This is a genomic window from Pseudomonas sp. NMI760_13, assembly GCF_021283245.1.
Lineage (GTDB): Bacteria > Pseudomonadota > Gammaproteobacteria > Pseudomonadales > Pseudomonadaceae > Aquipseudomonas > Aquipseudomonas peradeniyensis.
Map to the genome: position 1 here is coordinate 57,324 of NZ_JAJSRC010000021.1, position 53,423 is coordinate 110,746.

General features: G+C 65.9%; 50 protein-coding genes and 1 riboswitch (1 of these 51 only partly in view). Of the genes, 24 read left to right on the plus strand and 26 right to left on the minus strand.

Features of this window, described 5'->3' with window-relative positions:
• From LU671_RS20010 to LU671_RS20020, 3 genes are all read right to left on the minus strand, one after another.
• A protein-coding gene (locus tag LU671_RS20010; RefSeq protein ID WP_232856638.1) for a beta-eliminating lyase-related protein crosses the window boundary here: on the minus strand, positions 1 to 1,129 show its 5' portion. It extends 125 nt beyond the left edge of the window; only the first 1,129 of its 1,254 coding nucleotides appear in the window; its start codon is at positions 1,127 to 1,129; its stop codon lies beyond the left edge, outside the window.
• A complete protein-coding gene (locus LU671_RS20015) occupies positions 1,126 to 2,022 on the minus strand; it encodes a ThiF family adenylyltransferase (protein ID WP_232856639.1) in 897 nt (298 codons plus the stop codon). Before LU671_RS20015 ends, LU671_RS20010 begins: the two co-directional genes overlap by 4 nt.
• 879 nt (positions 2,023 to 2,901) lie before the next feature.
• The gene (locus tag LU671_RS20020; RefSeq protein ID WP_269806775.1) at positions 2,902 to 5,832 is read right to left on the minus strand and encodes a TonB-dependent receptor; all 2,931 of its coding nucleotides are present in this window, start codon (positions 5,830 to 5,832) and stop codon (positions 2,902 to 2,904) included.
• A 170-nt stretch (positions 5,833 to 6,002) separates the two neighbouring features.
• Here LU671_RS20020 and LU671_RS20025 point away from each other — a divergent pair, with 170 nt between their 5' ends.
• The 6 genes from LU671_RS20025 to LU671_RS20050 all read left to right on the plus strand — a co-directional run bounded on the left by LU671_RS20025 (position 6,003) and on the right by LU671_RS20050 (position 13,069).
• Complete coding sequence (locus LU671_RS20025) at positions 6,003 to 6,542, plus strand: sigma-70 family RNA polymerase sigma factor (RefSeq protein WP_232856641.1); 540 nt, start codon at positions 6,003 to 6,005, stop codon at positions 6,540 to 6,542.
• The gene (locus LU671_RS20030) at positions 6,535 to 7,467 is read left to right on the plus strand and encodes a FecR family protein (RefSeq protein WP_232856642.1); all 933 of its coding nucleotides are present in this window, start codon (positions 6,535 to 6,537) and stop codon (positions 7,465 to 7,467) included. Before LU671_RS20025 ends, LU671_RS20030 begins: the two co-directional genes overlap by 8 nt.
• Before the next feature lie 289 nt (positions 7,468 to 7,756).
• Entirely contained in the window at positions 7,757 to 8,449 is a 693-nt protein-coding gene (locus LU671_RS20035; protein WP_232856643.1) for a response regulator transcription factor, read from the plus strand.
• Positions 8,449 to 9,786, plus strand: coding sequence for a HAMP domain-containing sensor histidine kinase (locus LU671_RS20040; protein WP_232856644.1), 1,338 nt, complete (start codon positions 8,449 to 8,451; stop codon positions 9,784 to 9,786). Before LU671_RS20035 ends, LU671_RS20040 begins: the two co-directional genes overlap by 1 nt.
• A gap of 83 nt (positions 9,787 to 9,869) precedes the next feature.
• Positions 9,870 to 12,098, plus strand: a complete 2,229-nt coding sequence (locus LU671_RS20045; protein ID WP_232856645.1) for a TonB-dependent siderophore receptor — start codon at positions 9,870 to 9,872, stop codon at positions 12,096 to 12,098.
• Between the two features lie 68 nt (positions 12,099 to 12,166).
• Positions 12,167 to 13,069 (plus strand): alpha/beta hydrolase, encoded by a 903-nt coding sequence (locus LU671_RS20050; RefSeq protein ID WP_232856646.1) that lies wholly within the window; start codon positions 12,167 to 12,169, stop codon positions 13,067 to 13,069.
• A gap of 311 nt (positions 13,070 to 13,380) precedes the next feature.
• Here the strand turns inward: LU671_RS20050 and LU671_RS20055 are convergent, their stop codons facing one another.
• The 3 genes from LU671_RS20055 to LU671_RS20065 are packed head-to-tail and all read right to left on the minus strand — an operon-like array spanning position 13,381 to position 16,593.
• On the minus strand, positions 13,381 to 14,178 hold the full coding sequence (locus tag LU671_RS20055) for a nucleotidyltransferase domain-containing protein (RefSeq protein WP_232856647.1): 798 nt from the start codon (positions 14,176 to 14,178) through the stop codon (positions 13,381 to 13,383).
• A gap of 39 nt (positions 14,179 to 14,217) precedes the next feature.
• Positions 14,218 to 15,423: an RtcB family protein gene (locus LU671_RS20060; RefSeq protein WP_232856648.1), complete on the minus strand. Its 1,206-nt coding sequence runs from the start codon at positions 15,421 to 15,423 to the stop codon at positions 14,218 to 14,220.
• Between the two features lie 39 nt (positions 15,424 to 15,462).
• Positions 15,463 to 16,593 carry a slipin family protein gene (locus LU671_RS20065; protein ID WP_232856649.1) on the minus strand — a complete coding sequence of 377 codons (1,131 nt, stop codon included), beginning with the start codon at positions 16,591 to 16,593 and terminating at the stop codon, positions 15,463 to 15,465.
• A 599-nt stretch (positions 16,594 to 17,192) separates the two neighbouring features.
• Between LU671_RS20065 and rtcR the strand changes: the two genes are divergently transcribed.
• Together rtcR and ribB are read left to right on the plus strand one after the other, a co-directional pair.
• Positions 17,193 to 18,776, plus strand: a complete 1,584-nt coding sequence (rtcR, locus tag LU671_RS20070) for an RNA repair transcriptional activator RtcR (protein WP_232856650.1) — start codon at positions 17,193 to 17,195, stop codon at positions 18,774 to 18,776.
• A gap of 36 nt (positions 18,777 to 18,812) precedes the next feature.
• Positions 18,813 to 18,954, plus strand: a riboswitch (FMN riboswitch).
• 80 nt (positions 18,955 to 19,034) lie between these two features.
• Positions 19,035 to 19,685: a 3,4-dihydroxy-2-butanone-4-phosphate synthase gene (ribB, locus tag LU671_RS20075; protein WP_203650081.1), complete on the plus strand. Its 651-nt coding sequence runs from the start codon at positions 19,035 to 19,037 to the stop codon at positions 19,683 to 19,685.
• A gap of 146 nt (positions 19,686 to 19,831) precedes the next feature.
• On the opposite strand, the gene LU671_RS20080 is transcribed toward ribB, so the two are convergent.
• The 3 genes from LU671_RS20080 to LU671_RS20090 are packed head-to-tail and all read right to left on the minus strand — an operon-like array spanning position 19,832 to position 23,565.
• The gene (locus tag LU671_RS20080) at positions 19,832 to 21,025 is read right to left on the minus strand and encodes an SGNH/GDSL hydrolase family protein (protein WP_232856651.1); all 1,194 of its coding nucleotides are present in this window, start codon (positions 21,023 to 21,025) and stop codon (positions 19,832 to 19,834) included.
• A 1-nt stretch (position 21,026) separates the two neighbouring features.
• Positions 21,027 to 22,163 (minus strand): SGNH/GDSL hydrolase family protein, encoded by a 1,137-nt coding sequence (locus tag LU671_RS20085; protein ID WP_232856652.1) that lies wholly within the window; start codon positions 22,161 to 22,163, stop codon positions 21,027 to 21,029.
• Positions 22,150 to 23,565, minus strand: a complete 1,416-nt coding sequence (locus LU671_RS20090; protein WP_232856653.1) for an MBOAT family O-acyltransferase — start codon at positions 23,563 to 23,565, stop codon at positions 22,150 to 22,152. The genes LU671_RS20085 and LU671_RS20090 overlap by 14 nt, the downstream gene beginning before the upstream one ends.
• Positions 23,566 to 23,785: 220 nt before the next feature.
• Here LU671_RS20090 and LU671_RS20095 point away from each other — a divergent pair, with 220 nt between their 5' ends.
• The 4 genes from LU671_RS20095 to LU671_RS20110 all read left to right on the plus strand — a co-directional run bounded on the left by LU671_RS20095 (position 23,786) and on the right by LU671_RS20110 (position 29,056).
• Positions 23,786 to 24,028: an exodeoxyribonuclease VII small subunit gene (locus LU671_RS20095; protein ID WP_028690287.1), complete on the plus strand. Its 243-nt coding sequence runs from the start codon at positions 23,786 to 23,788 to the stop codon at positions 24,026 to 24,028.
• Positions 24,025 to 24,912, plus strand: coding sequence for a (2E,6E)-farnesyl diphosphate synthase (gene ispA, locus LU671_RS20100; RefSeq protein WP_232856654.1), 888 nt, complete (start codon positions 24,025 to 24,027; stop codon positions 24,910 to 24,912). Before LU671_RS20095 ends, ispA begins: the two co-directional genes overlap by 4 nt.
• A gap of 226 nt (positions 24,913 to 25,138) precedes the next feature.
• Entirely contained in the window at positions 25,139 to 27,034 is a 1,896-nt protein-coding gene (dxs, locus tag LU671_RS20105; RefSeq protein WP_232856655.1) for a 1-deoxy-D-xylulose-5-phosphate synthase, read from the plus strand.
• A 147-nt stretch (positions 27,035 to 27,181) separates the two neighbouring features.
• Positions 27,182 to 29,056 (plus strand): TonB-dependent receptor plug domain-containing protein, encoded by a 1,875-nt coding sequence (locus tag LU671_RS20110; protein ID WP_232856656.1) that lies wholly within the window; start codon positions 27,182 to 27,184, stop codon positions 29,054 to 29,056.
• Here LU671_RS20110 and LU671_RS20115 read toward each other — a convergent pair.
• From LU671_RS20115 to nrdR, 12 genes are all read right to left on the minus strand, one after another.
• Positions 29,034 to 29,846 (minus strand): cobalamin-binding protein, encoded by an 813-nt coding sequence (locus tag LU671_RS20115; RefSeq protein ID WP_232856657.1) that lies wholly within the window; start codon positions 29,844 to 29,846, stop codon positions 29,034 to 29,036. The two genes, LU671_RS20110 and LU671_RS20115, sit on opposite strands and share 23 nt — an antisense overlap.
• Positions 29,846 to 30,265 carry an MFS transporter gene (locus LU671_RS20120; protein WP_203650070.1) on the minus strand — a complete coding sequence of 140 codons (420 nt, stop codon included), beginning with the start codon at positions 30,263 to 30,265 and terminating at the stop codon, positions 29,846 to 29,848. Before LU671_RS20120 ends, LU671_RS20115 begins: the two co-directional genes overlap by 1 nt.
• Positions 30,262 to 30,879: a GTP cyclohydrolase II gene (gene ribA / locus LU671_RS20125; protein ID WP_011531972.1), complete on the minus strand. Its 618-nt coding sequence runs from the start codon at positions 30,877 to 30,879 to the stop codon at positions 30,262 to 30,264. The genes LU671_RS20120 and ribA overlap by 4 nt, the downstream gene beginning before the upstream one ends.
• A gap of 259 nt (positions 30,880 to 31,138) precedes the next feature.
• Complete coding sequence (locus LU671_RS20130) at positions 31,139 to 31,876, minus strand: substrate-binding periplasmic protein (RefSeq protein ID WP_203650068.1); 738 nt, start codon at positions 31,874 to 31,876, stop codon at positions 31,139 to 31,141.
• 16 nt (positions 31,877 to 31,892) lie between these two features.
• The gene (locus tag LU671_RS20135) at positions 31,893 to 32,396 is read right to left on the minus strand and encodes a phosphatidylglycerophosphatase A family protein (protein ID WP_023632630.1); all 504 of its coding nucleotides are present in this window, start codon (positions 32,394 to 32,396) and stop codon (positions 31,893 to 31,895) included.
• On the minus strand, positions 32,393 to 33,349 hold the full coding sequence (gene thiL, locus LU671_RS20140; RefSeq protein WP_203650066.1) for a thiamine-phosphate kinase: 957 nt from the start codon (positions 33,347 to 33,349) through the stop codon (positions 32,393 to 32,395). Before thiL ends, LU671_RS20135 begins: the two co-directional genes overlap by 4 nt.
• 18 nt (positions 33,350 to 33,367) lie before the next feature.
• Positions 33,368 to 33,868, minus strand: coding sequence for a transcription antitermination factor NusB (nusB, locus tag LU671_RS20145; protein ID WP_203650064.1), 501 nt, complete (start codon positions 33,866 to 33,868; stop codon positions 33,368 to 33,370).
• Positions 33,865 to 34,341 (minus strand): 6,7-dimethyl-8-ribityllumazine synthase, encoded by a 477-nt coding sequence (ribH, locus tag LU671_RS20150; RefSeq protein ID WP_003255395.1) that lies wholly within the window; start codon positions 34,339 to 34,341, stop codon positions 33,865 to 33,867. The genes nusB and ribH overlap by 4 nt, the downstream gene beginning before the upstream one ends.
• Positions 34,342 to 34,432: 91 nt before the next feature.
• Positions 34,433 to 35,524 carry a bifunctional 3,4-dihydroxy-2-butanone-4-phosphate synthase/GTP cyclohydrolase II gene (ribBA, locus tag LU671_RS20155; protein ID WP_050703586.1) on the minus strand — a complete coding sequence of 364 codons (1,092 nt, stop codon included), beginning with the start codon at positions 35,522 to 35,524 and terminating at the stop codon, positions 34,433 to 34,435.
• Between the two features lie 18 nt (positions 35,525 to 35,542).
• Positions 35,543 to 36,208 carry a riboflavin synthase gene (locus LU671_RS20160; protein ID WP_050703585.1) on the minus strand — a complete coding sequence of 222 codons (666 nt, stop codon included), beginning with the start codon at positions 36,206 to 36,208 and terminating at the stop codon, positions 35,543 to 35,545.
• A gap of 41 nt (positions 36,209 to 36,249) precedes the next feature.
• Positions 36,250 to 37,377, minus strand: coding sequence for a bifunctional diaminohydroxyphosphoribosylaminopyrimidine deaminase/5-amino-6-(5-phosphoribosylamino)uracil reductase RibD (gene ribD, locus LU671_RS20165; protein WP_232856658.1), 1,128 nt, complete (start codon positions 37,375 to 37,377; stop codon positions 36,250 to 36,252).
• A gap of 2 nt (positions 37,378 to 37,379) precedes the next feature.
• On the minus strand, positions 37,380 to 37,844 hold the full coding sequence (gene nrdR, locus LU671_RS20170; RefSeq protein WP_009685710.1) for a transcriptional regulator NrdR: 465 nt from the start codon (positions 37,842 to 37,844) through the stop codon (positions 37,380 to 37,382).
• Between the two features lie 105 nt (positions 37,845 to 37,949).
• Between nrdR and LU671_RS20175 the strand changes: the two genes are divergently transcribed.
• The 3 genes from LU671_RS20175 to trxA are packed head-to-tail and all read left to right on the plus strand — an operon-like array spanning position 37,950 to position 39,981.
• Complete coding sequence (locus LU671_RS20175) at positions 37,950 to 38,402, plus strand: hypothetical protein (protein ID WP_232856659.1); 453 nt, start codon at positions 37,950 to 37,952, stop codon at positions 38,400 to 38,402.
• Complete coding sequence (locus tag LU671_RS20180; RefSeq protein ID WP_232856660.1) at positions 38,403 to 39,062, plus strand: class I SAM-dependent methyltransferase; 660 nt, start codon at positions 38,403 to 38,405, stop codon at positions 39,060 to 39,062.
• A gap of 31 nt (positions 39,063 to 39,093) precedes the next feature.
• Positions 39,094 to 39,981, plus strand: coding sequence for a thioredoxin (gene trxA, locus LU671_RS20185; protein WP_232856661.1), 888 nt, complete (start codon positions 39,094 to 39,096; stop codon positions 39,979 to 39,981).
• A 164-nt stretch (positions 39,982 to 40,145) separates the two neighbouring features.
• On the opposite strand, the gene LU671_RS20190 is transcribed toward trxA, so the two are convergent.
• On the minus strand, positions 40,146 to 40,490 hold the full coding sequence (locus LU671_RS20190) for a hypothetical protein (RefSeq protein ID WP_232856662.1): 345 nt from the start codon (positions 40,488 to 40,490) through the stop codon (positions 40,146 to 40,148).
• Positions 40,491 to 40,623: 133 nt separating this feature from the next.
• Here LU671_RS20190 and LU671_RS20195 point away from each other — a divergent pair, with 133 nt between their 5' ends.
• From LU671_RS20195 to LU671_RS20215, 5 genes are all read left to right on the plus strand, one after another.
• Positions 40,624 to 41,190, plus strand: coding sequence for a DUF2796 domain-containing protein (locus tag LU671_RS20195; RefSeq protein ID WP_232856663.1), 567 nt, complete (start codon positions 40,624 to 40,626; stop codon positions 41,188 to 41,190).
• Positions 41,191 to 41,901 carry an ABC transporter ATP-binding protein gene (locus tag LU671_RS20200; RefSeq protein WP_232856664.1) on the plus strand — a complete coding sequence of 237 codons (711 nt, stop codon included), beginning with the start codon at positions 41,191 to 41,193 and terminating at the stop codon, positions 41,899 to 41,901.
• Positions 41,901 to 43,166 carry an ABC transporter permease gene (locus LU671_RS20205; protein ID WP_062361877.1) on the plus strand — a complete coding sequence of 422 codons (1,266 nt, stop codon included), beginning with the start codon at positions 41,901 to 41,903 and terminating at the stop codon, positions 43,164 to 43,166. Before LU671_RS20200 ends, LU671_RS20205 begins: the two co-directional genes overlap by 1 nt.
• 138 nt (positions 43,167 to 43,304) lie before the next feature.
• Complete coding sequence (locus tag LU671_RS20210) at positions 43,305 to 43,796, plus strand: DUF3299 domain-containing protein (RefSeq protein ID WP_232856670.1); 492 nt, start codon at positions 43,305 to 43,307, stop codon at positions 43,794 to 43,796.
• Between the two features lie 109 nt (positions 43,797 to 43,905).
• Complete coding sequence (locus LU671_RS20215; RefSeq protein WP_028690266.1) at positions 43,906 to 44,589, plus strand: OmpW/AlkL family protein; 684 nt, start codon at positions 43,906 to 43,908, stop codon at positions 44,587 to 44,589.
• Here LU671_RS20215 and LU671_RS20220 read toward each other — a convergent pair.
• Positions 44,577 to 45,797, minus strand: a complete 1,221-nt coding sequence (locus LU671_RS20220; RefSeq protein ID WP_232856665.1) for an MFS transporter — start codon at positions 45,795 to 45,797, stop codon at positions 44,577 to 44,579. The two genes, LU671_RS20215 and LU671_RS20220, sit on opposite strands and share 13 nt — an antisense overlap.
• A 104-nt stretch (positions 45,798 to 45,901) precedes the next feature.
• On the opposite strand from LU671_RS20220, the gene LU671_RS20225 reads away from it, so the two are divergent.
• Entirely contained in the window at positions 45,902 to 46,342 is a 441-nt protein-coding gene (locus tag LU671_RS20225) for a winged helix-turn-helix transcriptional regulator (RefSeq protein WP_232856666.1), read from the plus strand.
• 156 nt (positions 46,343 to 46,498) lie between these two features.
• Here the strand turns inward: LU671_RS20225 and LU671_RS20230 are convergent, their stop codons facing one another.
• Both LU671_RS20230 and LU671_RS20235 read right to left on the minus strand, forming a co-directional pair.
• Entirely contained in the window at positions 46,499 to 47,431 is a 933-nt protein-coding gene (locus LU671_RS20230; RefSeq protein WP_232856667.1) for an NAD-dependent epimerase/dehydratase family protein, read from the minus strand.
• A complete protein-coding gene (locus tag LU671_RS20235; RefSeq protein ID WP_028690262.1) occupies positions 47,424 to 48,308 on the minus strand; it encodes a sugar nucleotide-binding protein in 885 nt (294 codons plus the stop codon). Before LU671_RS20235 ends, LU671_RS20230 begins: the two co-directional genes overlap by 8 nt.
• Positions 48,309 to 48,489: 181 nt before the next feature.
• Between LU671_RS20235 and LU671_RS20240 the strand changes: the two genes are divergently transcribed.
• The gene (locus tag LU671_RS20240; protein WP_232856668.1) at positions 48,490 to 49,329 is read left to right on the plus strand and encodes an alpha/beta hydrolase; all 840 of its coding nucleotides are present in this window, start codon (positions 48,490 to 48,492) and stop codon (positions 49,327 to 49,329) included.
• Positions 49,330 to 49,510: 181 nt separating this feature from the next.
• Here LU671_RS20240 and LU671_RS20245 read toward each other — a convergent pair whose 3' ends face one another.
• Positions 49,511 to 50,323, minus strand: a complete 813-nt coding sequence (locus LU671_RS20245; RefSeq protein ID WP_203652580.1) for a helix-turn-helix domain-containing protein — start codon at positions 50,321 to 50,323, stop codon at positions 49,511 to 49,513.
• 181 nt (positions 50,324 to 50,504) lie between these two features.
• On the opposite strand from LU671_RS20245, the gene LU671_RS20250 reads away from it, so the two are divergent.
• Positions 50,505 to 51,947 (plus strand): alanine/glycine:cation symporter family protein, encoded by a 1,443-nt coding sequence (locus tag LU671_RS20250; RefSeq protein WP_050703570.1) that lies wholly within the window; start codon positions 50,505 to 50,507, stop codon positions 51,945 to 51,947.
• Positions 51,948 to 52,022: 75 nt separating this feature from the next.
• A complete protein-coding gene (locus LU671_RS20255) occupies positions 52,023 to 53,012 on the plus strand; it encodes an asparaginase (protein ID WP_232856669.1) in 990 nt (329 codons plus the stop codon).
• Positions 53,013 to 53,423 lie beyond the last annotated feature (411 nt).

Consider the following 53,423-nt stretch of genomic DNA (forward strand, 5'->3'; position numbering starts at 1 on the left):
TCGCAGCCGTGTCCAGGACACGCTCGTCCTTGCCTGGAACGCCAAGAGCGAAACGCACCAGGGCATCGCCAGGGCCGGCCGAGCCCCCTGGATTGAGCGCGCCACGCACACCGTAGCCCACATACAGATGATTGAGGAAGGCGCGAGCATGCATGGCCGTGAACTGCGCGCCAGCCATGAGGAACACGCCATGGACACCCACCTGTGACTCGTCGCCCAACTGCAACAGGCCGTGGAAACGGCGTACCTGGTCAATGCGCGAACGAACTTGCTTCACCAACCCATGCGGCTCGCGCATTGCCGCCAGCAAACGACGCTTGCCCAGCAGGTCAAGGCCCGTGCCGAAGATCAGCGCCTGGTCGCGACAACGCTCGAACAGGGTGCGGTCACGTAGCGCGAGGAAACCACCGATGGTCGTCGGCATCTCCTTCGTCGCGCTCAGCAACACACCGTCTGCCAGTGCGCACAGGGCCTGAACGATGCTCAGTTCGTCATGGTCACGCCAGTCGCAGGCGTACTCGCGGATCAGACAGGCATTGCTGAGGATCCGCGTCGCGTCGAGTAGCAGCGGGATGCCGTAACGATCAGCCACTGCCTTCACTGCACGCAGGTTGTCCAGCGAAACGGGCACGCCGCCAATGGCATTGGTGCAGGCTTCGACCAGCAGGAAAGGTATGCGCTGGCGGCCCACACGCTTGATCGCCTGCTCCAGGGCCACGCAGTCCAGGTCAGCGCGAAATTGGCCACCGGCATCTGCCGTCGACACCGTGCAGTATGTGGCGCCCCTGAGCTGCAGGTGCGCCTGCAGCGTGGGAAATGGCGCGCTGCCAAGCACGCAGTCGCCCGCCGTGACCAGGGCGTTGACCAGCAACGCCTCCGCCAGCCGCCCCTGGGCCAACGCCAGCACCTGGGGCAGGCCGAACAAGGCCTGGAACGCCGCAGCCAGTCGCTCGTCCAGCTCACCGTCGCCGTCCTGGCGCAATAGAGGAACGCTCGGGTAGTCGCGGTGCATCAGGCTGTCGGTCTGGTAGTCGTCCAGGACCAGCCGCGACGGTATCAGGTCGAGGTTGAACCCATGTTGAGCCAGGACCCGCGCGCGGGCCTCGACGGTGTCGGCCAGCAACGTCATGCCAAGGCTCCCTCGGACACGTCGATGATCCTGTGGTTCATGCGATTGAGGTCGAAGAACATCACCTTTGGCAGCACGATCGGTTCACGGAAACCCGGCACCAGGTCATGCAGCAGGTGGTTCACACACTCAGTGGCCAACAGCGATGTCGCGATCAGAGGCCCCACAGCTACCGTTGGCACCTTGCCAACCTCGAGGCTGCGGACGATCGCCTGCATGTGCTGGGGCACGAAGATTTCGTCGAAGATCCGCGGCAGGGAGCCCTGCTCCTTGGCCACCTTGAGCGTCTGCGTCCAGTACTCCATTCCCAACCCTTGCGGTGAGGAGCACAAGGCAAAGCAGCCGAAGCCCATGATCGGCCCGACAACGCTGAACACCCCACGCTCGTGTGCCTTGCGGTGGATGGACTCACGCAGCGAGTGGGGCACGTTGGCATCCAGGCAGTCGACCAGGATGTCAGCGCCCGACAGAAACTCGTCCTGGTTGTGGTCGGTGATACCTTCGACAAAGATCTCGACCTTGGCCCGGGGATTGAGGTCGAGAATCAGCTCGCGATACACCAGGGCCTTGTTTCGGCCCAGCGAAGCACCCGTCGCGGCCCATTGGCGGTTCATGTCGGGCGGATCGAAAGCGCCCGGGTCAGCCAGCTTGAATGACTGTACGCCCATCCGGCACAGGGTGAGTGCCATGGCGCCACCCACGCCGCCACAACCGGCGATCACCACCCGGCTGGACGCAAGCTTGTCGATGCCCGCCTCGGTCAACAGAGGTAGCGAGCGGTTCAGCATATCGTCGTTGCTCATCCTGAAACTCCTTTTCTCACGTGTGTGGATCCTTGCCTTGGCAATGCTGCCAGAGGCCGCCATGCCTCCTGCGAGGCGCAGGAAGGACACGTTGCCAATACTTCCTTCGGCAAAATGTCACAAACAATTTCAAGCCGGCCCTATCGCACCGGCCAACTAATTAAACCGACGAGTAAATAAACAACGGCAAATCGCAGGCACAACGAGACACCACGCAGTAGTTGCGCAACACCGCCAATTAATAAAACCCTCAGTACACTATTGGCACTTTTAAACCGCAAAGTTTAATTTGTCAGTCGCTGGCGCGAACAAACTAAACTCGTAAGTTTAATTGCCAGGCAACCGAGCGCAGCAAGCCAAAGCAACCTTGAAAGCAGAACCAACAAGCCCGGCTCAAAAACAAGCATAAAAACACTTAAAATCAATGACTTGAAAATGCCAACTCAGGCTGGATAGACGCTGCAGCGCACAATAACACCCGAGAATTGCAGCCGCGTGCACAGTACTCGCCAAGCGTTTTGGCGTGGCCAATCCGGACGAACGCCAACAGAAGAAATAGTTATTAACTTAGAATATTCGCGGATACTAAACGGAGCGCCAAGACAATACAAGCCACTCTTTAGCCATTATCGATAGCCCTGCGCAACGAGGCGACTATCGCACGCAGCAGATGCGCGAGATAAAGCACAATCTATTATCCGGCACGCCTGTATTCAGCAGGCCCGCCGAAACATATGGCAGCGCTGCTCGATATCAGGGGGGGCAACGCTCGCACCCTGGCCATTGCCCGAGCAGCAGTCGGGACCTGCTCGGCATTGCAATTGGCTAGCGGCGATGCGGGGTATCAGGGGTTAGCGTTGCAGCGCACTTGAGATCGAACGCCGCGCGGGCGGCGCTCGGCTGCAAGGGTTGCGGCGGGCTCCAGCCACCCCGACTATCGGGCCAAGGCGCTGGACAAGGCAGGCGCTCTCAGAAGCGCGCCACCATCCCCACCCGCCAGGTACGTCCCGGCGCCGGCATGAAGCTCTGCGCCAGCGGGTCCAGGTAGTAGCGGTCGGTCAGGTTCTGCACCGACACATTCAGCTCGGTGTGCTCCAGCAGCTTGTACTTGAGGAACAGGTCGAACAACGCCACCGAGCGGTAGTCGATCTGCGGCGTGGTCGCGCCGGTCTGCCAGGGTTTGTCCATCTGCGCGGTGGGTCCCGAGCTGTAGGTCATGCGCCCGCCCACGGTCAGTGCCTCGTCGAAGAAGCGCATCCCGCCGAGCAGGTTGGCCGAGAAGCGTGGCGGGTTCTGGGTGTTGGTGTACGAGCCCATGTAGCTGCCCGACGTGCAGTCCGGGGTGTCCTGGGTGCGCTGGTAGCGATTGGCGCTGGCGCGCAGCTTGGCGGCGAAGGCCGCGTCGCAGGTCTCGGTCATCAGGTAGTAGGTGGCCGAAAGGTCGGCGAACACGCGCCCGGCATCGTAGTGCGACTGCAGTTCCAGCCCACGGGTGTGGAAGCTGTCGGTGTTGCTGAAGGTCATCTGCCCCCACAGGCCCGGGCTCGGGTCGTAGTAGCGGGTGATGTAGTTCTTGATGTCGTTGTCGAACCAGGCCAGCTTGGCCGACGCCTCGTCGCCGGCGGTCAGCAGGTCGCTGCGCAAGGCACTCACGCCCACTTCCCAACTGCGCGAGCGCTCGGGCTTGAGGTGCTTGCCCGGGGTGACCTGCTGGGTGCCCTGGCTGGTCTCGAACAGCGACGGCAGGCGCAGTCCCTCGGTATAGGAGGCATAGACGAAGGTATCCGGCAGGAACTCGAAATTGATACCGAAGGCCGGCGCGAAGCCACCGCCGCGGCTCTTGCCCTGCGGGGTGTAGTCGTAGCCGGTGACCACGTTGCTGACACTTTCGGGATGGACCACTACGTTGGTCGCGCCGGACTCGTTGAACGGCACGCCATTGAACGGCTCGTTGCTGTTCTCGAAGACGATGCCGTTGTTCAGGCGTGGGTCGGTGGCGTCGGTGTACTGGCCGTTCTGGTCGGGGAACCACGTCATGCTGCCCCAGTGCCCCGGGCTGCTGGCGGTGATCCAGCGCATTTCCCGCTCTTCGCGGCGCGCCTCGGCCAGCACGGTGTTGTCCTTGGTCTGGTAGTGGGCATAGCGGCCGCCGCCCCACAGCGTCAGTGTTTCAGTGGGTTTGTATTCCAGGTTGCCGTTGAAGCTGAACTCCTGACGCGAGGCATCGCGCAACATGCGGTTGGCGTTGATGTCGTGCTGGGTGGAGACCACGTTGCTTTGCGGCTGGAGGTCCTCGAGCTGGAAGGCGCCGCCCAGGTCGAGTTTGAAATCACCATGGGCTGTGGTGAAGCGCGACACGTTGTTCAGGTCGCCGCCGATGCGGCGGTTGTCCTGGCGGGACCAGGCGCGGTCGGTACGGTACAGCTGCGACTTGGGCGCCATCCAGGCCGCGCTGAGGGTGCTGGTCTTCGAGTCGGTCATCCACAGCCTGCTGGTGAGGTCCACCCACGGATTGCCCTCGGGCAGGTAGTGGTAGCGGGCAGTGTAGGTGTCGATCTGGATTTCGCTGGTGGGGTACTGGTAGATGCCGGCGGTGCCGTAGCGGAAGATGTCCGAGGGCATGATCTCGCCCATGTGCCCGTCGAAGCGGCGGTAGCTCAGGTCCAGGGTATGGTCGTCGGCCAGCCGCCAGGTGGTCTTGAGCAGGTAGGAGTCGGTCTCGAACGACGAGTTGAGCACCTCCTCGCCGGCGTTGTAGGTGTTGGCGACGCTCGGCTGTTCGTCACCGTCGCGGTCGTAGAGCCGGTAGCGGTCCTGGCCCTTCTTGCCGGAAAAGTAGTTGCCCTGGTTACGGTGCGCATAGGCCGCCACCAGGTCGAAGCGTTCGTGGGAGTAGCCGAAGGCGGCGCTGCCGGACTCGGCCTTGGAGCCGAACAGGCTACCGCGTTCGTCACGCGGCACCGCGCTCAGGTCCTCGTCCCTGGAGTTACGGTTGCGGTGCTCGGGCTCCACGCCGTTGTTCCACAGGTTGCCGGTCAGGCGCACGCCGACATCCTTGCCATCGACCAGGATGTCATCGACACCGATGGTCTTCATCTCCACCGAGCCACCGATCGCTCCCGAGCGAGTGCTGGGGCCTTTGTTCACGGTGACACTGCTGATCAGGTCGGGGTCGATGTAGCTGCGCTGCTGGGTGCCGCCGTAGCCCCGGTAGACATCCACCGCCTGCTCCGAGCCATCGACCCTGACCGCCACCCGGCTCTGCCCCTGGATGCCGCGGATGTTGACGTCCAGCGCTCCGCCGTTGCGGCTGTCGCCGACCTGCACGCCGGCCACGCCCTTGAGCATGTCGCCCACCGAGACGGTGCTGAAGCGGTCGAGGTCCTCACGCGACAGGTGCACCGTCGAGCGTGGCGCGCGATAGGTGTCGCGCTGTGGGTCCAGCAACTCGCTGGCCGCGACCATGGTCGGCGTCAGTTCCGTCGCCATCGCCGATGCCTGGGCCTGCGGGATGAGGATATAGGCCCCCCGGGAGTTCGACAGCAGTTGCAGGCCGCTGTTGGCCAGCAGGCGCCGGGCCCCCTCCTGCACGGTGTAGCGGCCCTTGAGTGCCGGCGCGGCGCGGCCGCGGGTCAGCTCGGGATCATAGGACAGCAGCAGCCCCGACTGGCTGGCGAACACGCTTAACGCGGTGCCCAGCGGGCCCTTGGCGATGTCGTAGTCGCGCAGCGTGGCATCGTCGGGCCGGGTAGAAGCCATGGCCGGGGCATCGGCGGCCTGAGCCAGGCTCGAAGCCGTGCCCATCAGGCAGCCGAGCATCGCACAACGCACGGCGAAGCTGATCGGGGACAAGCGTTGCGAAGGACGCGAAACAGGGGAAAGCCGACGGATTGCGGGCATGCTTTTCTCGCTCGTGAGGTCAGTGCCCGGCACTCGATGCGGGCTTGCACCCCTTCTGTCGCATGACGGCGAAAAAGGTATATGCGTGCGATTCGCATTTTCACTTGATCTTGTGATTTAGCCAAATCTAGTGATAATTGTTTGCATTTACACCCTGACACCTCCCCGCCATGACCCTTTTCAATACTCCGCCCCAGCCCGCCGAGCGCTGCGCCGTGACCACGCTGTACATCGAGCACCACGCCTGGTTGCGCGGCTGGCTGGCGTATCGACTGCGCTCCTGGGGGCGTGGCGTGGCCGACGACCTGGCCCAGGACATCTTCGTGCGCGTGCTCGCCAGCCGCGACAGTAACCAGCCCGATACCCTGCGCCAGCCACGCGCCTACCTGACCCGTATCGCCAACTGCGTGCTGGTCAGCTGGCGCCGCCGTCATTCGCTGGAGCAGGCCTGGCTCGAAGCGCTGGCGCTGGTGCCCGAAGCGCTGCAGCCGTCGCCCGAGCAGCAGAGCGTCATCCTCGAGACCCTGCACGAGATCGACGCAGTGCTCGACGGCCTGCGCCCACGGGTCAGGCAGGCATTCCTGATGGCCACCCTGGACGGCATGAAGCAGAAAGACATCGCGCAGGCGCTGAACATCGCCCTGCCGACGGTGAAGAAGTACATCCACGAGGGCTACATGGCCTGTCTGAGCCAGATGCCCGATGACTAACCAGCCCGCCATTGCCCAGGCCGTGCTCGCCGAGGCCGCCGCCTGGTTGCTGCTGATGCAGGAAGGCCCGCTGACCCCGGCGCAGCAGCTCGAACTGGAGTGTTGGCGGCGCCGCGACCCGGACCACGAACGCGCCTGGAAGCGTGCCCAGCGCCTGCTGACCCGCCTCGGCACCCTGCCGCCGACCCTCGCCCGGCAAACCCTCGCTCGCCCGCAGGACAGCAGCCGGCGCACCGTACTGCGTGGCCTGCTGGGGCTGATCGGCGCGGCCCCGCTGGGCTGGTGGGCATGGCGTCAGGCCCGGGAGGGTGTCGACTACCAGACCGCAGTGGGCGAACGGCGCGAGTTGCTGCTGAGCGATGGCACCCAGGTCACGCTCAACAGTCACAGCGAGCTGCGTGTGCTGTATTCGGCCGAGGAGCGCCTGCTGTACCTGCGCCGTGGCGAGGTGTACATCGTCACCGCGACGGACCCGTCGCGGCCGTTGCGGGTGCGCTCCGATCACGGCCTGATGCAGGCGCTGGGCACCCGCTTCAGCGTGCGCCAGCTCCTTCACGAGACCCAGCTCGCGGTTTATGAAGGCGCCGTGCGCGTCACCCCCGAAGCTGGCCGTGGCAGCGTCATCCACGCAGGCTCGCAGGTACGCTTCGACCGCGACCGGCTCGGCCTGGTGGAAACCGCCCGCGACACCCAGCTGGCCTGGCGCAGGGGTTTGCTGGTGGTCGACGACATGCCGCTATTGCAGTGGGCCCAGGAGCTGATGCGCTACGCCGACCAGCGCCTGGTCTGCGACCCGGCCGTGGCCGAGCTGCGGGTCTCCGGCAGCTTCCCGGTCGATGACCTGCCACTGGCCCTGGCCATGCTGAGCGAGAGCCATGGCCTGCGAGTGCGGAGCGAAGCTGGTGGGATGTTCATAAGTCGCTGATCCCCCAGCTGTCATGCAGGGAACCTACGACTATGCGGCCAACGCGTACCCTGTGGGAGCGGCTTTAGCCGCGAAGCAAGCAACTCGATGGATGGCACCGGCTTCGCCGGTGTTCGCGGCTGAAGCCGCTCCCACAGGTCCCTTCCAGGTCGATAATTCATGTGAAGCCCGCGCCCACGGGAGCTATGTGACGAACCACTCGACGCAATGCCAGCATCCGGCCATTGCCCCGGCACCATCGCCAATGGGATGATTCGTATTTGCAATGAATTCTCATCAAGGTCACCCCGTGCCCCCCAAACTCCTCCTCGCCGAAGACGACCCCCGATTGCGCCAGGACCTGGAACAGCACTTCCTGCGTCGCGGCTTCAGCGTCCAGGCCTGCGAGAACGGCACCCAGGCATTGAACGCGATGCACCAGGCGCCCTTCGACCTGCTGCTGCTGGACATCATGCTCCCCGGCATCGATGGCCTCAGCCTGCTCGACGAACTGCGCCGGCACCAGGCGGTACCGGTGATGCTGATGTCGGCCCTGGGCGCCGAGCAGGACCGCATCAGCGGCTTCACCCGCGGCGCCGACGACTACCTGCCCAAGCCCTTCAGCCTGGCCGAGCTGGATGCCCGGGTCGATGCCCTGCTGCGCCGGGTGGCGCTGGACCGACGCCCGCCCACGCCACGCAACGCCTGCACGCTGACCTTCGATACCGCCAACCATGATGTCGCCCAGCATGGCCAGAGTGCCGGGCTGACCGGTTCCGAATACCGATTGCTGCTGACCCTGCAGGCCCATCCCGGCGAGGCACTGAGCAAGGCCTTCCTGTACCAGAGCGTCCTGCACCGGGCCTACACCCGCCTCGACCGTGGCCTGGACGTGCATGTGTGCAACCTGCGCCGCAAGCTCGGCGCCATCGGCGCCGGACACCTGGAGATCCAGGCCGTGCGCGGCCAGGGCTATATCCTGGTCGATGCGGGCAGCAGCTGATGCGCCGTCATCCGCTGCTGTGGAAGCTGGCGCTGCTGCAGGTGTGCTTCTGCCTGCTGCTGACCTGGCTGATCTGGACCTGGGGCCTGTCGGTCGAACGCAGCACCTACTTCCTCGCCCCCGCCGACCGGGTGTTCCTCGCCGGCTTCGCCGAACAGGCCGAGCAGGCCTGGCACGCGGAGGGAGCCGATGGCGTGGAACGCCTGCGCCGTCGGCTCGAAACCGAGGAGGACACCTGGGTCGCCATCATCGGCCCCCATCTGCAGAGTCTCGGCACTACCCCGCTGAACGCCGATGAAGCCAGCCGCCTTACCTTCATGCGCAAGCTCGACTGGCCGATGAGCCGGCGCCTGCAGGACGAGCTGCCATACGTGAGCATCGCCTTCCCCGAACACCCCGAGGACGGCCGCCTGGTCATCCAGCTCCCCGAACACCTGCTGCCCACCGGCCTGACACCCTGGACCCACGTGATCACCCACGGCGTGGCCCCCGCCCTGCTCGCCCTGCTGCTGGGCCTGGCGCTTTACCGCCACCTGGTCGTGCCGCTCAACCGCCTGCGTGACCGTGCCGACGCCCTGCGCGCCGACGATCTGGACAGCCCCGGCCTGCCCCTGCAGGAACGTCGCGACGAGCTGGGCGAGCTGGCCCAGGCCTTCGAGCACATGGCCGTGCGCCTGCGCAAAAGCCTCGACCAGCAACGCCTGCTGCTGCGTACCCTGTCCCACGAACTGCGCACCCCGCTGGCGCGCCTGCGCATCGCCCACGACAGCGAACTACCGGCGGAACTGCTACGCCAGCGCCTGGACCGCGAAGTGGACGACATGCAGAAACTGCTGGAGAACACCCTCGACCTGGCCTGGCTGGACACCGAGCGGCCGCAACTGGCGACCGAACCGGTACTGGTGCTCTCGGTCTGGGAGGCGCTGGTCCAGGACAGCTGCTTCGAAAGCGGCTGGCCGGTCGAACGGCTGCCCTGCTTGCTCGGGCTCGACTGCCAGGTCCAGGCGCACCTGGACAGCCTGGCCCAGGCCCTGGAAAACCTGCTGCGCAATGCCATCCGCCACTCGCCCGCCACCGGCCGGGTCAGCCTGGACGGTTGGCGCGAGGGTGCCTTCTGGCACTTGTGCCTGCGCGACCAAGGACCTGGGGTAGCGGAGGACGAACTCGAGCAGATCTTCCAGCCCTACCACCGCCTGCCCGGCAGCGGCGCCGGCTTCGGCCTGGGCCTGGCCATTGCCCGGCGCGCCATTGAGTTGCAGGGCGGACGCCTGTGGGCAAGCAATGGCCATCCCGGGCTATGCCTGCACCTGCTGCTGCCGGCCAGCGAAAGTGTTTAGAAAGTTAATGCGCTTTACTCTCAAATAGGAGTTATTACTATTTGTGATCTCTTGAATTCAGCCCGCCGTGCCGGAGATCACACATGTCGCCCCGCCCGCTTCCTTTCGCCCCCTTCCTGCTGCTGTCCAGCTGCCTGCTGAGCAGCGCCGTGCAGGCCGCCAACCAGCCAGAACCGATCGTGCTGGAAAGCCAGAACGTGGTGGCCACCGCCCTGGAGGAGACCAAGCAGGCGCCGGGGGTGTCGGTCATCACCGCCGAGGACATCCAGAAACGACCACCGGCCAATGACCTGTCGCAGATCATCCGCACCATGCCGGGGGTCAACCTGACCGGCAACTCCACCAGCGGCCAGCGCGGCAACAACCGGCAGATCGACATCCGCGGCATGGGCCCGGAAAACACCCTGATCCTGGTCGACGGCAAGCCGGTCAGCAGCCGCAGCTCGGTGCGCTACGGCTGGCGCGGCGAACGTGACTCGCGCGGCGACACCAACTGGGTGCCGGCCGACCAGGTCGAGCGCATCGAGGTGATCCGCGGCCCGGCGGCGGCGCGCTACGGTTCCGGGGCCATGGGCGGGGTGATCAACATCATCACCAAGCAACCGGCGGGAGAGACCCACGGCAACATGACCGTGTACCAGAACTTCCCGCAGCACGGTGACGAAGGCGCCACCAAGCGCGTGAGCTTCGGCCTCAACGGCCCACTGACCGACACCCTCAGCTACCGGGTCTACGGCAACGTGGCCAAGACCGACGCGGACGACTGGGACATCAACGCTGGCCACCAGTCCGCGCGCACCGGCACCCAGGCCGGCACCCTGCCCGCCGGCCGCGAAGGCGTGCGCAACAAGGACCTCAACGGCCTGCTGAGCTGGCGCCTGACCCCGGAGCAGACCCTGGAGCTCGAAGCCGGCTTCAGCCGCCAGGGCAACCTGTACGCGGGCGATACGCAGAACACCAACTCCAATGCCAACGTCAAAAGCATGCTCGGCAAGGAGACCAACATTCTCTACCGCGAGAACTTCGCCATCACCCACCGTGGCGATTGGGACTTCGGCAGCAGCATGGCCTTCCTGCAATACGAGAAGACCCGCAACCAGCGCATCAACGAAGGCCTGGCCGGCGGCACCGAAGGCATCTTCAGCAACACCGACTTCTACACCTCGACGCTGCGCGACCTGACCGCCCACGGTGAGCTCAACCTGCCACTGCACGCCTGGCGCGACCAGACCCTGACCCTGGGCAGCGAGTGGAGCCAGCAGAAACTGGACGACCCCAGCGCCAATACCCAGACCACCAGCGAAGGCGGCAGCGTGCCCGGCCTGGCCAGCAACGGCCGCAGCACCAGCAGCCAGGCGCAGATCTTCTCGCTGTTCGCCGAGGACAACATCGAACTGCTGCCCGGCACCATGCTCACTCCGGCGCTGCGCTTCGATCACCACAGCATCGTCGGCGACAACTGGAGCCCGTCGCTCAACCTGTCCCACGCGCTGACCGACACCCTGACGCTCAAGGCCGGCATCGCCCGCGCCTACAAGGCGCCGAACCTGTACCAGCTCAACCCCGACTACCTGCTCTACAGCCGTGGCCAGGGCTGCTACGGGCAGAGCACCAGCTGCTACCTGCAGGGCAACGCGCATCTGGAGGCCGAGACCAGCGTCAACAAGGAACTGGGCATCGAGTTCCAGGACAACGGCTGGGTCGCCGGCCTGACGTACTTTCGCAACGACTACAAGAACAAGATCGACTCGGGCCTGAGCGGCATCGGCCAGGCATCCGGTGGCGTCGGCGCCAACGCCAATGCCACCCTCTACCAGTGGGAGAACATCCCCAAGGCGTTGGTCGAGGGCCTTGAAGGCACCCTGACCATCCCGCTGAGCGAACAGCTGAAGTGGAGCAACAACTTCACCTACATGCTGCAGTCGAAGAACAAGACCACCGGCGAGACCCTGTCGGTGACCCCGGCCTACACGCTCAATTCGATGCTCGACTGGCAAGCCTCCGACGACCTGTCACTGCAGCTGAGCGTGGCCTGGTACGGCAAGCAGACGCCGAAGAAGTACGACTACCAGGGCAAGCGGGTCACCGGCACCGCCAACGACCAGGTGGCCCCTTACGCGCTGGTCGGCGCCAGCGGCACCTATGCGCTCACTAAAAACCTGAGCGTGACCGCCGGCATCGACAACCTGTTCGACAAACGCCTGTACCGGGCCGGCAACGCCCAGGCAGTGAACGGTATCGAGGGCGCGGGCGCAGCCACCTACAACGAACCCGGGCGCACCCTCTACACCAGCCTGACCGCCTCCTTCTGAACCCGTGCCGCCGCTGCACTCGACGATGCCGCGGCGGCTTGTCATGGAAGACCTCACGAGAACGCCCGATGAAGATCCTTTCCCTTGTCCTGGCACTGCTGCTGAGCGGTTCGGCCCTGGCCCAGCCGCAAGCCGAGCAGAAGATGGACGACACCCTGCTGCAGCGCCAGGACCTGGCCTATCGCTTCAGCCACCTCGACCTGGATTCACGCGACGGCCAGCGCCATTACCGCCTGTGGATCGGCCAGCCCCGACGCCCGGCCCCCGCCAGCGGTTACCCGGTGCTGTGGATGCTCGACGGCAACGCCGCCATCAGCGCCCTTGAGCCACAGCAACTTCAGGCGCTCGCCAGCGGCCAGGCACCGCTGCTGGTCGCCATCGGCTACCAGACTGACCAACGCATCGAACGTGCCGCCCGGACCTACGACTACACCCCCGTGGTGCCCGGGCTGGCCGAGCAACGCGATCCCCTGACTGGCCAGGCCAGCGGTGGTGCCGATGAGTTCCTCGACTTGCTGGAACAGCGCATGCGCCCGATGGTCGCCGCTGTCGCGCCCGTCGACCCGCAACGGCAGACGCTCTGGGGTCACTCCTATGGCGGGCTGGCGGTACTGCATACGCTATTCACCCGCCCATGGCTGTTCAGCGACTATGCGGCGGCCAGCCCATCGTTGTGGTGGAACGACGGCGCCATCGTGGCCGAGGTGCACGGGTTGCAGGGGCGGCTGGGCAGCCACCGAACAAGCCTGCTGCTGATGCGCGGCACGCAAGAACCGGCCAATCCGCGTGGGCCGGTGTCGGGTGATGTACAACGAGCGGCCCAGGAGCTGGTGGCCAGTCTGGCCGGAGTGAAGGGATTGTCAGTAGCCTTCCAGCCATTCGATGGTCTGGGCCACGGGCCAATGCTGCCGACCTCGCTGCGGTTCGTGATGGACAGGATGTCCAGCTCAGTGAGCCGTAATCCGTTGTAAGAGCCATTCCTTTCAAGGTGTTGAGAATTGGCGCTCGGCTTGGCGTTGCCGGGGTCGCTTTGCGACCCTTTCGCGGTACAAGGCCGCTCCTACAGGGCGCGCGGTCGCCTGTAGGAGCGGCCTTGTGCCGCGAAAGGGCTGCAAAGCAGCCCCGGCAATCTCGAATTGAGCGGTCATACCCAAAAAATCGCAAAAACCTTGAAAGGGCTTGTTGTAGGAGCGGCTTTAGCCGCGATGCAAGCTGTGCGGTGTCTGGCACCCGCTTCGCGGGTAATCGCGGCTGAAGCCGCTCCTATAGATGCCGTGCCCCCTTATCCAGCTTGGCGCACGGTGTCCCGCAGAAACTCATCCAGTAACCCGCTGTCACCACGCGTCACCGGCACCTCCCGCACCTCATCGGCTCGCGCCAGCTCGGCCTCGATGAACCCATGCAGCACCTCGTCCCGAGGTCCGTGCTCGGCCTCGCCGCTGCGTCGTTTCACGGCCAGCAACGCGTCGATCGCCGCCTGCAGTCGCGGGTCATCGACGGTACGCGCCATCAAAGCGGCGAACGCCGTCGGTGGCATACCCAGCCCCTGGTCGATCCAGCGCACCGCCAGCAACGGCCGCAGCACATACAGGTACTTCTTGAAGCGCACGGTCTCACCCATCAGGTAGCCACGCAGGTTCTTGCGCGCCATCGACAGGTAGTGATGGCGCACCGCGCGTGGTGAATAGAAAGCCTCGCCCAGCTCGCGCAGGCGCCTGGTGGCCTCGGCGTCGGCGCGGTACACCAGCGGCGAGCCCAGCCACTCGAGCAGGCTCGGGTTGGCGCCGCGCATCAGGCGCAGGGTCTTGCGCAGCTCCCAACCGCTGATGTCCAGCTCGTCGCAGAGCGGACGCTCGATCACATCGCGAGGCTCGTCCACCCGCAGGTACCAGTCGTTGCGCGGCACGTAGACGAAGCGTACGTCGTAGTCGCTGTCCGGCGAAGCGAAACCCCAGGCACGGCTGCCGGACTCGCAGGCATAGAGCACGGTCACCTCGTGCTCGCGCTCGATACGTTGCAGCTCATCGAGCACCCGGGTGCGCATGGCCTCGGGCAATGGGTGGGGGTCGTCCTGATACATGTCTTCGTTCCTTGTACAGGGCGCCACCTGGCGCCCGTTTCAACCTTTCACGCACACCACCTGACGCAGGGTGTGCACCACTTCGACCAACTCGCGCTGGGCCTGCATCACCGCATCGATGTCCTTGTAGGCCATCGGGATCTCGTCGATCACATCCTTGTCCTTGCGGCACTCCACATGGGCGGTGGCGCGCTGCTGGTCCTCGACGGTGAAGCGGCTCTTGGCCTTGGTGCGGCTCATCACCCGGCCTGCGCCGTGACTGCACGAGCAGAACGATTCCTCGTTACCCAGGCCCCGGACGATGAAGCTCTTGGCACCCATGGAACCGGGAATGATGCCCAGCTGGCCCTTCTGCGCCGACACCGCGCCCTTGCGGGTCACCAGCACCTCACGGCCGAAGTGCTGTTCCTTCTGCACATAGTTATGGTGGCAGTTGACCGCCTCGAGGCTGGCCTCGAACGGTTTGCCCAGCACCTTGCGGGTGGCGGCAACCACCGCCTGCATCATCAGCTCGCGGTTGTGCCGGGCGAAGTCCTGCGCCCACTCGACCGCCTCGACATAGTCGGTGAAGTGCCGGCTGCCCTCCTCGAAATACGCAAGGTCCCGGTCCGGCAGGTTGACCATGTGCTGGCGCATGTCGGCCTGGGCCAGTTCGATGAACAGGTTGCCGATGGCGTTACCGACACCACGCGAGCCGCTGTGCAGCATGAACCAGACGCGGTCGGCCTCGTCCAGGCAGACTTCGATGAAGTGGTTGCCGCCACCCAGTGTCCCCAGGTGCTGGCGGTTGTTGGTCTTCTCCAGCCGCGGGTGCTTGTTGGTGATCGCCTTGAAGCGTCCGGCCAGGCCGCTCCACACCTGGTCGGCCTGGTCCGGCACAGTGTCCCAGGCGCCCTGGTCGCGACGGCCGAAGGTCTTGCCATGGGGCACGGCCTTCTCGATGGCCGTGCGCAGGCCGTGCAGGTTGTCCGGCAGGTCGCGGGCGTGCAGCGAGGTGCGCGCGGCGATCATGCCACAGCCGATGTCCACCCCCACCGCCGCCGGAATGATCGCGCCCACGGTGGGGATCACGCTGCCGATGGTCGAGCCCTTGCCCAGGTGCACATCCGGCATCACCGCCAGGTGCTTGAAGATGAACGGCATCTTCGCCGTGTTCATCAGTTGCTTGCGGGCGTCGTCCTCGACCGGTACACCGTCGGTCCACAGTTTGATCGGCTTGCCGCCCGCCACTTCGAGTATGTTCATTGCCTTGTTCCTTGTTGCGCTACGTCGTGTCGCAAAGGGTCAACCCGCCTTGAGGCTGACCATTCCATTCAATACCTGATCCAGGCCACCGAACACCGAAATCCGGTCGATGCGCTCGGCCACCCGCTCCAGGGTTTCCAGCTCCTTCAGGCGCAGGGCCGTCGGGTTGCCTTCCATCACCTTGGCGGTGTTGAGCAGCGAACGGGTCGCCTGGGTTTCCTCGCGGCGCCGGATCACGTTGGCCTGGGCGGCCTTTTCCGCCTCCACCACCTGTGCCAGCAGGGTCTTCATTTCGCCCGGCAGGATGATGTCGCGCACCCCCAGGCTGCTCACCTCCAGGCCACTGCCTTGCAGGTGCGCCAGCAGGTGCTCGGTGACGCTACCGTCGATGGACTGCTTGTCTTCCAGCAGCTCGTCGAGGGTGCGGGTACCCACTGCCGCACGCAAGCCGAACTGCAGCTCGCGGTACAGGTGCTCCACCGGCTTGCTCATCTGTCCGTGGGCGCCAAGCACATCGGTGTAGCGCCAGTTGGCCACCAGGCTCAAGCGCAGGCTGACCTTGTCGCGGGTGAGGATCTCCTGGCCGTTGACCTCCAACGCCTGCAGGCGGGTGTCGACCATCTCCACCGCTACCTGGCTGCCGCAGCGCCAGTAGCCATGCCGGCCTGGCTCGAGCAACCCGGCCACCACGCCATCAATCTTCAGTACGCCGACATGGAAGGCCGGCACCAGCGCCAGCAGGACCAGGTCCGTGCCGGCCACGCCGGGGCGGTTCAGGCGAACCAACAGTTCGTCGTCCAGGCGCCGTCCCTGATCAAGGTCGATGCGCTGCAAGCCATGTTCGACCTGACCTTTCCAGTACAGGCGGCGGCTGTCCGGGGCCAGCAACTCAACCAGGCGGCCGTCCTCGAAGCGCAGGCCGGCCTCGTGCGGCGCCAGGTCCATGGTTTCGAAATACTGCTCGACCAGTGCCGACTCATGCCCACGCAGGTATTGCGCCAGCGGGTGGTCAAACAGCGGGGATTGGAGGCTGAAAGTGGTCACTGTCAGCCGGTCTTGCCAGTCGAAACGCTGGTACTGGCCAGGCTCGAGGATCGACACGAAGTCGCCTTCGCTCATCAACAGGCCGCGTTCGTTTTTCTTCACCACAAAGCGTTTCAACAGTTTCATCTTGCTCATCCTTTTATCAATGTCCTTGGCTGCGGGTGGTCGCCGACTCACCGAGCACCGTGGGCGAAACCTGGCGGAGTCCGGGGCTGGGAGCGATTGCTCCGGCGGCCGCCATCGTTGCGCCTGGTCCGGCCGGCGGGCCGGGTGAACCAGCGTTGGCTCAGGCTTCCTTCGCAGTGGCGGGCCGTCCTGGCCCTGGTTGCGTTGCCTGTGCCCCACCTGCGGGTGTTGCGGGTGTAGCTACCGTGGAGGGTATTGCCGAGACGTGGCCCGGCGAGCGCCTCGCAAGCCTGTTCACAGGCTTGCGCCGCAATGACCGGTCGTTGCGGCGGCGGCATGCACGACACCGACACCTGAAGGTGGGTACGTGCACCGGCGGGGGTTGATCCCCTGACCCGAGGGCCTGCCTGGCGATGCGGTCGAGAGGGATATAGCGAGCGGCGTGCCAGGTTTTCATTCGCTCTTGAAAAATCTTTTAACTATTTGATTTATAAGTATTTATTTTTTGTTGCGCGTTAGCCTGTGTATTGCAACGCGTCATGCCGATTTCATTTTTCGTATATCCTGAGATACATACTTATCTTTTTGGATAATCACGGATGACCAAGCCCCTCGTCGCCATCGGTTTCCTCGGCACCACCCTCGACCGCAACGGCAAGGGCGCCGCACGCTGGAACCGCTGGCGGCCAACCATCGGCCTGTGCCAGCAAGCCGACCTGCCCCTGGACCGCCTGGAACTTATCCACGGCCCCGGCGCCCGCGACCTCGGCCTGGCCGAGCGGATTCGCGCCGACATCCAGCTGGTCTCGCCCGACACCGAAGTGCGCCTGCACCCGCTGGCGCTGCGCAACCCTTGGGACTTCGAGGAGGTCTACGGCGCCCTGCACGACTTCGCCAGCGGCTATACCTTCGACACCGAGCGCGAGGACTACCTGGTGCATATCACCACCGGTACCCACGTCGCGCAGATCTGCTGGTTCCTGCTCACCGAAGCCCGCTACCTGCCGGCGCGCCTGGTGCAGACCTCGCCCTCGCGCAAGCAGGATGAAAACAGCGACCCGGCCGGCATCGCCACGCTTATCGACCTCGACCTGTCGCGCTACGACCCGATCGCCTCGCGCTTTCGCCGCGAGCAGGTCGAGGGGCAGTCGCTGCTCAAGTCCGGCATCGCCACGCGCAACCCGGATTTCAACCGCACCATCGAGCAGATCGAGCGGGTCGCCCTGCGCTCCAAGGCGCCCATGCTGCTGGTCGGCCCGACCGGCGCCGGCAAGTCGTTCCTGGCCCGCCGCGTCCATGAACTCAAGCGCGGCCGCCACCAACTGGGCGGGCGTTTCATCGAGGTGAACTGCGCCACCCTGCGCGGCGACGGCGCCATGTCGACCCTGTTCGGTCACGCCAAGGGCGCCTTCACCGGCGCCCAGAACGCCCGCGACGGTCTGCTGCGCGCCGCCGACGGCGGCATGCTGTTCCTCGACGAGATCGGTGAACTGGGCGCTGACGAACAGGCCATGCTGCTCAAGGCCATCGAGGAAAAACGCTTCTTCCCGCTGGGCGCCGACCGCGAAGTGGAAAGCGACTTCCAGCTGATCGCCGGCACCCACCGCGACCTGCGCGCCAAGGTCGCCGATGGCTCGTTCCGCGAGGACCTGTTCGCCCGCATCAACCTGTGGACCTTCGCCCTCCCGGGCCTGGCCGAACGCCGCGAGGACATCGAGCCAAACCTTGATTTCGAGTTGCAGCGCCATGCCCGCGAACAAGGCCGCCAGGTGCGCTTCAACCTCGAGGCCAAGCGCCGCTACCTGGCCTTCGCCCATTCCGGCGAGGCACGCTGGGCCGGCAACTTCCGCGAGCTGTCGGCGTCGATCACGCGCATGGCGACCCTGGCCGACAGCGGGCGTATCGACGAGGCATTGGTCGAGGAGGAGATCGGTCGATTGCGTTACGCCTGGGGCCTGGAACCGAACACCGAACCACTGCTCACAGGTCGCGAGCTGGACCTGTTCGACCAGGTGCAGTTGCAGGCGGTGATCGACGTCTGCCGCCGCGCGCCGAGCCTGTCAGAAGCCGGACGCCAGCTGTTCGCGGTATCGCGCCAGGAGAAGGCCAACCCCAACGATGCCGACCGCCTGCGCAAGTACCTGGCGCGCTTCGGACTGGACTGGCAGCAACTAAAGTCGTAGGGCTTGCCAGCCCGCTGGCACAGTGGGGTATGCTTGGCCGGTCTTCAGGGCGGGGTGAAAGTCCCCACCGGCGGTAAATCGAAAGATGAGCCCGCGAGCGCCCCGGCCATGCCGGGGGTCAGCAGACCTGGTGAGATTCCAGGGCCGACGGTCATAGTCCGGATGAAAGAAGGCGTTTGGCAGGGGCCGTCCGGGCACCCCTGCGCGCGCATTTTGTTCGCCCCGAGACGTTCATCGATCATTCACGAGGAGCGTTTCATGTCCACCATGCTCAACAAGCAATTCCCCAATGTCAGCGCCGCCATCGCCGCCTTCCAGGCCGGGCGACCCGTGCTGCTGCTCGACGACGACGACCGCGAGGACGAAGCCGATATCGTCGCCGCCGCCGAGAACCTTTCGCTGCAGACCATGGCCATGATGATCCGCGACTGCAGCGGCATCGTCTGCCTGTGCCTTGACGAAGCCACCGTCGACGCCCTGCAGCTGGCGCCGATGGTGCAGAATAACCAGGCCCGCCATGGCACCGGTTTCACCGTCACCATCGAAGCCGCCGAAGGGGTCAGCACCGGTGTGTCGGCACAGGACCGCATCACCACCATCGAAGCCGCGCTGCGCTCGACCGCCCAGGAACGTCATATCGTCAGCCCGGGCCATGTGTTCCCGCTACGCGCTCGCGATGGCGGCGTACTGACCCGTCGCGGCCACACCGAAGGCTCGGTGGACCTGGCCCGCCTGGCCGGCCTGCGCCCGGCGGCGGTGCTGTGCGAACTGATGAACCCCGACGGCAGCATGGCCCGCGGCGAGCAGGTGGCGGTGTATGCCCGCCAGTACAACCTGCCGGTGCTGACCATCGAGGAACTGGCGCGCTATCGCGAGGCGATGGTCGAGCTGGAAGCAGAGATCGCCTGAATCATCTTGGGGCCGCTGTGCGGCCCATTCGCGGCACAAGGCCGCTCCTACAGGAAATTGCGATCCCCTGTAGGAGCGGCCTCGTGCCGCGAAAGGGCTGCAAAGCAGCCCCAACAATCTAAAGCCCAACGCCAATCAAGCTGCCGTCAACGCAACCCCAACGGCCCCTTCAGAAACTCATACAACCCCGCCGCACTCTTGCGATAACCATCAGCCGTCAGGTGCACCAGATCCGGCCGCGCCAGCCCGCCCGCCTGCCAGCCGGCAATCGAGCACGGCCCGCCCATGAACCCCTGCCAATCCCAGAACAGCGCCTTGTACTTCTGCGCCATCTGCTTCTGGATACGGATCACCGAGGCCAACGGTTGAGGCTGGCGCGCCGCACAGCTGCGCGCCTTGCGCTGCTTGATCGAATCCGGCGGCCCAACCAGCAGGATCGCCGCCTGGGGCAGGTCCTTGCGCAGGCCGACGAGGGTCGCCTCCAGTTGCGTCTGGTACAGCGCCAGGTCGAGCTTGTCGTCAAACGCTTCATTGGTGCCGTAGGCCAGGATCACCAGGTCAGGCCGCACGGCCTTGAGGCTGTCACGCCAACCCGGCTGCCACTTGTCCACCACGTCCAGGCGCGCACCGTTGATGCCCAGCGCCGAGTAGGTCACCCCGGCATTCTTCTGCCCCTGGATGTACCAGCCCCCCAGCGCGACACCCCGGCCACCCTCGACACTCAATTGCACCGGCAGGCCGACATTGGCGTAGGCCGGGCTGAAGCGCCACTGGCCATTGCTCGCCGGCAGCACGCGGCGCTGGCCACCATTGACGAAGAGGCTGGCACTGGTGGTCGACTGGTACAACGCCGAGACCTTGTAGCGCTGGCGGTCCTCGTCCCGCGCCTGCAGCACCACACTGGAGCGGTTGGCCAACGGCAGCGACAGGTAGCCCCCCAACGGGAACTGCGGGCTTTGCTGGTTGCGCGCCGACACCAGCTCCCACTGGCGCTTCTCGCTCTTGATGATCACCCGGTCGTTGCGGATCCCCGGCACCGGCGAAGCCGGCACCAGGCCGATGCCGCCGTCGCCGTAGCGCGTCTGCAACAGCTTGCGCAGCTCGCCGCTGAACAGGTCGGCGGCGGTGTGCGAGTCACCCAGCTGGACGATGGCAACCGGCGCCCGGCCGGCATTGCGCAGCTTGCCGGCGAGCAAGGCGAGGTTGCCGTCCTGACGGGCGGCAGGCGCGGCGGCGGGCCGGGCCGTGGGCTGGGCGCTCACGCTGTTGGCGCCGGTACTGCAACCCGGCGCGGCGCTGATCAGCAGGGCCAGGCCCAGCAGGTGATGCCATTGGCGCATCTCAATGTCCTGTAACGGTCAGGCCCGGAAAGCTGATCAGCGACAGAACCTGTTCGGCGATCATCTTCTGGCCTGTGATGGTGAAATGAATACCGTCGTCGACCCGCACCTTGACCCGCTTGCCCTGCGGTGTCTGCACCGTATACGAGAAGTTGGCGTCGGTGTAGCCGAGGATCGGGTTGGCCGAGACGTAATGCTGGCCAAACAGCGCGGTCTGCTCCTGGTAGAGCCCGCTGAGGTAGCCCATGGCCGTGGACAGCCGCGCCTTCTCCATGTTCGGCGGCCCGACCCAGATCACCTGCACGTTGTGCGTGCGCGCCTGCTCGAGGATCGAATCGATACGGGCACGGTAGGCGACCTCCCACTCCGGCGACTTGAAGCGCAGGAACGGCTTGCCCTTGCCCTGGGGCATGTCCCAGGGGTCGTTGGGACCGAGGAACACCACCATCAGGCGCACGTTCGGCTCATGATCGAGGGTGTCTGCCACGGTCTTCGGCCAGTTGAAGAAGCCCGGGTAGGCAAGGCCGGTACTCTGCTTGCTGAGGTTGACGGTACGGATCTGGTAGCGCTTGCGCAGGCTGTTGGCCAGGTGCGGCGCCACGCCCTGCATCAGCGAGTCGCCGACCAGGAACACTTCGTCACCAGCGGCCAGCGAGGCCACAGTCCCCGGCTGCAACAACGCCGGGGCCGGCGTGGGCGGTGCAGGCTGGGCGACAACGACGGCGGCTGGCGCATGGACCGGCGCAGGCGTCGGCTGTGCATGCGCGGGCGTCGATACCGGTGGCAGCGGTTTGGCCAGGACCGCCGGGGTTTGCAGATCGACCGTGACCACCGGCATCGGCGCGGGCATCACCTCGATCGCCGGCCCCTCGGCCAGTTGCGGCGCGGGCAGCAGTTGCTCGAGCAGGTCATCGCGCTGCGCCTCCAGCATCGCCGTCAACTGCGCACCCAAGCGCCAGGCCGGCAGCTGGCCCAGCAGCGGTATCTCGCAGCTCTGGTGGTATTTCTGCTGGCAATAGAGCTTGATCGAGTCCTGGTTCAGCCAGAACAGCAACGCGGTGGTGACCACGATCGCATACAAGCCACGGGCGGCGCCCATCTGCACCTGGAACAGCTGTTTGCTATCAGAAGCTTGCATAGATGAACCCCGGCACGCCCGACTGCGAAGCGAAAATCACCAGCGACACACCGACCCCGAGCGGGATCGGGTACAGCTGCCACGGCAGGCGCTGGAACTGCGCGCCACCCTGGCGCAATAGCGCCAGCCACTGTGGATAACTGGCCACGAACAGCACGCAGGCCAGAAGCATCAGGCCCGTGGCGCTGTTCAGGCCCGCCAGGCTCAGCTGGGCGATGTTGCCGAGCATCTCCATCGCGCCCTCAAGCGTCGGGCTGCGGAAGAAGATCCAGGCGAAGGCCACGTAGTGGAAAGTCATCAACCGCGCCATCAGGCCCGAACCCGGCAGCCGCGCGAAACCCGGAAACCACTGGCTGAACAGCTTGGAAATGGCCAGGCCGACGCCATGCAGGGCGCCCCAGATGATGAAGTTCACGCTCGCCCCGTGCCACAGGCCGGACACCAGCATCGCCAGCAGCATGTTCAGGTTGCCGCGCCATACGCCCTTGCGGTTGCCGCCCAGCGGGATGTACACATAGTCGCGGATGAAGCGCGACAGGCTGATGTGCCAGCGCCCCCAGAATTCCTTGAGGTTGTGCGCGGCGTACGGCGCGTCGAAGTTGTCCGGCAGACGGAAGCCCAGCAACAGGGCGATGCCGGTGACCAGGTTGGTGTAGCCGCTGAAGTTGAAGTAGATCAGCAAGCTGTAGCCGTACACGCTCAGCAGCACCTGCTCGGGGCTGGCGCTGCCCGGGGTGTCGAACACCGGGTCGACCCACTCGCTGCCCAGCCAGGCGCTGAGGAAGAACAGCTTGACCACCGCCATGGCGATCAGCCCCAGCGCCCGCTGCGGTTCCAGCACCTGGCGCATGGCCGGCGGGCGGATCTGCGGCAGCATGTGCAGGGCACGGTTGACCGGCCCGGCCACCAGGCTGGGGAAGAACGCCAGGTACAAGGCCAGGTCCAGCGGCGGCACCGGCGCCAGCTCGCGGCGGTTGATCGACACCAGGTAGCTGACCGAATGGAAGGTGTAGAACGACAGCCCGATCGGCACCAGCACTTCCAGCAGCGGCAGCGCCACGTCGAACCCGGCGGTGGCCAGCGCGGCCTGCGCGCCTTCGACGAAGAACGCCTGGTACTTGAACAGGTAGAAGCAGCCCAGCACCAGCGTCAGCAGCAGCACGCGGCTGAACCAGCGCCCGGGATAGCGCCCCGCCAGCAGGCCGAGCAGGTACACCAGCGCGCTATAGCCCAGCAGGATGTACAGCGACTGCAGGCTGAAGCTCGCCACCAGGCCGTAGCTGGCGGTCAGGAGCAGCAGGTTCTGCAACCGCACGCTCCAGCACAGGCTCCAATAGAGCAGGAAGAACAGCGTGAAACAGAGGCCGAATTCGATCGAGAGGAAGCTCACAACGTAGTCCATTACATGACGTCGGGGAGGAAGGTCTTTGACCCGCAGGCCAGAGCGCGCGGATTATGGCAGAGGGCCGCCACCCCCACAATTCGATTGCATGACGGATTGCAAGATGGCTTGCGCCAGACAAGTGCAACAAAATGCGACGAACGATAGGCCCACGCAATTTGCTCCCCCTGCCCCGCTCTGCTAGTGTCGCGCCGTTCTGAACGCCACCGAGACAGTCGCCATGGCCCGCAAAAAAACCTCCATCGATTTCGAACAATCCCTCGCCGACCTGCAAGCCCTGGTCGAGCGCCTGGAGAACGGCGAACTGTCGCTGGAAGAGTCGCTGGCCGCCTTCGAACAGGGCATCGCCCTGACCCGCGATTGCCAGGGCGCCCTGGCCCAGGCCGAGCAGAAGGTACAGATCCTGCTGGAGCGTGACGGCGAGCTGGCTGCCCAGCCGTTCGACGCGGAGCCCGAGGCATGATCGCCCAGTACCAGCAAAGCGCCCAGGCACGGGTCGATGCCGCCCTCGAACCGCTGTTCCAGGCACCGTCGAAGGAGCTCGAACGCCTTTACGCCGCCATGCGCTACAGCGTGATGAACGGCGGCAAGCGCGTGCGCCCATTGCTGGCCTATGCCGCCTGCGAAGCCTTCGGCGTGCCGCCCGAGCAAGCCAACGGCGCGGCCTGCGCGGTGGAGCTGATCCACGCCTACTCGCTGGTGCATGACGACCTGCCGGCGATGGACGACGATGACCTGCGTCGCGGCCAGCCCACCACCCACAAGGCGTTCGACGAAGCCTGCGCGATCCTCGCCGGCGACGGCCTGCAGAGCCTGGCCTTCAGTGCCCTGCTCGAGCCACGCCTGAGCCCGCAGTCCGACGCTATCCGCCTGCAGATGGTCCAGACCCTGGCCAAGGCCGCCGGTCCCGCCGGCATGGTCGGCGGCCAGGCCATCGACCTGGGCTCGGTGGGCGTCAAGCTCGACCAGCAAGCCCTGGAATACATGCACCGGCACAAGACCGGCGCGCTGATCGAAGCCAGCGTGCGCCTCGGCGCCCTGGCCAGCGCCCGCGCCGATCAGGCCCAGCTCGATGCCCTGCAGACTTATGCACAGGCCATCGGCCTGGCGTTCCAGGTGCAGGACGACATCCTCGACGTGGAGAGCGACACCGCCACCCTGGGCAAACGCCAGGGCGCCGACATCGCCCGCGACAAGCCGACCTACCCGGCGCTGCTCGGGCTGGAAGCGGCCAAGGCCTATGCTCTGGAGCTGCGCGACCAGGCGCTGGCCGCGCTGGCAGCTTTCGGCGACAACGCTGAGCCGTTGCGGGCCCTGGCCCGCTACATCGTCGAGCGCCGTCACTAAGTCCCCCTGTAGGAGCGGCCTCGTGCCGCGAAAGGGCCGCAAAGCGGCCCCGGCAATCTTTGCGTCAACGCTGAAATCCTGGGGCCGCTTTGCGGCCCTTTCGCGGCACGAGGCCGCTCCTACAGGATCTGCGCTGCATTGAGCTTCCTGCACACCCGTCCGAATGGGCAGCTTTTCCTACAATGGGGTAAACTGCCGCGTCTTCACACCTATAACGACACGCCTGATGCCCACGACGTTTCAAGAGATCCCCCGCGAACGCCCGGTCACGCCTTTGCTGGACCGCGCCGACACGCCCGCCGGCCTGCGCCGGCTGGCCGAAGCCGACCTGGAGACCCTGGCCGACGAGCTGCGCCAGGACCTGCTCTATACCGTGGGGCAGACCGGTGGGCATTTTGGTGCGGGCCTGGGCGTCATCGAACTGACGATCGCCCTGCACTACGTCTTCGACACCCCGGACGACCGGCTGGTGTGGGACGTCGGCCACCAGGCCTACCCGCACAAGATCCTCACCGGCCGCCGCGAGCGCATGCTCAGCCTGCGCCAGAAGGACGGCATCGCCGCCTTCCCGCGCCGCAGCGAGAGCGAGTACGACACCTTCGGCGTCGGTCATTCCAGCACCTCGATCAGCGCCGCGCTGGGCATGGCCATCGCCGCCCGTCTGCAGAACGATCCGCGCAAGTCGATCGCCGTGATCGGCGACGGCGCGCTGACCGCCGGCATGGCCTTCGAGGCGCTGAACCACGCGCAGGAAGTGGATGCCAACATGCTGGTCATCCTCAACGACAACGACATGTCGATCTCGCGCAACGTCGGCGGCCTGTCCAACTACCTGGCCAAGATCCTCTCCAGCCGCACCTACGCCAGCATGCGCGAAGGCAGCAAGAAAGTGCTGTCACGCCTGCCCGGGGCCTGGGAGATCGCCCGTCGCACCGAAGAGTACGCCAAGGGCATGCTGGTGCCCGGCACCCTGTTCGAGGAACTGGGCTGGAACTACATCGGCCCGATCGACGGCCACGACCTGCCGACCCTGATCGCCACCCTGCGCAACATGCGCGACCTCAAGGGCCCGCAGTTCCTGCATGTGGTGACCAAGAAGGGCAAGGGCTTCGCCCCGGCCGAGGTCGATCCGATCGGCTACCACGCGATCACCAAGCTGGAGCCGGCCGACAAGCCGGTCGCGCCGAAAAAAGCCAGCGGGCCAAAATACGCCTCGGTGTTCGGCCAGTGGCTGTGCGACATGGCCGCCGCCGACAACCGCCTGGTGGGCATCACCCCGGCAATGAAGGAAGGCTCGGACCTGATCGACTTCAGCGAACGCTATCCCGAGCGCTACTTCGACGTCGCCATCGCCGAACAGCACGCGGTGACCTTTGCCGCGGGCATGGCCTGCGAGGGCGCCAAGCCGGTGGTGGCGATCTACTCGACCTTCCTGCAGCGCGCCTATGACCAGCTGATCCACGACGTGGCGGTGCAGGACCTCGATGTGCTGTTCGCCATCGACCGCGCCGGCCTGGTCGGCGAGGACGGCCCGACCCACGCCGGCGCCTACGACCTCTCGTACCTGCGCTGCATCCCCGGCATGCTGGTGATGACCCCCAGCGACGAGAACGAGCTGCGCAAGATGCTCAGCACCGGCCACCACTACAAGGGCCCGGCCGCCGTGCGCTACCCGCGCGGCACCGGCCCCAACGCGCCGATCAGCGGCGATCTGGAACCACTGGAGATCGGCAAGGGAGTGATCCGCCGCCAGGGCGGCAAGGTCGCCCTGCTGGTGTTCGGCGTGCAACTGACCGAAGCCTTGCAGGTGGCCGAGCAGATCGACGCCAGCGTGGTCGACATGCGTTTCGTCAAGCCGCTGGACGAGGCGCTGGTGCTGGAGATGGCCGCCAGCCACGAACTGCTGGTGACCATCGAGGAGAACGCCATCATGGGTGGTGCCGGCGCCGCCGTCGGCGAGTTCCTGGCCCGCGAGGGCGTGGTCAAGCCACTGCTGCACCTGGGTCTGCCGGACATCTATGTCGAGCATGCCAAGCCTGCGCAGATGTTGGCTGAATGTGGGCTGGATGTGGCGGGGATCGAAGCCTCCGTCAAAGCCCGGATGGCCAAGCTCGGCCTCTAGGGCCCTTTCGCGGGTAAACCCGCTCCCACAGGGACTGCACAGTATTCAAGGTCTGTGGAGATCCTGTGGGAGCAGGACTGCACAGTATTCAAGGTCTGTGGAGATCCTGTGGGAGCGGGTTTACCCGCGAATGCGATGGAACTGCCCATGAAAAAATCCGCCTGTGCCGCACTCCTCTGCGCCCCTACATTCCTGCTGGCCGCCGAGCGCGATGACGCCCTGAAACTCCCCGACGTACTGATCAGCGCCAGCCGCCAGGTCGAGTCACGCACCGCCACCAGCGCCGCCAACACGGTGTTCACCCGTGCCGATATCGATCGCCTGCAACCCAGCGGCGTCACCGACCTGCTCGCCCGCGTTCCCGGCGTACAGGTCGCACCCACCGGCGGTCGCGGCAGCCTGCCCGGCATCTTCATCCGCGGCACCAAGGCCGCCCAGACCCTGGTGCTGGTCGACGGCGTGCGCATTGCCAATGCCACCTCCGGCGACAGCGCCCTGCAGTTCCTCGGCATCGACCAGATCGAACGTGTGGAAGTGCTGCGCGGCTCGCGCTCAGCGATCTACGGCAGCGACGCCATTGGCGGGGTGATCCAGATCTTCACCCGCCGTGGTGACGGCCAGGGCCTGCAACCGCGCCTGCGCCTGGCCGCCGGCAGCAATCAGACCTGGCAACGCAGCCTGGGGCTGTCGGGCGGTGATGGCGCGACCCGCTTCAACCTCGGCGCCAGCCTCGACGAAACCGCTGGCATCGATTCGACCGGGCCGTCGTATGCCAGCGATGGCGACCATGACGCCTATCGCAACCGCTCGCTCAACCTGAACCTGAGCCACACCTTCAACGAGCGTTTCGAAGCCGGGTTGAACCTGCTCGACAGCTGCGGGCGCAGTGAATACGACAATCCGTACGGACGGCTGGATGATGTCACCTGGCTGAGTTATCCACAGCAGCCCTACACTGACTTCAGCGTCAGCAGCCTGGGCTCATGGTTCGACGTCCAGCTTAATGACACCTGGCACTCCAGGCTGGAGTTGGGCCACAGCGAAAACCGCGACGACAAGCGCGACAAGCTCAGCGACCAGCGCTTCATCTACAACACCTATCGTGATCAGGTCACCTGGCAGAACGAGCTTGCCCTGGACGAGCGCAACCAGCTGATGCTCGGTGGCGACTGGTATCAGGACCGCTTCCACGGCACGGCGAACTTCAGCGAGGACAGCCGCTGGAACCGCGCGATCTTCGCCCAGTACCGTTTCGCGGGGGAACGCTTTTCCAGCGAGCTTGGCGTGCGTCACGATCGCAACCAGCAGTACGGCGAGCAGACCACCTGGAACGCCAGCCTCACCGTCCCCTTGAATCCACGCAATGATGTGCTGGTGTCCTATAGCGAAGGATTCCGCGCCCCGACCTTCAACGACCTGTATGACGTGCAGTACGGCAATCCGGACCTGCGTCCCGAGCACTCGAAGAGTTACGAGCTGCAATGGCGCAGCCAACTGGCCAGCCATACTCGCCTGGAAGCCTCGCTGTATCGCACCGACCTGCGCGACGCGATCAACTACGACCCCACGCGCAGGCGCCCCGGCAATGTCGACAACGCACGCATCAACGGCCTGGAGTTGTCGCTAATGCAGGAGTGGGCTGGCTGGACCTCTCAGCTGGGCCTGAGCATGATCGATCCCCGCGACCGTGAAAGCGGCCATACCCTGCAACGGCGCGCTCGACGCACGTTGAGCCTGGACCTGGATCGACAGTTCGAACGCTTCAACGTGGGTGCGAGCTGGCAAGCCGTCAGCGGCAGCTACGACGATCCATCCAACAACAATCGCATCGGTGGCTACGGACTACTCGGTCTGCGCGGCGGCATGGCCCTGACCGACGAGGTGAGGCTGGAGCTGAAGCTGGACAACTTGCTGGACAAGCACTACAGCCGTGCCCTTTACAGCTTCGATGGCAGCCAGTACGGCTATCGCGAAGAAGGCCGCACCTGGCTGCTGAGCCTTACCTGGACACCGACCCTCTAGCCTCCAACAGCGCACACAACCGGGCGGTAGCCTCGATCATCTGCCCGCTGGGCCGCTCCAGTCCCTTGTCCGGCACCACCAGCAAGCGCTCCCCCTTAACGGCGCTCAACTGCGGCCAGCTACGCCAGCTGGCCAGCTGCGCCGCGTCACCCGCCAGGATCACCTCGGGATCGCGCAACAGCACCGACTCCACGCTGACCTGCGGCGCAGGCTGGGTCAGGTCGTCGAACACATTGCGCGCCCCGCAGACGCGCAAGGCATCGCTGACCACCTGGCGTCCACCCAAGGTGTACAGCGGCTTGTCCCAGACCTGATAGAACACCCGCAGCGGCGTGTCGCGCCGGTAGCGCTCGCGCAGCGCCTGCAGTCGATCACGCAGGCCGGCGGCATAGGCGCGACCCTGCTCGTCCCGCCCGAGGCGCCGGGCGATGGCTTCGATCTGCTCGATCAACTGGTCGAGGTCGCCGGGCTCGCCACTGAACGTGGCGATACCCAGGCGCTTGAGCTGGTCGCGCTGGGCCGGTGCAACGCTGCCAGGCCAGAGCAGCAGCAGGTCAGGCTTGAGACTGAGCAGGCGCTCCATGTCCAGCTGGCCATGGCGCCCGACCGAGGGCAGGTCCTGAAGGCTCGGCGGACGCTCACCCGCGTCCAGCAGGCCCACCAGCAGGTCATCAGCATCCAGCTCGAGGACGATCTCGGTCATCGACGGCGCCAGGCTGACCACCCGTGGCCCGGCCTCGGCCAGGGTACCGAGGCACAGCAATGCGAAGGAGGCGAGAAGCGCCCGCATCAGCCGAGCTGGCGCGGAATACGGTAGAGGTACAGCAGCACCACAGTAGACAAGGCGAGGAGGATCTGCGGCACGGCCTCCAGCCCGACCAACACCGACAGTGCAGCGACCCAGGCCGGGAAGCAGGCGAACAGCATGGCCAGGCGTCGAACCCGCGCCAACTCGATCCAGGCAGCGGGTTCGTCCGGCGTGCCCAGCTGCTTGTCGGTGGCGATCAATGCCCGCTTGTAGGCGCCGAAGCGCGGCAGGCTGAGGAACATGGTCGCGGCCCCGGCGATGAACAAGGGCATGGCCAGCACCGGGATCAGCGGCTCACCGCCGCCGAACGCCCAGGCCATTATCGGCAACGGCAACAAGCCCATGGCCAGGTACTGCCACCAGGCCAGGGCCAGCCGCCGCTTCACCTCGCCGCGGGTCACGCCTGGGGCACCTCGCCCTGGTGCTTGTTGCCCATCATGTGGCCAAGCTTGTCGGCCTTGGTGGCCAGGTACAGGCGGTTGTGCGGGTTGTGACCGGTGTGCAGCGGCACGCGCTCGGCAACCTTGATGCTCATGTCGGTCAGGGCCTTGACCTTGCGCGGGTTGTTGGTCATCAGACGCAGCGATTTCACGCCCAGGTGTTCGAGCATCGGCAGGCACATGGCGTAGTCACGCTGGTCGGCGGCGAAGCCCAGGCGCTCGTTGGCCTCGACAGTGTCGGCGCCGCCATCCTGCAGCTCGTAGGCGCGGATCTTGTTCAGCAGGCCAATGCCACGGCCTTCCTGACGCAGGTACAGCAGCACGCCACGGCCTTCGCGGGCGATGGCCTGCAGCGCGGCTTCAAGTTGCGAGCCGCAGTCGCAGCGCTGGCTGAACAGGGCATCGCCAGTCAGGCACTCGGAGTGCAGGCGCCCCAGCACCGGCTCGCCGTCCGCGATGTCACCCAGGCTGAGCACCACGTGCTCGCGGCCAGTAGCTTCGTCGAGGAAGCCATGCATGGTGAAGATCGCAAAGGGCGTCGGGAGTTTAGAGGCGGCAACAAAGACGACGGGCACGTTGTGCTCCTGGATAGTAGGATTTTTCAGATCGGCCGATTGTATCAGCAGCCCGGCGCAGGTGCGCAGGAGGAATATGGTGGCTTAAGATCGAAATGTTCGATGCTTATGGAACAAGGACCAAATCCTGTAGGAGCGGCCTTGTGCCGCGAAAGGGGCGCGCAGCGGCCCCAGATTCCGAGCCAGCATCAAAATTGCTGGGGCCGCTACGCAGCCCATCGCGACACAAGGCCGCTCCTACAAGAACAGCGACATGAGCCTAATGCGGCTGGCTATCCGCAGTGAACGGATACGGCTGCTTCCAGCGCTCGAAGATCGGCTTCAACTCACCGCTGCGCACCAGTTGCGCCATGCGCCGGTCGAACAGGTCACGCAAGGCCTCGCCCTGCGCACTGCGGGTGAACGCCAGGTACAACGGCAGCTCGGCGACGTGGGTGCTGCGAAAGCGCTTGGGCTCGGGCGCCTGCCCGAGTACGTACTCGACCTCGGTCTGTGCATCGATGTAGAAATCCACCCGGTCATGCTCGAGCATGGGCAGGATCCCTTCGCGACGCTGTACCTCGCGGAAATTGTGGACGTTGGGCAGGTAACTGGCGTAGTCATAGCCACGCACCCAGGCCAGGCGGTACTGGCCGATGGTGTCCAGCGTGGGCTGCGGCTTGCCGGCCAGGCCCAGGGCATAGATATGGTCCAGGTCGAAATGCCAGCGCGGATAGAGGTTGTCGTCGTTCTCTTCCTTGTACGAGCCGACCCAGGCATCCGCCTCGCCCCGTTTCACCAAACCGACCGAACGGCTGTACGGCGCGCTCAGCACCTTGACCTTGACCCCGGCCGGCTCGAACACCTGGCGCAGCACGTCCCAGGCCAGCCCGCTGCCATCGGCGTTGGTGTAGTCGAGCCACTCCTCGCTGACCAGGCGCACCTGCTGTTCCTGCGCCATGACGCCGGGCACCGCGCAAAGCAGCACCCACGCCAGCAACACACTCCTCAAGGCCATTGCAACGCTCCCTGTATCAGGCCACCGCCCACACCAGAACCTGCATGCCCAGCCAGGCGAACACGCCGGCCAGGATATCGTCGAGCATGATCCCGAACCCACCATGCACATGGCGGTCGACCCAGCGGATCGGCCACGGCTTGAGGATGTCGAAGAAGCGGAACATCAGGAACCCCGCCAGCAGCCACTGCCAGCCTTCCGGCACCAGCCACAGGGTGATCCACATGCCGACGATCTCGTCCCAGACAATGCCCTCGTGGTCGTGCACGCGCAAGTCGTTGGCCACCTTGCCGCACAGCCACACGCCGAACAGCATGCTGATGCCCAGCAGCAGCCAGTAGCCCCAGTCGGGCAGCATCTGCCACAGCGGGATGAACGGCAGCGCCACCAGCGACCCCCAGGTACCGGGGGCCTTGGGCAGGGTGCCGGAGCCGAAGCCGAAGGCGATGAAGTGCCACGGGTTGCGCCAGACCGAAGGCGGAACGAACTCCGCAGGCACCTGGTTGGGGTGGTCGGTCACGGTGTCTCCCTGAAATGTTGATAGCCCCGCTGCACGGGGGTGATGTCCTGGCCCTGCGGGTCACGCAGGGTCACACCCTGGCCTTGCAGCACACGCCCGATGACGTGCACCTCGCGGGCCAGGGAGGTCAGTGCGCTTTCCGGCAGGGTGAAGGCCAGCACGTAGTCGTCGCCGCCAGTGAGCGCCGCCTGCACCGCCGCCTCGCGCCCCAGGAAAGCCTGTAAAGGAGCAGACACGGGGACCTGCGCCAGGTTCACCTCAAGCGCGACGCCGGACGCCTTGGCGATATGCCCGCAGTCGGCCAGCAGGCCGTCGGAGATATCCAGTGCCGCCGTGGCCAGGCCACGCAGGCGCTCGCCCAGTTGCAGTTGGGGCAAGGGCGACCAGTAGTGCTCCAGCAGCGGGCCGGCCACCTCGGCAGCCGCCTCGCGCTCGCCCAGCACCAGCGGCAAGGCCCCCGCCGCATTGCCCAGGAAACCGCCGACGCACAGCAGGTCGCCCGGCTGCGCGCCGCTGCGACGCAGGGCCTGGCCCGCCGGTACCCGGCCGAACACGGTCACGGTGATACTCAGCGGTCCACGGGTGGTGTCACCGCCGATCAGGGTCATGCGGCAACGGTGGGCCATGCGGCCGAGGCCATCGGCGAAGGCTTCAAGCCAGTCCGGGCCGACTTCGGGCAGGGTCAGGGCGAGGGTGAAGCCGATGGGCGTGGCGCCCATGGCCGCCAGGTCGCTGGCCGCCACGGCGAGCGAGCGCTGGCCCAGCAGCAGCGGGTCGCAGACGGCGGGGAAATGCACAGCGGCCACCAGCGTGTCGGTGGAGATCGCCAGTTGCTCGCCGGCGGGCAGGTCCAGCAGGGCGCAGTCGTCGCCGATCCCCAGGGCCACGCCCTCGCCGCCCTGCGCACAAGGCGCGGCGGCGAAGTAGTGACGGATCAGCTCGAACTCACCCATGGCTGGTCAGCGCCGCGATCAGCGCTTGTTCGCCTTGACTTCCGCCTCACGCAGACGCGGAGCCAGCTTGTCCAGCACGCCATTGACGAACTTGTGGCCGTCGGTGGCGCCGAAGACCTTCGCCAGTTCCACGCCTTCGTTGATGACGACGCGGTACGGCACGTCGACGCGCATCATGAACTCCCAGGTGGACAGGCGCAGCACGGCCAGCTCGACCGGGTCGAGCTCTTCCAGCGGCGTGTCCAGGCAAGGCTTGAGCGCCTCGTCGATCTCGGCCTTCTTCGCCGGGACCCCGTGCAGGATCTCGCGGAAGTAGGCGCCGTCGACATCGGTGAAATCGTTATCGACCCGGAACTGCGCTTCCACTTCGTTCAGCGAGTGCTTGGCCATGTGCCACTGGTAGAGCGCTTGCGTGGCGAGCTTGCGGGCTTCGCGACGCTTGGCGCTCTTCGAGGGCTTGCCGGCATCCGCAGGTTTTGGATCGCGCGGGTTGAAACGATCGCTTTCGTCGCTAATCACTTGGCCTCCAACTGCGCCAGCAGACTGACCATTTCCAGGGCCGACAGGGCAGCTTCGGCACCTTTGTTGCCGGCCTTGGTGCCGGAACGCTCGATGGCCTGCTCGATGGAGTCGACGGTCAGGACGCCGAAGGCCACCGGAACACCGAACTCCATGGACACCTGGGCCAGGCCCTTGGTGCACTCGCCCGCCACGTATTCGAAGTGCGGGGTACCGCCACGGATTACTGCGCCCAGGGCGATGATCGCGTCATAAGCACCCTGCTGGGCGACTTTCTGCGCTACCAGCGGGATTTCGAACGCGCCCGGGGCACGAATGATGGTGATGTCGCTTTCACTGACGCCGTGGCGTACCAGGGCATCGACTGCACCGCTTACCAGGCTTTCGACGACGAAGCTGTTGAAGCGGCCAACCACCAAAGCATAGCGACCTTTGGGGGCGATGAAGGTACCTTCGATGGTCTTCAGGGTCATTCCGGAGTTCTCATCTTCAAGAGCGAGGCCGCGCTGTGGCGGCCTCGGGAGGGTTTGGACTCGAGTCCAGGGGCGAAAATGCCGCCTCAAGTCACTCGGAGGGCACGTATTCTACAACTTCCAGATCGAATCCGGATATCGCATTGAACTTCATCGGCGAACTCATCAGGCGCATCTTGCGCACGCCGAGGTCGCGCAGGATCTGCGAACCGGCACCGACGGTGCTGTAGGTGGTCGGCGCTTTCGCCGGGGCATCGCCCGCGCTCTCGCGGATATGCGCCAGCAGCACGTCGCCGTCCAGCGGGTGGCCCAGCAGCAGCACCACGCCGCTGCCGGCCTCGGCCACGGCGCTCATGGCCGCGCGCAGGCTCCAGCGGCCCGGTTGCTTGACCATCAGCAGGTCGCGCAGCGGGTCCATGTTGTGCACGCGCACCAGGGTCGGCTCCTCGGCGCAGATCTTGCCGAGGGTCAGGGCCATGTGCACATCGCCTTCCACCGCGTCGCGGTAGGTGACCAGGTTGAACTGGCCCAGCTCGCTCTCGATCGGTTGCTCGGAGACGCGCTGCACGGTGCGCTCATGGATCATGCGGTAGTGGATCAGGTCGGCGATGGTGCCGATCTTCAGGCCGTGCTCGGCGGCGAACACTTCCAGCTCGGCGCGGCGCGACATGGTGCCGTCGTCGTTCATCACTTCGCAGATCACCCCGCTTGGCTCGAAGCCGGCCATGCGCGCCAGGTCGCAGGCGGCCTCGGTGTGACCGGCGCGGGCCAGGGTGCCGCCGGGCTGGGCCATCAGCGGGAAGATATGACCGGGGCTGACGATGTCCTCGGCCTTGGCGTCCTTGGCGGCGGCGGCCTGCACGGTGCGGGCGCGGTCGGCGGCGGAAATGCCGGTAGTGACGCCTTCGGCGGCTTCGATCGACACGGTGAACTTGGTGCCGAAGCCCGAGCCGTTGCGCGGCGCCATCAGCGGCAGCTTGAGCGTTTCGCAGCGCTCGCGGGTCATCGGCATGCAGATCAGGCCGCGGGCGTGCTTGGCCATGAAGTTGATGTGCTCGGGCAGGCAGCACTCGGCCGCCATGATGATGTCGCCTTCGTTCTCGCGGTCTTCGTCATCCATGAGGATGACCATTTTGCCCTGGCGGATGTCTTCGACCAGTTCTTCGATGCTGTTGAGCGCCACGCGGCACCCCCTTCTCAATCAGGATTTCAAGAAGCCGTTGGCGGCCAGGAAGCTTTCGGTGATGCCACTGCCTTTGCTCGGCTCGGCGGCCTTGTCGCCCAGCAGCAGACGCTCCAGGTAACGGGCCAGCAGGTCGACCTCAAGGTTCACCCGACGCCCTGCGCGGTAGTCGGCCATGATGGTTTCGGACAGGGTGTGCGGGACGATGGTCAGCTCGAACTCGGCGCCATCGACTTCGTTGACCGTCAGGCTGGTGCCGTCGACGGTGATCGAGCCCTTGTGGGCGATGTACTTGGCCAGCTCCTTGGGCGCGCGCACGCGGAACTGGATGGCGCGGGCGCTATCGGCGCGCGAGACGATCTCGCCGACGCCGTCGACGTGGCCACTGACCAGGTGGCCGCCCAGGCGGGTGGTGGGGGTCAGGGCCTTTTCCAGGTTGACCCGGCTGCCGCTCTTGAGATCGACCATGGCAGTGCGCTTGAGGGTCTCGACGCTGACGTCGGCCCAGAAGCCGTCGCCGGGCAGCTCGACGGCGGTCAGGCACACGCCGTTGACCGCGATGCTGTCGCCAAGCTTGACGTCGCCCAGGTCGAGCTTGCCGGTCTCTACGTAGACGCGCACGTCACCGCCCTTGGGGGTGAGGCTGCGGATGGTGCCGATGGATTCGATGATGCCGGTGAACATGGTGTTCTCCTAGATACGGGCTGCGCGAGGCAAGCCTGGCATTATACGCCGGGGGGCGGCAGGGGGATGGCAGTGACTCGCCAGTCATCGCCGACCGCGCGCATTTCGGTGATCTTCAGCCGCGGCGCCTCGCTCATTTTCGACAGCGGCCAGTCCAGCAACGGGCGCGCTTCGGAGCCGAGGAAGGTGCCGGCGACGAACAGCTGGTACTCGTCGACCAGGCCCTGGCGGGCGAAAGCGCCGACCAGGCCGGCGCCGGCCTCCAGCAGGATTTCGTTGACCCCGCGCCCAGCCAGGGTACGCAGCAGTGCCGGCAGGTCGACACGCCCCTCGCTGCCGGGCAGGTTGATCAGTTCATGGCCGGCGGCCGTATAGCGCGGGTCTTCACCGGCAGCAGTCACCACCAGCGTCGGGCCGGCCTGGAAGAACGGCGCGTCCAGCGGCAGACGCAGGCGCCCGTCGATCAGCACGCGCAACGGCGGGCGCGACAGGGCCAGGGCGGTGAGCGCGTCATCCAGGCCCAGCTCCTCGCCACGCACGGTCATGCGGGCGTTGTCGAACAGCACGCTCTCGGCGCTGGTCAGCACCACGCTGGAGCAGGCGCGCAAGCGCTGCACCGCGGCACGCGCCGCAGGGCCGGTGATCCATTGGCTTTCGCCGCTGGCCATGGCGGTGCGGCCGTCCAGGCTCATGGCCAGCTTGGCGCGCACGAACGGCAGGCCCTGCTCCATGCGCTTGAGAAAGCCCGGGTTGAGCGCGCGAGCCTCGGCCTCGAGCACACCGCTGGCGACTTCGATGCCGGCCTCGCGCAGCCGCTGCAGGCCATTGCCGGCCACTTGCGGATTGGGGTCCTGCATGGCCGCCACCACCCGCGCCACCCCGGCCTTGACCAGCGCCTCGGCGCACGGCGGCGTGCGGCCATGGTGGCTGCAGGGCTCGAGGGTGACATAGGCGCAGGCGCCGCGGGCGCGCTCACCGGCCTGGCGCAGGGCATGGACCTCGGCGTGCGGCTCGCCGGCGCGCGCATGCCAGCCTTCGCCGACCACCTCGCCGTCACGCACGATCACGCAACCCACGCGGGGGTTGGGGTGGGTGCTGTACAGGCCCTTGCGGGCCAGTTCCACGGCCCGGGCCATGTAGTGGGCGTCGAGAATGGCTTGGCTGGACATGCTTACTCTTTAGCCGGCTCGCGGGCCAGGCGGTCGATTTCTTCGCGGAATTCGTCGAGGTCCTGGAAACGCCGGTAGACCGAGGCGAAACGGATGTAGGCCACTTCGTCGAGCTTGCGCAGCTCGGCCATCACCATCTCGCCGACCACCAGTGACTTCACTTCGCGCTCGCCGGTGGCGCGCAGGCGGCTCTTGATATGCGCCAGCGCCGCTTCCAGTCGCTCGACGCTGACCGGGCGCTTTTCCAGCGCGCGCTGCATGCCGGCGCGCAGCTTGTCTTCGTCGAAGGGCTGGCGCGTGCCGTCCTGCTTGATCAGCCGGGGCAGGACCAGCTCGGCGGTTTCGAAGGTGGTGAAGCGCTCGCCGCAGGCGACGCATTCGCGCCGACGACGCACCTGTTCGCCCTCGGCGACCAGACGCGAGTCGATGACCTTGGTGTCGTTGGCACCGCAAAACGGACAGTGCATGGTGGCAGGCAACAAAAAAAGGGAGGGCCATGGTAGCGCATTGCACTGGCAAGACAAGCCAAAGGGTTTACCATCCATGCAAATCTGCCCGTGAAGGACTACCCCATGCACCCTCGAGCGCTCGTCGTGCTGTGTTGCGCCGCCCTGCTCGCCGCCTGCGGCAGCGACCGCCCCAAGCCGGAACAGGCGCCACCCCCGGTGCCGGCCAAGGTGGCGAAGAAAACCGAACCCCTGGGCCCGCTGCCGGCCTACCAGCGCGAACTGAGCGGCACCCTGCTGGAAATCCCGGCGGGCGCCGACGTCGAACTGGCCCTGCTGGTGATCGACGAGCGCGGCCGGCCTCAGCAACTGCTGGCCAGCAGTACCCTGAGCGGCACTGGCCAGGCCCTGCCCTACCGCCTGCGCTTCAACCCCGAAGCCTTCCCCGCCGGAGCCCGCGTCGAACTGCGCGGTCGCGCCAGCCGCTCCGGCCAGCTGATCCTGCACCTGCCGCCGGTACGCATCGCCCAGGCCCAGACCCAGGCCACCGGCCCGCTACGTTTCGAAAAGGCACCGTAGATGGCCCCACCAGCCCTGCAACAGGCCCTGAGCGGCCTGATCGGCGAAGCGCGGCTGATCGTCAGCGAACTGCCCGGGTGCGACCTGAAACTCTGGTTGATCGACGACCAGAACATGGACCGCGAATTCACCCGCGAGGAAACCCGGCGCATTCTCGAGGAGCCGCCCTACTGGAGTTTCTGCTGGGCCAGCGGCCTGGCCATGGCGCGCTACCTGGCCGAGCACCCGCAGTGGGTGCGCGGCAAGCGCGTGCTGGATTTCGGCGCCGGCTCCGGCGTCGCCGGGATCGCCGCAGCGCGGGCCGGCGCCCTGGAGGTGGTGGCCTGCGACCTCGATCCGCTGGCCCTGAACGCCTGCCGTGCCAACGCCGCGCTGAACGGTGTGACGCTGAGCTACAGCAGCGACTTCTTCGCCGAAACCGACCGCTTCGACCTGATCCTGGTCGCCGATGTGCTCTACGACCGCGCCAACCTGCCGCTGCTGGACGAGTTCCTCAGCCGTGGCCGCCAGGCGCTGGTCGCCGATTCGCGGGTGCGCGACTTCAGCCACCCGCTGTATCGCCCGCTCGGCGTGCTCGAGGCGCTGACCCTGCCGGATCTGGCCGAGCCGCACGAATTCCGCCGGGTCAGCCTGTACCATGCCAGCCGCGAGCCCTTATAGTGGGGGTATTCACGGATTTGCGAGAGTTGCGATGAGCCAAGCTCCTGATAACAAAGATGTGCCGTACATCTTCGATGCCACCGATGCCACCTTCCAGCAACTGGTCATCGAGAACTCCTTCCACAAGCCGGTGCTGGTCGACTTCTGGGCCGAGTGGTGCGCGCCGTGCAAGGCGCTGATGCCGTTGCTGGCAAAGATCACCGAGGGTTATCAGGGCGAACTGCTGCTGGCCAAGATCAACTGTGACGTCGAGCAACAGGTCGTCGCCCAGTTCGGCATCCGCAGCCTGCCGACCGTGGTGCTGTTCAAGGACGGCCAGCCGGTCGACGGTTTCGCCGGCGCCCAGCCCGAGTCGGCCATCCGCGCCATGCTCGAACCCCATGTGCAGATGCCCGCGCCGCCCGCCGCCGCGCCGCTGGAGCAGGCCAAGACGCTGTTCGCCGAAAGCCGCTTCAGCGAGGCTGAAGCCCTGCTGCAGGTGCTGCTGGGTGAAGACAACAGCAATGCCGAGGCGCTGATCCTCTATGCCCGCTGCCTGGCAGAGCGCGGCGAGCTGGGCGAGGCCCAGGTGGTGCTCGACGCGGTCAAGACCGACGAGCACAAGGCCGCCCTGGCCGGCGCCAAGGCCCAGCTGACCTTCCTGCGCCAGGCCGCCAGCCTGCCGGAAGCCGCCGAGCTGAAGAGTCGCCTGGCGCAGAATCCGCAGGACGACGAAGCAGCCTATCAGCTGTGCATCCAGCAGTTGGCGCGCCAGCAGTACGAGGCCGCGATGGACGGGCTGCTGAAGCTGTTCCAGCGCAACCGCGCCTACGAGAACGGCTTGCCGCAGAAGGCGCTGCTGCAGGTGTTCGAATTGCTGGGCAACGCTCACCCGCTGGTCAGCGTGTATCGCCGCAAGCTGTCCGCTGCGCTGTTCTGACTCCACGGCAAGGCAAACCCGTGGGAGCGGGCTTGCCCCGCGATCACCGGCGAAGCCGGTGCCATAAACCGCATCGCGGGGCAAGCCCGCTCCCACGCCGCTCCAGTTAAATCAATAAGTCACCTTTTACTACAAGAAAGCAGACGTGCTCCGCGATGTATCGCTCACCCCACCCAGCGATACACCGGCGCATCCACGCCGCTTTCCACCTTCACCTCACTGCTGTGGCGCAAGCGCACCAGCAGCCGCTTGCCCGCCGCCACGCTCCCGGCCAGCCCTTCCAGGCGCTCCAGCAGCTCCGGCCCACCCATCTGGCCCGCCTGGCGCAGCACTTCACGCGCTGCCGCCCACTGCCCGTCATCCTGCCGAGGCACCGGGTTGCCGGTGACCGGCAGCGCCTCGACAGAGGCCGGCACCTCCAGTCGACGCCCCAACTGTGCCCACTCCTCCGGCGCCAGCTCAACGGTCAGGTCCACCGGCCAGTCACCGATCTGTCCACGAATTCTCACGATAGGTTCCTTGCTTTCAGGCTCGATGCCGCCATGCTCCCACGAACATGAAACCTGTGCCAGACAGGCTGGCGGGGCAAAGAACAATTGTTATAACATCACAAATCATCCCAAGCCGCCTGTGGAGCCGTCCATGCGTCGTCTGTTGCTCGCCCTGCCCTTCGCCCTGCTGCCCCTGGCCGTGGCCCATGCCCACGACGACCATGATCATGACCACGCCCATGGCACCCTAGGCACCCACGAGCATGGCGTGGCCAAGCTCAACGCGGTGCTTGACGGCAATACCCTCGAGCTGGAACTGGACAGCCCGGCGATGAACATCGTCGGCTTCGAGCACGTAGCCAGCAGCGATGCCGACAAGGCCAAGGTCGCCGCCGCCCGCCAACAGCTCGAACAGCCCCTGAAACTGTTCGGCATTGCACAGGCCGCCGGTTGCAAGGAAGACGCCCAGGAGCTGGAAAGCCCGCTGTTCGGTGACGCCGACGAGGATGGCGACAGCCATGAGCACGGTCACGCGCACGCCGACGTCAACGCCCACTATCAGCTGACCTGCGCCACCCCGGGCAAACTCACCCAGATCGACCTCGGCCCGCTGTTCAAGACCTTCCCACAGACCCAGAAGATCAACGTGCAACTGATCGGCCGCAACGGCCAGAGAGGCGTCGAGGCCACCCCCGCCAAGGCCATGGTCGCGTTCTGAATGAACCAGCCGCTGATCGAACTGCATGATCTGGTGTTCGCCTGGCCCGGCCAGGCGCCGCTGCTGGAAATCCCGGCCTTTCGTCTGGAGCCCGGCGAAGCGCTGTTCCTCAAGGGCCCCAGCGGCAGCGGCAAGACCACCCTGCTCGGCCTGCTGGGTGGCGTCAACCGCCCCGGGCAAGGCAGCATCCGCCTGCTTGGCCAGGACCTCGCGACCCTGGGCCAGGGCGCGCGCGACCGCTTCCGGGTCGATCACACCGGCTATATCTTCCAGCAGTTCAACCTGCTGCCATTCCTGTCGGTGCGAGAGAATGTCGAGCTGCCCTGCCGCTTCTCGAAAAGCCGCGCGGCCCGCGCCGCCCAGCGCCATGGCAGCATCGACCAGGCCGCCGCCCGATTGCTCGCCCACCTGGGCCTGGACGACCCGGCCCTGCTCGCCCGCCGCGCCGACAGCCTGTCGATCGGCCAGCAGCAGCGGGTCGCCGCGGCACGGGCGCTGATCGGCCAGCCCGAATTGGTGATCGCCGACGAGCCCACCTCGGCCCTCGACGCCGACACCCGCGAGGCCTTCATCCGCCTGCTGTTCGACGAATGCCGCGACGCCGGCGCCAGCCTGCTGTTCGTCAGCCATGATCAGAGCCTGGCGCCGCTGTTCGACCGGCACCTGTCCCTGGCCGAGCTCAACCGCGCCGCCAAGCCCCGGGAGGCCTGATGTACCTGCTTCGCCTTGCCTTGGCCAGCCTGGCCAACCGCCGCTTCACCGCCCTGCTCACCGCGTTCGCCATCGCCTTGTCGGTGTGCCTGCTGCTGGCCGTCGAGCGGGTGCGCACCGAGGCCCGCGCCAGCTTCGCCAGCACCATCAGCGGTACCGACCTGATCGTCGGCGCCCGCTCGGGGTCGGTGAACCTGCTGCTGTACTCGGTGTTCCGCATCGGCAACGCCACCAATAACATCCGCTGGGACAGCTACCAGCACTACGCCAGCGACCCGCGGGTGAAATGGGCCATCCCGATCTCCCTGGGCGACTCGCACCGTGGCTACCGGGTGATGGGCACCACCACCGACTACTTCAGCCATTACCAGTTCGGCCGCCGCCAGCACCTGGCACTCGACCAGGGCCGGGCATTCGCCGACGATCCGTTCGAGGTGGTGCTTGGCGCCGAAGTGGCCCAGGCGCTGCACTACAAGCTCGGCGACAAGCTGGTGCTGGCGCATGGTGTAGCCGCCATCAGCCTGGTCAAGCATGACGACAAGCCGTTCACCGTGGTCGGCGTGCTCGAGCGCACCGGCACCCCGGTGGACCGCACCCTGCACATCAGCCTGGCCGGCATGGAGGCGATCCACATCGACTGGCACAACGGCGTGCCGGCCCGTGGTGCCGGGCGTATCAGCGCCGAGCAGGCTCGAACCATGGACCTGCAGCCCGCAGCAATCACCGCCTTCATGCTCGGGCTCAACAGCAAGATCGCCACCTTCAGCCTGCAGCGCGAGATCAACGAGTACCGTGCCGAACCGCTGCTGGCGATCCTGCCCGGCGTGGCCCTGCAGGAGCTGTGGAGCCTGATGGGCACGGCGGAGCAGGCCTTGTTCGTGGTGTCGCTGTTCGTCGTGCTCACCGGCCTGATCGGCATGCTCACGGCCATTCTCACCAGCCTCAACGAGCGCCGCCGGGAGATGGCCATCCTGCGTTCGGTGGGTGCCCGTCCCTGGCACATCGCCGGGCTACTGGTGCTCGAGGCACTGGCCCTGGCGCTGGCGGGCATCGCCGCCGGGCTGGGGTTGCTGTATGCGGGCATCGCCCTGGCTCAAGGCTATGTACAGGCCAACTATGGGCTATACCTGCCACTGGCCTGGCCGAGCGCCCACGAGTGGACGTTGCTGGCCATCATCCTAGGCGCGGCGCTGCTGATGGGCAGCGTGCCGGCCTGGCGCGCCTATCGGCAGTCGTTGGCCGATGGTTTGTCGATTCATCTTTAAGAGACAGACATGACTCTAGACTTCACCGCCCTCTTCGCGGGTAAACCCGCTCCCACAGGGATCGCCTCACCTCCTGTGGGAGCGGGTTTACCCGCGAAGAAGGCAACACCGATCATTCAGTACTTGCTGCTCACGATCATGCTGATGACTTCGCTGCCCCTGTGGGCCGCCGACCCGCGCGAACTGGACTGGCCCGCCCTGATCCCCGAGGGCGCGCCGGTCATCCCGCCACAACTGACGCCCCTGCACGACCTGTCGCAGATCAGCGACGCGCTGTCCGCCGAGGCGGCCCCCGCCGCCCGCCAGCAGGCGCCCAACGCACCGGTGGTGAAAACCCTGGACGGCCAGCAGGTGAAGATCCCCGGCTACATCGTGCCGCTGGAAGTCAGCGACGAAGGCCGCACCACCGAGTTCCTCCTGGTGCCCTACTACGGCGCCTGCATCCATGTGCCGCCACCGCCGTCGAACCAGATCGTGCATATCGTCAGCGAGATGGGCGTGCGCATCGAAGACCTGTACCAGCCCTACTGGATCGAGGGGACGATGCAGGTCAAGGCCAGCAGCAGCGAGCTGGCGGATGCCGGTTACCAGATGGAAGCAGAGAAAATCTACGCGTATGAGCTCAAGTGAGCACTGCGTCACCCCGATAGCACGGCTTCTTTGAGCTGGGTCAAACTTTCTGTTTAGTCAGCTTCGTACCATTGGACTACTCGATTACTCACGTCCTCTGGGAGCTTCCATGAACAAGTCCTTGCTCGGTGCCTCGCTCGTCGCGTTGGCGCTTGCAGCCCCTGTCGCCCACGCCCACCAGGCGGGGGATTTCATCCTCCGCGCCGGCGCCATCACCACCGCGCCCAACGAGAACAGCGGCGACATCAAGCTCGACGGCGCCAAGGTCTCGGGCACCAAGGCAACCCTGGACAGCGACACCCAGCTGGGCCTGGCCTTCGCCTACATGCTCACCGACCACATTGGTCTCGAGCTGCTGGCCGCCACCCCGTTCCAGCACAAAGTCGGCGTCAAGGGCCTCGGCCCTGGCCTGGACGGCAAGCTGGCCGACATCAAGCAACTGCCGCCGACCCTGTCGCTGCAGTACTACCCGATGGCGCCGTCCTCGAAGTTCCAGCCGTACGCCGGCGTGGGCATCAACTACACGATGTTCTTCGATGAAGACCTGACCAGCGACCGCAAGGCCCAGGGCTTCAGCAACATGAAGCTGAAGGACTCGGTCGGCATCGCCGGCCAGCTGGGCATGGACTACATGCTCACCGACAACCTGCTGCTCAACGCCGCGGTCTGGTACGTCGACATCGACACCAAGGCCAGCATCGACGGCCCGAGCGCCTTGGGCGTGGGCAAGACCAAGGTCGACGTCGATGTCGATCCGTGGGTCTACATGGTCGGTATCGGCTACAAGTTCTGATCCGCAGGCGCGCCTGCTCCGACTGGAGCGGGCGCGCCGCGCATCGTCTCGATGCTCCAGAGATACCCCCAATAGCCCCAGGCTAGCGCGCTTATCCCCGCCCCCAAGCCGCACACCGCCACCCAGCCCCACTGCCCGTACACCCAGGTCGCCACGACCGCTCCCACCCCGCTGCCGAGCGAATAACAGCACATGTAGGCGCCGATCAGCCGGCTGGCCATCTCGCCGCGCCCCGCCAGCAGCACACTCTGGTTGGTCACGTGCACCGCCTGCACAGCCAGGTCCAGCATCAGTATCCCGATCACCAATGCCAGCAATGACTGCTCGAGGTAGGCGATGGGTAGCCACGACAGCGTCAGCAGGCCCAGTGCCCAGCCGCTCACCCGCCGCGCATGCCCCTGATCGGCCAGGCGTCCGGCACGTGCTGCCGCCAGCGCTCCCGCCACACCGGCCAGGCCGAACAACCCGACCTGCGTATGGTCCAGCGCCAGTGGCGCGGCGCTCAAGGGTAGCACCATCGCGCTCCACAGCACGCTGAACGCCGCGAACACCAGCACCGCGAACAGGCCGCGCTGGCGCAGCAGGCGGTCATGTCGATACAGCCGCAGCACCGATGCCAGTAACGCCCCATAGCGCTGCCCTGGCCCCTGCGGCCTGGCGGCAGGCAAGCGCCAGGCGAGCAGCCCCGCCATTGCCAGCGCCAGTCCCGCCGCCACCGCATAGACACCCTGCCAGCCGAACAGGTCAGCCACTGTGCCCGATATCAGACGCGCCGAGAGGATGCCCAGCACCACGCCGCTGGTCACCGTGCCCACCGCCTGCCCTTGTTCGGCGGGCGAGGCCAATGTGGCGGCATGCGCCACCATCACTTGCACCACCACCGCTGCCAGGCCGACCAGGGACATTGCGGCCAGCAGCACGGCCCAGTCCACGGTAAAGGCTACGGCCAGCAAGGCGCCGGACGAGACCAGCAACTGGCCGAGGATCAGTCGCTTGCGATCGACCAAGTCCCCGAGTGGCACGATCAGCACCAGCCCCAAGGCATAGCCGGCCTGGGTCATCCCCACTACCAGGCCGGAGCGGGCGCTGCTCACCCCAAGGCTCGCCGCCATCGACTCCAGCAGCGGCTGGGCGAGATACACCGTGGCCACGGCCAGGGCGCAGGCAGCGGCCAACAACAACGTCAATCCACGGGTGAGCGTCGACATCGAAGACTCCCTTTCAATTCTGGTTTCAATTTAAAACCACCTGACTGGATTTCTAGCAAATGTGGTTTTATTCTGCAACCAGACAGACACTCAAGGATCGCGCCATGCTCGACGAGAACAACCAGCAATGCCCCGTGGCCCGCGCCTTGGAGGTGCTCGGCGACCGCTGGGCGCTGATGATCCTGCGCGATGCCTTCGATGGCCTGCGCCGTTTCAGCGAGTTCCAGAAAAACCTGGGGCTGGCGAAGAACATCCTCGCTTCGCGCTTGAAGCTGCTGGTGGAGGCGGAACTGCTGGTGCAGCAGCCGGCTTCGGATGGCAGCGCCTACAAGGAATATGTGCTGACCGAACGGGGGCGCTCGGTGTTTCCGATCGTGATCGGCTTGCGCCAGTGGGGGGAGCGCTACCTGTTCACAGCGGGGGAGTCACGCTCGCAGCTGGTCGATGATCGTGGCCAAGGGCTGGAGACGCTGCAGGTACGGGCCCGGGATGGGCGGGAGGTGGCGCCGGAGGATTGCCGGCGGCGGGTGGTCCGGCATTCGTGATGCCTGCTCCACCTGCCATGCACGATCCCTGTAGGAGCGGCCTTGTGCCGCGAAAGGGCGCGTAGCGGCCTCGGGATCCCAGCATCATTCGATATCGCTGGGGGCTGCTTTGCAGCCCTTTCGCGGCACAAGGCCGCTCCTACATGCAATAGAGATTCAGGCCTTGCCGAGCAACCGCGCCAGCCCCTCGACGAACGGCGTCGGCTCAGGGAACGCGAAACGTGCCAGCAAGCGCGCATTGCCCGCCCGCGAATGGCGGATATCGCCCGAGCGGGCCTGAGCGTAGCTGACCGCAGGCAAACCGCCCACCACCTGCTCCAGCGCCTTGAGCAGCTGGTTCAGCGAAGTCGCCTGGTTCAGGCCGATATTCACCGCGCCCTCTTCCACCACCGGCTGTTCAAGCGCCTGCACCATCACCTGAACCAGATCGCCGACGAACAGGAAGTCGCGGGTCTGCTCGCCATCACCGAACACGGTGATCGGCGCACCCCGGGTGGCGCGCTCGCAGAAGATGCTGATCACCCCCGAATACGGCGAGGAAGGATCCTGGCGCGGCCCGAAGATATTGAAGAAGCGGAACACCACCGGCTCCAGCCCATGCTGGCGGCGGTAGAAGTCCAGGTACTGCTCGCTGGCCAGCTTGTCCACCGCATAGGGGGTCAACGGTGCCTTGGGCGTGTCCTCGGCAATCGACTGGCCCTCGCCATTGTTGCCGTACACCGCCGCACTGGAGGCGAACAATACGCGACGGATGCCGTTCAGGCGCATCGCCTCGCAGACGTTGAGCGTGCCGATGAAATTGCTCTGGTGGGTCTTCACCGGGTTTTCCACCGAGGCCTGCACCGAGGCCACCGCAGCCAGGTGCACCACTGCCTGGCAACCATTGGCGGCACGGGCCACCAGGGCGGCGTCGGCGACATCGCCTTCGAGCAGCTCCAGGCGCGGATGGCCGAGCTGCAGGTTGCTGCGCTTGCCGGTCGACAGGTCGTCGAGGATACGCACCGCGTAGCCTTTCTCCAGCAACGCATCGCACAGGTGGGAGCCAATAAAGCCGGCACCGCCGGTGATCAGGATGGGGGCGTCAGCCATGTCGGTAGAATCGGTCCAGTAGGGGCGGCAAGCCGGCGCGCCAGGCGCGGGGCTTGATGCCGAAGGTGTGAAGGATCTTCTTGCAGGCCAGCACCGCGTGCTGCGGCTCCTCGCTGGCATCCGGGCGGGCGGCGTGGGCCTGGGCGGTCGGCGCCTGCACGGCCAGCTTGCGCCACTGGGTGGCCTCGGTGAGGATCGCCTGGCCCAGCACCAGCGGCGTGGTGGCCTCGTTGCCAGCATAGTGGTAGGTGCCCCACAGCGGCGCCTGGCAATCGAGCTGCTTGAGCACCGAGAGGATCACCCGCGCGGCATCATCCACCGGCGTCGGGTTGCCGCGCCGGTCATCGGCCAGCAGCAGTTCCTGGGGCTGTTCGGCGCGGGTCAGGAAGCGCCCGAGCGCGCCGTCGATGCTTTCGTCAAGCAGCCAACCGAAGCGCAGCAGCACATGCTGTGGACAGGTGGCGCGCACGCTCTGCTCGATGCGCCAGAGCGCCTGGCCGCGCAGGCCGAGCGGCACCGGCTCGTCCTTCTCGCTGTAGGCAGTGGCGCGCGAGCCGTCGAACACACGGTAGCTGGACGGTTGCACAAGGATCATCTCGTGGTGCTGGCACAGCTCGGCGAGTCGCTCCACCGCCCGCTCCTGCTGGGCCAGGCGTTGCTCGCTGACGGACTCGGCCTGGAACCAGTCGAAATAATAGGCCAGGTTGACCACGGCGTGCGGACGTTGCTCGTCGAGCAGCAGGGTCAGGCTGGCCGGATCCCAGCCGTTTTCCGGCGGGCGAGGCGCCAGGAAGGCGATGTCTTCCTCGGCCCCGAGACGAATCAGCGCTTGCCCGAGGGCATTGCCACCACCCAACAGCATCAGGCGCATACGCATAGAGTCAACAGGTCCGGTCTGGTCGATGGAGGAAAGGGTTCATTTTGCTGTTTCCGGCAGGGGAAGTCCAACCCAGGCAAGGCCTGGCGCGCGCCGCATACCGATTGGCACCGGTCGGGGCGGTATTCCGCCTTTGCCGACAGCTACTTATACTGCGCCAGGCCTGTTCAAGGAGATCAACATGGATGCCGAACTGAACACTGCACAACGCGCCAGCTGGCAATTCGACGAGCCCGCGCCCGGCCCGGAGCGGTTCATCGACGAAAATTTTGCCGACTATCGCCAGCAGGCGCGCCTGCTGCTGCCAGACGCCGAACGTGCCCCCACGGTCTTCGTGGTCGGCGGCGCACGCTCCGACTTCACCCGCCTCAACCCGTTGCTCTACCGTCTCCAGCAGCAGGGCATCGGCTCGCTGACCGGCAACCTCTCCGGCCATAGCCTGGCCAGCGAGCCCGGGGCGAAGGACGCCTCGCTGGCCAGCAACCTGCAGGAGGCCCTGCGCTTTCACCGGCATCTGGACGCGCGCAGCGACACCCTGGTCGGCCATAGTCTGGGCGCCGCCATCGCCCTGAAGCTGGCCGCCCAGCGCCCCAGCGTGCGCAAGCTGGTGCTGATCTGCCCGGCGGTCTACCCCGACGCGGCCCATGCCGCGCCCTTCGGGCCGGCCTTCAGCGAGGCCATCCGCAAACCTTTTGCCTTCCTTGACTGCGACAGCTATGCCTTTCTGCGCCAGTTCCAGGGCCGAGTGCTGCTGGTGATCGGCGAGTACGACGGGCTCAACTCCAGGGTCCACGGCCAGAGGCCCGGCACCTCGGCCGGTACCCGGCGGCTGGCGGGCGTCGAGCGCTACAGCCCGATTCCCGAGGAGGTCACCCACGCCTTGCTGCGCTCGGTGCCGGCGCCCCATGTGGAGTGCCTGATGCTCACCGACTGCGACCATGGCATCGCCGCGCACCTGCGCGACCGGCCCGAGGTAGCCGACCAGGTGGCCGATGCGGTGGCGGCGTTCATTCTCGACTAGTCCTGCCCGCTTTTCATGGATCTGCACATGAATTACTGATTTAGCAGGGACCTGTGGGAGCGGCTTTAGCCGCGAACACCGGCGAAGCCGGTGCCATACACCGCGTCGCTTGCTTCGCGGCTAAAGCCGCTCCCACAGGATGCGCGCTGGCCGCGCAATCATGGCTCCCTGTGCGACATGGCTATTCGATCTCGAACAACCCGTTGCTGACCATCCCCGCGCTCAGCCGGTCACGGATGTCGTCGTCGATGCGCGGATCGTCCGGGCGGTACAGCTTGATCTGCCGGAAGGCGTTGATGCGATTGATCTCCTCGCCCAGGTATTCCCACACCACCCGGGTGCACGCCGGATTGCGCCGGTCACCGCTGGAGACCCCGGTCTTGAGGCCGTTCAGGCGGCTGATGCGGCTCTTGAAGCTGGGAATGAGGACGGTCTGGCTCATCTCGTTGAGGGTGAGCGACTCGTAGTCGATCAGGAACATCCGGTCCTGCAGCTGGAACGCCGCGCCGAGGTAGCGACAACGCACCTCGGCGTGCTGGTCCAGGCCGCTGCTGCGCTCCTGGCGTTCCTGGCGCTCGAACAAAAAGCTGCCGCGCTCCTCCCACAGGTGCACCAGCGACACCAGGATCGAGCCCGGCACCGACATGCAGTTGGAGTATTCGAAGTAATAGCCGCAATAGCGCGACAGGTTGCCGGCTTCTTTATGCAGCGGCTTGAACAGTTCGCTGATCGGGTCGTCCTGGAAGCCGACCCGCTGATCCTGGTTGCGTGCGCCGATCAAGCGGGCGAACTGCTCGGGCGGCAGACCCAGCTCGTAATCCTCGACGCCGAAGAAGTCGCCGATGCGCTTGAGGTTGTAGGCCGTCGGGCGGCTCTGGCCGCTCAGGTACTTGTTGAACTGCGCGCGATTGATCGACAGCTGCCGGCAAACCTCGGAGATAGAGCGGTAGTGACTGCAGGCCAATTTGAGGTTGATAGCGAAGTGATCGCCCATGATGCGCGGGTCCGGATGATGCGAGTGACGCCATTCTAGCATCAAGTCGCACCAAAATGGAGCAACCCGCGAAATTGTAACCACAGTTGTCATAGCCAACCATGCGCCCCCAATGAAAAGCGGTGCGCCTGCCGCCCGCTGGTCTTTCCACGCGAAGAATAAGAATCGAGGTCATTTCCCAATGCTCGAAGCACTCAACGATTTCCTTTCGGGGAAGCTTCTCATCGTGCTGATTGTCGGTCTCGGCAGTTACTTCACGATCCGCTCGCGGTTCGTCCAGTTCCGCCATTTCGGCCATATGTTCGGTGTCTTCAAGGAATCCCTTCGCGGCCAGGCAGGCCAACTGAGCTCGTTCCAGGCCCTGATGCTGAGCCTGGCCGGTCGCGTCGGCGCCGGTAACATCGCCGGTGTCGGTATCGCCGTGACCCTCGGCGGCCCAGGCGCCGTGTTCTGGATGTGGGTCACTGCGCTGGTGGGTATGTCCAGCAGCTTCTTCGAATGCACCCTGGCCCAGGTCTACAAGCGCGCCGACGGCGACGGCCTGTACCGCGGCGGCCCGGCGTACTACATCCAGCACGGCCTGAAGCTGAAAAGCATGGCGATCGTGTTCTCGATCCTGCTGCTGGTCACCTACGGCTTCGCCTTCATCGGCCTGCAGTCGTACACCGTGACCCACTCGCTGCAGAACGCCTTTGCCTTCGATCCGAAGCACACCGGTATCGTCCTGGCAGCCCTGCTGGCCCTGACCTTCATCGGCGGTATCAAGCGCATCGCCGCGGTGTCCGATCTGCTGGTACCGGTCAAGACCCTGGCCTACATCGGCGTGACCCTGTACGTGATCGGCACCCAGATCGAACACGTCCCGGCCATGCTGGAAACCATCTTCAAGAGCGCCTTCGGCCTCGACCCTGCGTTCGCTGGCCTGCTGGGCAGCGCCATCGTCATGGGCGTGAAGCGTGGCGTGTTCGCCAACGAAGCAGGCCTGGGCAGCGCGCCGAACGTCGCCGCCGTGGCCGCCGTGAAACACCCTGGCGCCCAGGGCGTGGTCCAGGCCTTCAGCGTGTTCCTCGACACCTTCGTGATCTGCACCTGCACCGCGCTGCTGATCCTGCTGTCGGGCTTCTACACCCCGGGCTTCGAAGGTGACGGCATCGTCCTGACCCAGAACTCGCTGGCCGCCGTGGTCGGTGACTGGGGCCGCGTGTTCGTCAGCGTCGCGCTGTCGCTGTTCGTCTTCACCTGCATTCTCTACAACTACTACCTGGGCGAGAACAGCCTGCAGTTCCTCAGCCGCAACCGCGCCGTGCTGATGACCTTCCGCGGCCTGGTGCTGGCGCTGGTGGTGTGGGGTTCGACGCAGGACCTGTCGACCGTGTTCGCCTTCGCCGACATCACCATGACCTGCCTGGCGTTCGTCAACCTGATCGCCCTGGCCATGCTGTTCAAGGTCGGCCTGCGCGTAATGCGCGACTACGACGCACAGCGCAAGGCCGGCATCAAGCAGCCGGTGTTCGACTCCAGCAAGTTCACCGACCTGGACCTGGACCGTGCCGCCTGGCCGGCCAATCCGCAGGCTGAAACAGCCACTGACAAAGCCGCCGTTCAGGCGCACGCTCAGCGCTGATATTCTCCCCTGCCCCAGCCGCCCCGTCCGTGGGCGGCTGCCCTTTCTTTCGCTACATCGCTACGGAAAATTCCCATGCGTGCAGTCAAGAATCTTCTCGTCCTTTACACCGGTGGCACCATCGGCATGTTGCAGACCGCCGAAGGCCTCGCGCCGGCCGGTGGCTTTGAAACGCGCATGCGCGAACATTTCGCCGCCTGCGGCGATGCGCCGAATGTGCACTGGTCGCTGCGTGAACTGAACCCGCTGATCGACAGCGCCAACATGCAACAGGCCAACTGGCTGGCGATGCGCGACGCCATCGTCGAGGCGGTCGAGCGTGACGGCCACGACGGCGTGCTGGTGCTGCATGGCACCGATACTTTGGCCTACAGCGCCGCGGCCCTGTCGTTCCTGCTGCTGGGTTTGCCGGCGCCGGTGCTGTTGACCGGTTCCATGCTGCCGGCCGGCGCGCCGGACAGCGATGCCTGGGCCAACCTTGTCGGAGCCCTGAACCTGTTCGAAAACGGCCTGGAGGACGGCGTGCAGCTGTACTTCCACGGTCAGTTGCTGCACGGCTGCCGCGCTTCGAAGCTGCGCAGCGAGGCGTTCGACGCCTTCACCGTGCTGCCCCGCCACCGTGACGGCGAGCGCGCTCCAGAACTGCCGGCCCGCCTGGACTATCGCCAGCCGCGCCAGACGGTCAAGCTGGCGGTCATGCCGGTGTTCCCGGGCCTGGCTGCCGAGCACCTGCGTGGTTTGTTCGACAGCGGTATCCAGGGGCTGGTGCTGGAGTGCTATGGCAGTGGTACCGGGCCGTCCGACGACCAGGCGCTGCTCGATGTCCTGCATGACGCCCGTCAGGGCGGGGTGATGATTGTCGCCATCAGCCAGTGTCCGGAAGGTTCGGTGGTGTTCGACACCTATGCCGCCGGCAGCCGCCTGCGTGACACCGGGCTGGTCAGCGGCGGTGGCATGACCCGCGAAGCCGCACTGGGCAAGCTGTTTGCGCTGTTGGGCGCGGGGCTGGATGTGCAGGCGGCGGAGCATTGGTTCGCGCTGGATCTTTGTGGTGAGCGCGCTTAAGCGTATTGATCTTCCGAGCGACATACGGGCTGGCTTCGGCTTCGGCTTCGGCTTCGGCTTCGGCTTCGGCTTCGGCGATCAAGAGATTACCCCCATAGCCTGCTAGCGACAGCTGCGTCAGCCCAGGCGCCGCTCGTACCTTCGCGACTTCAGGAGGCCGAACGCAGGCCTTGCGGAGGGAGGTGACGGGCATGGATGCCCGTCAAGCGCTGGGGCCCAGGATGGGCCCTGCAGCGCGGTCCTCCCGGGAGCAAGGCCGGAGTGAGGGGACCCGGAGCGAAGCGTAGGGCCGGATGAATGGAGCGAGGATTTTTTGGTTCCTTTTTGATCCTTCTGTAGAGACCGGACACATCGCTGACACATGTGCGCAGACATGGTTGACACATTATGGTCCGTAATCAGGTTTATTCA

Bases quoted from the DNA above. Each gene is read 5' to 3' on its own strand.
- LU671_RS20200 (WP_232856664.1), top strand. From the start codon at position 41,191: ATGAACCAGCCGCTGATCGAACTGCATGATCTGGTGTTCGCCTGGCCC.
- LU671_RS20175 (WP_232856659.1), top strand. From the start codon at position 37,950: ATGCACCCTCGAGCGCTCGTCGTGCTGTGTTGCGCCGCCCTGCTCGCC.
- LU671_RS20115 (WP_232856657.1), bottom strand. From the start codon at position 29,846: ATGCGGGCGCTTCTCGCCTCCTTCGCATTGCTGTGCCTCGGTACCCTG.
- LU671_RS20255 (WP_232856669.1), top strand. From the start codon at position 52,023: ATGCGTGCAGTCAAGAATCTTCTCGTCCTTTACACCGGTGGCACCATC.
- LU671_RS20025 (WP_232856641.1), top strand. From the start codon at position 6,003: ATGACCCTTTTCAATACTCCGCCCCAGCCCGCCGAGCGCTGCGCCGTG.
- LU671_RS20215 (WP_028690266.1), top strand. From the start codon at position 43,906: ATGAACAAGTCCTTGCTCGGTGCCTCGCTCGTCGCGTTGGCGCTTGCA.
- LU671_RS20160 (WP_050703585.1), bottom strand. From the start codon at position 36,208: ATGTTCACCGGCATCATCGAATCCATCGGCACCATCCGCAGCCTCACC.
- LU671_RS20220 (WP_232856665.1), bottom strand. From the start codon at position 45,797: ATGTCGACGCTCACCCGTGGATTGACGTTGTTGTTGGCCGCTGCCTGC.
- ribD (WP_232856658.1), bottom strand. From the start codon at position 37,377: ATGTCCAGCCAAGCCATTCTCGACGCCCACTACATGGCCCGGGCCGTG.
- LU671_RS20065 (WP_232856649.1), bottom strand. From the start codon at position 16,593: ATGAAACTGTTGAAACGCTTTGTGGTGAAGAAAAACGAACGCGGCCTG.
- LU671_RS20080 (WP_232856651.1), bottom strand. From the start codon at position 21,025: ATGCGCCAATGGCATCACCTGCTGGGCCTGGCCCTGCTGATCAGCGCC.
- dxs (WP_232856655.1), top strand. From the start codon at position 25,139: ATGCCCACGACGTTTCAAGAGATCCCCCGCGAACGCCCGGTCACGCCT.
- ribB (WP_203650081.1), top strand. From the start codon at position 19,035: ATGTCCACCATGCTCAACAAGCAATTCCCCAATGTCAGCGCCGCCATC.
- LU671_RS20245 (WP_203652580.1), bottom strand. From the start codon at position 50,323: ATGGGCGATCACTTCGCTATCAACCTCAAATTGGCCTGCAGTCACTAC.
- thiL (WP_203650066.1), bottom strand. From the start codon at position 33,349: ATGGGTGAGTTCGAGCTGATCCGTCACTACTTCGCCGCCGCGCCTTGT.
- LU671_RS20020 (WP_269806775.1), bottom strand. From the start codon at position 5,832: ATGCCCGCAATCCGTCGGCTTTCCCCTGTTTCGCGTCCTTCGCAACGC.
- LU671_RS20030 (WP_232856642.1), top strand. From the start codon at position 6,535: ATGACTAACCAGCCCGCCATTGCCCAGGCCGTGCTCGCCGAGGCCGCC.
- LU671_RS20235 (WP_028690262.1), bottom strand. From the start codon at position 48,308: ATGCGTATGCGCCTGATGCTGTTGGGTGGTGGCAATGCCCTCGGGCAA.
- LU671_RS20055 (WP_232856647.1), bottom strand. From the start codon at position 14,178: ATGTATCAGGACGACCCCCACCCATTGCCCGAGGCCATGCGCACCCGG.
- LU671_RS20240 (WP_232856668.1), top strand. From the start codon at position 48,490: ATGGATGCCGAACTGAACACTGCACAACGCGCCAGCTGGCAATTCGAC.
- rtcR (WP_232856650.1), top strand. From the start codon at position 17,193: ATGACCAAGCCCCTCGTCGCCATCGGTTTCCTCGGCACCACCCTCGAC.
- LU671_RS20050 (WP_232856646.1), top strand. From the start codon at position 12,167: ATGAAGATCCTTTCCCTTGTCCTGGCACTGCTGCTGAGCGGTTCGGCC.
- LU671_RS20090 (WP_232856653.1), bottom strand. From the start codon at position 23,565: ATGGACTACGTTGTGAGCTTCCTCTCGATCGAATTCGGCCTCTGTTTC.
- LU671_RS20205 (WP_062361877.1), top strand. From the start codon at position 41,901: ATGTACCTGCTTCGCCTTGCCTTGGCCAGCCTGGCCAACCGCCGCTTC.
- LU671_RS20180 (WP_232856660.1), top strand. From the start codon at position 38,403: ATGGCCCCACCAGCCCTGCAACAGGCCCTGAGCGGCCTGATCGGCGAA.
- LU671_RS20230 (WP_232856667.1), bottom strand. From the start codon at position 47,431: ATGGCTGACGCCCCCATCCTGATCACCGGCGGTGCCGGCTTTATTGGC.
- LU671_RS20110 (WP_232856656.1), top strand. From the start codon at position 27,182: ATGAAAAAATCCGCCTGTGCCGCACTCCTCTGCGCCCCTACATTCCTG.
- trxA (WP_232856661.1), top strand. From the start codon at position 39,094: ATGAGCCAAGCTCCTGATAACAAAGATGTGCCGTACATCTTCGATGCC.
- LU671_RS20040 (WP_232856644.1), top strand. From the start codon at position 8,449: ATGCGCCGTCATCCGCTGCTGTGGAAGCTGGCGCTGCTGCAGGTGTGC.
- LU671_RS20095 (WP_028690287.1), top strand. From the start codon at position 23,786: ATGGCCCGCAAAAAAACCTCCATCGATTTCGAACAATCCCTCGCCGAC.
- LU671_RS20250 (WP_050703570.1), top strand. From the start codon at position 50,505: ATGCTCGAAGCACTCAACGATTTCCTTTCGGGGAAGCTTCTCATCGTG.
- LU671_RS20130 (WP_203650068.1), bottom strand. From the start codon at position 31,876: ATGGCCTTGAGGAGTGTGTTGCTGGCGTGGGTGCTGCTTTGCGCGGTG.
- LU671_RS20045 (WP_232856645.1), top strand. From the start codon at position 9,870: ATGTCGCCCCGCCCGCTTCCTTTCGCCCCCTTCCTGCTGCTGTCCAGC.
- LU671_RS20060 (WP_232856648.1), bottom strand. From the start codon at position 15,423: ATGAACATACTCGAAGTGGCGGGCGGCAAGCCGATCAAACTGTGGACC.
- LU671_RS20225 (WP_232856666.1), top strand. From the start codon at position 45,902: ATGCTCGACGAGAACAACCAGCAATGCCCCGTGGCCCGCGCCTTGGAG.
- LU671_RS20210 (WP_232856670.1), top strand. From the start codon at position 43,305: ATGCTGATGACTTCGCTGCCCCTGTGGGCCGCCGACCCGCGCGAACTG.
- ribH (WP_003255395.1), bottom strand. From the start codon at position 34,341: ATGACCCTGAAGACCATCGAAGGTACCTTCATCGCCCCCAAAGGTCGC.
- nrdR (WP_009685710.1), bottom strand. From the start codon at position 37,844: ATGCACTGTCCGTTTTGCGGTGCCAACGACACCAAGGTCATCGACTCG.
- ispA (WP_232856654.1), top strand. From the start codon at position 24,025: ATGATCGCCCAGTACCAGCAAAGCGCCCAGGCACGGGTCGATGCCGCC.
- LU671_RS20085 (WP_232856652.1), bottom strand. From the start codon at position 22,163: ATGCAAGCTTCTGATAGCAAACAGCTGTTCCAGGTGCAGATGGGCGCC.
- LU671_RS20195 (WP_232856663.1), top strand. From the start codon at position 40,624: ATGCGTCGTCTGTTGCTCGCCCTGCCCTTCGCCCTGCTGCCCCTGGCC.